At 57.4% G+C, this 57,671-nt stretch carries 53 protein-coding genes and 2 pseudogenes (1 of these 55 running past the window's edge); 25 read left to right on the top strand and 30 right to left on the bottom strand.

Features of this window, described 5'->3' with window-relative positions; genetic code table 11:
- From HL45_RS18490 to HL45_RS21990, 4 genes are all read left to right on the top strand, one after another.
- A protein-coding gene (locus HL45_RS18490) for a helix-turn-helix domain-containing protein (protein WP_049972696.1) crosses the window boundary here: on the top strand, positions 1-262 show its 3' end. The gene continues 395 nt to the left of window position 1, outside the view; only the last 262 of its 657 coding nucleotides appear in the window; its start codon lies off the left edge, out of view; it ends in the stop codon at positions 260-262.
- 141 nt (positions 263-403) lie between these two features.
- Positions 404-1,315, top strand: a complete 912-nt coding sequence (locus HL45_RS18485) for an alpha/beta fold hydrolase (protein WP_049972695.1) — start codon at positions 404-406, stop codon at positions 1,313-1,315.
- Positions 1,316-2,018: 703 nt separating this feature from the next.
- Entirely contained in the window at positions 2,019-2,894 is an 876-nt protein-coding gene (locus HL45_RS18480) for a ParA family protein (protein WP_049972694.1), read from the top strand.
- A complete protein-coding gene (locus tag HL45_RS21990; RefSeq protein WP_049972693.1) occupies positions 2,891-3,310 on the top strand; it encodes a hypothetical protein in 420 nt (139 codons plus the stop codon). Before HL45_RS18480 ends, HL45_RS21990 begins: the two co-directional genes overlap by 4 nt.
- A 1,355-nt stretch (positions 3,311-4,665) precedes the next feature.
- Here HL45_RS21990 and HL45_RS18470 read toward each other — a convergent pair.
- From HL45_RS18470 to HL45_RS18455, 4 genes are all read right to left on the bottom strand, one after another.
- Positions 4,666-6,060, bottom strand: a complete 1,395-nt coding sequence (locus tag HL45_RS18470; protein ID WP_049972692.1) for an orc1/cdc6 family replication initiation protein — start codon at positions 6,058-6,060, stop codon at positions 4,666-4,668.
- 466 nt (positions 6,061-6,526) lie between these two features.
- Positions 6,527-6,979 carry a TRAM domain-containing protein gene (locus HL45_RS18465; RefSeq protein WP_049972691.1) on the bottom strand — a complete coding sequence of 151 codons (453 nt, stop codon included), beginning with the start codon at positions 6,977-6,979 and terminating at the stop codon, positions 6,527-6,529.
- Positions 6,980-7,325: 346 nt separating this feature from the next.
- Positions 7,326-8,918, bottom strand: a complete 1,593-nt coding sequence (locus tag HL45_RS18460) for an N-acyl-D-amino-acid deacylase family protein (protein WP_049972690.1) — start codon at positions 8,916-8,918, stop codon at positions 7,326-7,328.
- A 200-nt stretch (positions 8,919-9,118) separates the two neighbouring features.
- Entirely contained in the window at positions 9,119-9,532 is a 414-nt protein-coding gene (locus tag HL45_RS18455; protein ID WP_049972689.1) for a winged helix-turn-helix domain-containing protein, read from the bottom strand.
- A 127-nt stretch (positions 9,533-9,659) separates the two neighbouring features.
- Here HL45_RS18455 and HL45_RS18450 point away from each other — a divergent pair, with 127 nt between their 5' ends.
- Positions 9,660-10,208 carry a hypothetical protein gene (locus tag HL45_RS18450; protein WP_049972688.1) on the top strand — a complete coding sequence of 183 codons (549 nt, stop codon included), beginning with the start codon at positions 9,660-9,662 and terminating at the stop codon, positions 10,206-10,208.
- A 792-nt stretch (positions 10,209-11,000) separates the two neighbouring features.
- Positions 11,001-11,762 carry an IclR family transcriptional regulator gene (locus tag HL45_RS18445; RefSeq protein ID WP_049972687.1) on the top strand — a complete coding sequence of 254 codons (762 nt, stop codon included), beginning with the start codon at positions 11,001-11,003 and terminating at the stop codon, positions 11,760-11,762.
- Between the two features lie 61 nt (positions 11,763-11,823).
- On the opposite strand, the gene HL45_RS18440 is transcribed toward HL45_RS18445, so the two are convergent.
- Positions 11,824-12,990 carry a glycoside hydrolase family 18 protein gene (locus HL45_RS18440; RefSeq protein WP_144240139.1) on the bottom strand — a complete coding sequence of 389 codons (1,167 nt, stop codon included), beginning with the start codon at positions 12,988-12,990 and terminating at the stop codon, positions 11,824-11,826.
- Positions 12,991-13,174: 184 nt separating this feature from the next.
- On the opposite strand from HL45_RS18440, the gene HL45_RS18435 reads away from it, so the two are divergent.
- The gene (locus tag HL45_RS18435; protein ID WP_049972685.1) at positions 13,175-13,975 is read left to right on the top strand and encodes a creatininase family protein; all 801 of its coding nucleotides are present in this window, start codon (positions 13,175-13,177) and stop codon (positions 13,973-13,975) included.
- A gap of 10 nt (positions 13,976-13,985) precedes the next feature.
- On the opposite strand, the gene nagZ is transcribed toward HL45_RS18435, so the two are convergent.
- The 4 genes from nagZ to HL45_RS18415 all read right to left on the bottom strand — a co-directional run bounded on the left by nagZ (position 13,986) and on the right by HL45_RS18415 (position 19,247).
- Positions 13,986-15,578: a beta-N-acetylhexosaminidase gene (gene nagZ / locus HL45_RS18430; protein WP_049972684.1), complete on the bottom strand. Its 1,593-nt coding sequence runs from the start codon at positions 15,576-15,578 to the stop codon at positions 13,986-13,988.
- A 4-nt stretch (positions 15,579-15,582) separates the two neighbouring features.
- Positions 15,583-16,749 (bottom strand): exo-beta-N-acetylmuramidase NamZ family protein, encoded by a 1,167-nt coding sequence (locus HL45_RS18425; RefSeq protein WP_049972683.1) that lies wholly within the window; start codon positions 16,747-16,749, stop codon positions 15,583-15,585.
- Between the two features lie 130 nt (positions 16,750-16,879).
- Positions 16,880-18,055, bottom strand: a complete 1,176-nt coding sequence (locus tag HL45_RS18420) for a hypothetical protein (protein ID WP_049972682.1) — start codon at positions 18,053-18,055, stop codon at positions 16,880-16,882.
- A gap of 154 nt (positions 18,056-18,209) precedes the next feature.
- Positions 18,210-19,247, bottom strand: coding sequence for a serine hydrolase domain-containing protein (locus tag HL45_RS18415; protein ID WP_144240138.1), 1,038 nt, complete (start codon positions 19,245-19,247; stop codon positions 18,210-18,212).
- A gap of 99 nt (positions 19,248-19,346) precedes the next feature.
- On the opposite strand from HL45_RS18415, the gene HL45_RS18410 reads away from it, so the two are divergent.
- The gene (locus HL45_RS18410; protein ID WP_049972680.1) at positions 19,347-20,033 is read left to right on the top strand and encodes an HAD family hydrolase; all 687 of its coding nucleotides are present in this window, start codon (positions 19,347-19,349) and stop codon (positions 20,031-20,033) included.
- Positions 20,034-20,541: 508 nt separating this feature from the next.
- Here the strand turns inward: HL45_RS18410 and HL45_RS18405 are convergent.
- The 3 genes from HL45_RS18405 to HL45_RS18395 form a co-directional block, all read right to left on the bottom strand.
- Positions 20,542-21,756 (bottom strand): anhydro-N-acetylmuramic acid kinase, encoded by a 1,215-nt coding sequence (locus HL45_RS18405; RefSeq protein WP_049972679.1) that lies wholly within the window; start codon positions 21,754-21,756, stop codon positions 20,542-20,544.
- Entirely contained in the window at positions 21,753-22,727 is a 975-nt protein-coding gene (locus HL45_RS18400; protein WP_049972678.1) for a GNAT family N-acetyltransferase, read from the bottom strand. Before HL45_RS18400 ends, HL45_RS18405 begins: the two co-directional genes overlap by 4 nt.
- Before the next feature lie 73 nt (positions 22,728-22,800).
- Positions 22,801-23,628 carry an SDR family NAD(P)-dependent oxidoreductase gene (locus HL45_RS18395; protein ID WP_049972677.1) on the bottom strand — a complete coding sequence of 276 codons (828 nt, stop codon included), beginning with the start codon at positions 23,626-23,628 and terminating at the stop codon, positions 22,801-22,803.
- Between the two features lie 103 nt (positions 23,629-23,731).
- Here HL45_RS18395 and HL45_RS18390 point away from each other — a divergent pair, with 103 nt between their 5' ends.
- Positions 23,732-25,696: an ABC transporter substrate-binding protein gene (locus tag HL45_RS18390; RefSeq protein WP_049972676.1), complete on the top strand. Its 1,965-nt coding sequence runs from the start codon at positions 23,732-23,734 to the stop codon at positions 25,694-25,696.
- Positions 25,697-25,728: 32 nt separating this feature from the next.
- Here the strand turns inward: HL45_RS18390 and HL45_RS18385 are convergent, their stop codons facing one another.
- Positions 25,729-25,950 (bottom strand): hypothetical protein, encoded by a 222-nt coding sequence (locus tag HL45_RS18385; protein WP_049972675.1) that lies wholly within the window; start codon positions 25,948-25,950, stop codon positions 25,729-25,731.
- Positions 25,951-25,981: 31 nt separating this feature from the next.
- The gene (locus HL45_RS21325) at positions 25,982-26,155 is read right to left on the bottom strand and encodes a hypothetical protein (RefSeq protein ID WP_162833897.1); all 174 of its coding nucleotides are present in this window, start codon (positions 26,153-26,155) and stop codon (positions 25,982-25,984) included.
- A gap of 125 nt (positions 26,156-26,280) precedes the next feature.
- Here HL45_RS21325 and HL45_RS18380 point away from each other — a divergent pair, with 125 nt between their 5' ends.
- The 5 genes from HL45_RS18380 to HL45_RS18360 all read left to right on the top strand — a co-directional run bounded on the left by HL45_RS18380 (position 26,281) and on the right by HL45_RS18360 (position 30,996).
- Positions 26,281-27,306 (top strand): ABC transporter permease, encoded by a 1,026-nt coding sequence (locus tag HL45_RS18380; RefSeq protein WP_049972674.1) that lies wholly within the window; start codon positions 26,281-26,283, stop codon positions 27,304-27,306.
- Positions 27,307-27,412: 106 nt separating this feature from the next.
- Positions 27,413-28,360: an ABC transporter permease gene (locus HL45_RS18375; RefSeq protein WP_394324789.1), complete on the top strand. Its 948-nt coding sequence runs from the start codon at positions 27,413-27,415 to the stop codon at positions 28,358-28,360.
- Positions 28,357-28,599, top strand: coding sequence for a hypothetical protein (locus HL45_RS18370; RefSeq protein WP_049972672.1), 243 nt, complete (start codon positions 28,357-28,359; stop codon positions 28,597-28,599). The genes HL45_RS18375 and HL45_RS18370 overlap by 4 nt, the downstream gene beginning before the upstream one ends.
- Before the next feature lie 148 nt (positions 28,600-28,747).
- Positions 28,748-29,854, top strand: a complete 1,107-nt coding sequence (locus tag HL45_RS18365; protein WP_049972671.1) for an ABC transporter ATP-binding protein — start codon at positions 28,748-28,750, stop codon at positions 29,852-29,854.
- Positions 29,851-30,996 (top strand): ABC transporter ATP-binding protein, encoded by a 1,146-nt coding sequence (locus HL45_RS18360; protein ID WP_049972670.1) that lies wholly within the window; start codon positions 29,851-29,853, stop codon positions 30,994-30,996. The genes HL45_RS18365 and HL45_RS18360 overlap by 4 nt, the downstream gene beginning before the upstream one ends.
- Positions 30,997-31,106: 110 nt before the next feature.
- On the opposite strand, the gene HL45_RS18355 is transcribed toward HL45_RS18360, so the two are convergent.
- Positions 31,107-32,222, bottom strand: a complete 1,116-nt coding sequence (locus HL45_RS18355; protein WP_049972669.1) for a mandelate racemase/muconate lactonizing enzyme family protein — start codon at positions 32,220-32,222, stop codon at positions 31,107-31,109.
- Positions 32,223-32,342: 120 nt separating this feature from the next.
- On the opposite strand from HL45_RS18355, the gene HL45_RS18350 reads away from it, so the two are divergent.
- On the top strand, positions 32,343-33,167 hold the full coding sequence (locus HL45_RS18350; RefSeq protein ID WP_049972668.1) for a PIG-L deacetylase family protein: 825 nt from the start codon (positions 32,343-32,345) through the stop codon (positions 33,165-33,167).
- Positions 33,168-33,268: 101 nt separating this feature from the next.
- The gene (locus HL45_RS18345; RefSeq protein WP_049972667.1) at positions 33,269-33,997 is read left to right on the top strand and encodes a glutamine amidotransferase; all 729 of its coding nucleotides are present in this window, start codon (positions 33,269-33,271) and stop codon (positions 33,995-33,997) included.
- Between the two features lie 6 nt (positions 33,998-34,003).
- Here the strand turns inward: HL45_RS18345 and HL45_RS18340 are convergent, their stop codons facing one another.
- Entirely contained in the window at positions 34,004-35,029 is a 1,026-nt protein-coding gene (locus HL45_RS18340; protein WP_233274846.1) for a hypothetical protein, read from the bottom strand.
- Positions 35,030-35,138: 109 nt separating this feature from the next.
- On the opposite strand from HL45_RS18340, the gene HL45_RS18335 reads away from it, so the two are divergent.
- On the top strand, positions 35,139-36,350 hold the full coding sequence (locus HL45_RS18335) for an aminotransferase class V-fold PLP-dependent enzyme (protein WP_049972666.1): 1,212 nt from the start codon (positions 35,139-35,141) through the stop codon (positions 36,348-36,350).
- A gap of 50 nt (positions 36,351-36,400) precedes the next feature.
- On the opposite strand, the gene HL45_RS18330 is transcribed toward HL45_RS18335, so the two are convergent.
- From HL45_RS18330 to psmA, 7 genes and pseudogenes are all read right to left on the bottom strand, one after another.
- Positions 36,401-37,468, bottom strand: a complete 1,068-nt coding sequence (locus HL45_RS18330; protein ID WP_049972665.1) for a glucose 1-dehydrogenase — start codon at positions 37,466-37,468, stop codon at positions 36,401-36,403.
- A 7-nt stretch (positions 37,469-37,475) separates the two neighbouring features.
- Positions 37,476-37,865: a Rid family detoxifying hydrolase gene (locus HL45_RS18325; protein WP_049972664.1), complete on the bottom strand. Its 390-nt coding sequence runs from the start codon at positions 37,863-37,865 to the stop codon at positions 37,476-37,478.
- Positions 37,852-37,980, bottom strand: a complete 129-nt coding sequence (locus HL45_RS21850; RefSeq protein ID WP_267879603.1) for a hypothetical protein — start codon at positions 37,978-37,980, stop codon at positions 37,852-37,854. The genes HL45_RS18325 and HL45_RS21850 overlap by 14 nt, the downstream gene beginning before the upstream one ends.
- A 252-nt stretch (positions 37,981-38,232) precedes the next feature.
- Positions 38,233-41,649, bottom strand: coding sequence for a phosphodiester glycosidase family protein (locus HL45_RS18320; RefSeq protein ID WP_144240137.1), 3,417 nt, complete (start codon positions 41,647-41,649; stop codon positions 38,233-38,235).
- A 437-nt stretch (positions 41,650-42,086) separates the two neighbouring features.
- A complete protein-coding gene (locus HL45_RS18315) occupies positions 42,087-42,308 on the bottom strand; it encodes an acetyl-CoA carboxylase (RefSeq protein ID WP_049972662.1) in 222 nt (73 codons plus the stop codon).
- A gap of 129 nt (positions 42,309-42,437) precedes the next feature.
- Positions 42,438-42,839, bottom strand: a pseudogene (locus HL45_RS18310) (allophanate hydrolase); the annotation flags it as partial.
- A gap of 206 nt (positions 42,840-43,045) precedes the next feature.
- Positions 43,046-43,780 (bottom strand): archaeal proteasome endopeptidase complex subunit alpha, encoded by a 735-nt coding sequence (gene psmA, locus HL45_RS18305; RefSeq protein ID WP_049972661.1) that lies wholly within the window; start codon positions 43,778-43,780, stop codon positions 43,046-43,048.
- Between the two features lie 667 nt (positions 43,781-44,447).
- On the opposite strand from psmA, the gene HL45_RS18300 reads away from it, so the two are divergent.
- The 3 genes and pseudogenes from HL45_RS18300 (at position 44,448) to HL45_RS18290 (ending at position 46,402) form a co-directional block, all read left to right on the top strand.
- On the top strand, positions 44,448-44,810 hold the full coding sequence (locus HL45_RS18300) for a hypothetical protein (protein WP_049972660.1): 363 nt from the start codon (positions 44,448-44,450) through the stop codon (positions 44,808-44,810).
- 493 nt (positions 44,811-45,303) lie between these two features.
- A pseudogene (locus HL45_RS21985) lies at positions 45,304-45,510 on the top strand (AGE family epimerase/isomerase); the annotation flags it as partial.
- A gap of 598 nt (positions 45,511-46,108) precedes the next feature.
- Complete coding sequence (locus tag HL45_RS18290; protein WP_049972658.1) at positions 46,109-46,402, top strand: amphi-Trp domain-containing protein; 294 nt, start codon at positions 46,109-46,111, stop codon at positions 46,400-46,402.
- A 519-nt stretch (positions 46,403-46,921) separates the two neighbouring features.
- Here the strand turns inward: HL45_RS18290 and HL45_RS18285 are convergent.
- From HL45_RS18285 to HL45_RS20965, 3 genes are all read right to left on the bottom strand, one after another.
- Positions 46,922-47,191, bottom strand: a complete 270-nt coding sequence (locus HL45_RS18285) for a ParA family protein (protein WP_049972657.1) — start codon at positions 47,189-47,191, stop codon at positions 46,922-46,924.
- Between the two features lie 180 nt (positions 47,192-47,371).
- Positions 47,372-47,776 (bottom strand): CBS domain-containing protein, encoded by a 405-nt coding sequence (locus HL45_RS18280; RefSeq protein WP_049972656.1) that lies wholly within the window; start codon positions 47,774-47,776, stop codon positions 47,372-47,374.
- 104 nt (positions 47,777-47,880) lie between these two features.
- Positions 47,881-48,018 (bottom strand): hypothetical protein, encoded by a 138-nt coding sequence (locus tag HL45_RS20965; protein ID WP_158413728.1) that lies wholly within the window; start codon positions 48,016-48,018, stop codon positions 47,881-47,883.
- A gap of 101 nt (positions 48,019-48,119) precedes the next feature.
- On the opposite strand from HL45_RS20965, the gene HL45_RS18275 reads away from it, so the two are divergent.
- Entirely contained in the window at positions 48,120-48,374 is a 255-nt protein-coding gene (locus tag HL45_RS18275) for a DUF4177 domain-containing protein (protein WP_049972655.1), read from the top strand.
- Complete coding sequence (locus HL45_RS18270; protein WP_049972654.1) at positions 48,371-49,420, top strand: hypothetical protein; 1,050 nt, start codon at positions 48,371-48,373, stop codon at positions 49,418-49,420. The genes HL45_RS18275 and HL45_RS18270 overlap by 4 nt, the downstream gene beginning before the upstream one ends.
- Positions 49,421-49,496: 76 nt before the next feature.
- On the opposite strand, the gene HL45_RS18265 is transcribed toward HL45_RS18270, so the two are convergent.
- Together HL45_RS18265 and HL45_RS18260 are read right to left on the bottom strand one after the other, a co-directional pair.
- Entirely contained in the window at positions 49,497-50,498 is a 1,002-nt protein-coding gene (locus tag HL45_RS18265; RefSeq protein ID WP_049972653.1) for a hypothetical protein, read from the bottom strand.
- Positions 50,491-50,688 (bottom strand): DUF4177 domain-containing protein, encoded by a 198-nt coding sequence (locus tag HL45_RS18260; RefSeq protein ID WP_049972652.1) that lies wholly within the window; start codon positions 50,686-50,688, stop codon positions 50,491-50,493. Before HL45_RS18260 ends, HL45_RS18265 begins: the two co-directional genes overlap by 8 nt.
- Before the next feature lie 795 nt (positions 50,689-51,483).
- Here HL45_RS18260 and HL45_RS18255 point away from each other — a divergent pair.
- Complete coding sequence (locus HL45_RS18255) at positions 51,484-52,164, top strand: helix-turn-helix domain-containing protein (RefSeq protein ID WP_049972651.1); 681 nt, start codon at positions 51,484-51,486, stop codon at positions 52,162-52,164.
- A 112-nt stretch (positions 52,165-52,276) separates the two neighbouring features.
- Positions 52,277-52,531 carry a DUF5789 family protein gene (locus HL45_RS18250; protein ID WP_049972650.1) on the top strand — a complete coding sequence of 85 codons (255 nt, stop codon included), beginning with the start codon at positions 52,277-52,279 and terminating at the stop codon, positions 52,529-52,531.
- Between the two features lie 257 nt (positions 52,532-52,788).
- On the opposite strand, the gene HL45_RS18245 is transcribed toward HL45_RS18250, so the two are convergent.
- A complete protein-coding gene (locus HL45_RS18245; RefSeq protein WP_049972649.1) occupies positions 52,789-53,523 on the bottom strand; it encodes a YeiH family protein in 735 nt (244 codons plus the stop codon).
- Between the two features lie 563 nt (positions 53,524-54,086).
- Positions 54,087-55,319, bottom strand: a complete 1,233-nt coding sequence (locus HL45_RS18240) for an MFS transporter (RefSeq protein WP_049972648.1) — start codon at positions 55,317-55,319, stop codon at positions 54,087-54,089.
- Positions 55,320-55,570: 251 nt separating this feature from the next.
- On the opposite strand from HL45_RS18240, the gene HL45_RS18235 reads away from it, so the two are divergent.
- The coding region (locus tag HL45_RS18235) for a PAS domain S-box protein (protein ID WP_049972647.1) at positions 55,571-57,671 on the top strand (2,101 nt) is incomplete at its 3' end.

Genomic DNA, 57,671 nt, shown 5'->3' with positions numbered 1-57,671 from the left:
CGAATATGCTGAGGAGAAGGGACAATTCGCGTTTGAAATACTCAAGATGGGCGATTACAACGCTAATAAATCATCGTTAAACAGGATGGTTACAGCTAGGCAAAAAGAAGTGCTTGAGGTAGCAGTTGATCTGGGATATTATAGTGAACCTCGCCAAGTGTCCCTCGAAGACATTGGCGAGGTAGTCGGGATTTCTTCTGGAACGGTCGGTGAGCACCTTCGGAAAGCCGAAGAACGTGTGTTCACCGAACTCGTTCACTGACTCCCGCCACGGTCACTGACCGTTCCGGCGGAAAACTCTGAACACACTACAAATTGGAGATCGAGAATTTAAAAGGAGCCACATCGGTGCGGCAGTCCTCGTATTCAGCGCTGCCGCGTATTTCCACACACGGATAACACGATGTCAGTCACGAAACCACCCACGACCGGAGATACAGTCATAAACACTGATGAATCGTTACTCACCGATTGCGATGTTGAATCCACCTATCGCGACGTCAACGACGTGCAATTACACGTCGTCGCCGCTGGCGACCCCGACGCGCCACTGGTCGTCCTCCTACACGGACATCCCGATTTCTGGTACGGCTGGCGCGATCAGATCTGTTCGCTCGTCGAGGCCGACTTCCGTGTGGTCGTCCCTGACCAGCGGGGCTGTAATCTGAGCGAAGCACCCGACGGAATCGATGCCTATCGACAATCGGAACTAGTCGCTGACGTGCGCGAATTGATCTACAGTGAGGGTCGAGAATCTGCCCACATCGTCGGGCACGACTTCGGTGGGTTCGTCGCCTGGAATTTAGCACTCCGTCACCCCTCTATGGTCGATCGATTAGGGATATTCAACGTCCCCCATCCGAAAGTGTATCGAGATACGTTACGATCCAGTCCCCAGCAAATCGCGCGGAGCTGGTACGTCTGGTTCTATCAGGTGCCGAAGCTCCCCGAATGGATGTTGACTCGGAACGATATGGCCAATATGGTTGATTCTCTCGAAATAACGTCCAACCCTGGGACGTTCGACGAAGAAACGATTACCTGCTACAAGGCGGCCTGGCGCCACACTGGAATTACACCGAGAATCAACTGGTATCGTGGGTTCCGTCGTTCGGACAGTCCGTCACGCAATACCGTCACCCAACCGACGCTGATTTGTTGGGGAAAAGACGACATAGCACTCCTCCCCTCGATGGCCGAAGAGAGCGTCGACTACTGTGAGGACGGTCAGGTACAGATGTTTCCGGACGCGTCACATTGGGTTCATCATGAGTGTGACGAAGTTACGGAAGCGCTACGCCGTCATCTCTTGTAAACAACAGACGCGAATCAACCGAGGAGATCAAATGAAACTGTACCGTTATTATTCGACGAGAACAACAATCGCCCCGTTGACGAGGTATTTTTGAACAATTGTTGCCGTTCTGGAACGTGATAAAGCAACCTCGGCAAGCGACTAAAAGCTCTCCACGGACGGGAGTTGGTGAATCGGTATCCACGCAACGTTGCAGATGGCGATGTCAAATATCGCTATGTAGTACAACCGCTCGCTGAAACGGTAGAGTGGACATGGCAAAAATCGGAGGCTTGGACAGATGCGGTGATGAACCAGCTATCGCAACTTCACGCCAACTGACGGAGGGAAGATAGCGAACAAAGAGATGTTCATTAGTTGTGTTCATTAATGAATGCGGCCGTCACAGACCACGTTTGTCAGATATTGTTTCCAAGAATGGACTCAACAACGGGGTTCACCCGATACAGTCACCGATGAAATCCACGGTGTGTACTCAGTAAGTCCAAGAGTTTCTTCATTAAGTATAGTCAAGGGTGCGCCACATAGTTGCATTCATCAGTACCATTCATCAGTTTCAGTCACTGGTCGTGTTCATTAGGTGTGTTCATTAGGTGTGTTCAGCAGAACCAGGAACAAACTACATTCATTGCATCCATAAAATAATACAAATCATGAATTTGTCTGACGAACTTTCAAGATGAATGGCTCTCATGAATGGAATATGTTAGCGTACTCAACGTACAGCGAGGCAGGCGGGGTTGGGAAGACCACAACTGCGGCAAACCTCGCTGTAGCGCACGCACGCGGGGGTCTCAAGCCTCTCGTGGTACCGCTTGACCCACAAGACGGAGACTTATCGCGCCTCTTCGATGTCGATGACCAACGAACGGAAGCCGTCGATAATATCGTCCGGCATATGATTCGTCGTCAGAAAGGTGACTTCGCCGATCTTATTCGAACAGTCGACGGCGTGGACATTATCCCAGAACACAACATGCTCTCTGACCTCGCGGAGTATCTCCAACGCGAGAAAAATCAGGCAGAGGCAATGGGCGAGGCGTTTGGAATGCACGCGCAACTGCTTCGCGTACTCCGTGAAGCGGGAGTCCCTGACGAGTATGATGTGCTCATCTGCGATCCACCAGCAACTGAAGGACCACACCTCTACAACGCCATCCACGCAACACGGTCGTTAGTCATACCTGTAGAGCCTACTGCAAAGGGTCGGGCGGCCGTTGAAGGTCTTGAAGCGCTCGTCACTGGCCTCGAAAACCAACTGGATGTCGAGGTCGGCGTTCTCGGAGCGCTCCCGATTGGCTTCAAAGACACGCGCGACCAGCGGAAGATTCTCCATGGGATCGAGTACCCGATTCCAGAGATAATCGGGGAACGAGCATCACTGATGGAGGGGTGCTGGATGCAACAATGTTCGGCGTTCACGTACGTCCGCGAACACCGTGATCGCCATCGTGACTACGAACTCGAAACACTGGCACAATTCGACCGAGTGGCACGCCATCTTGAGAGTCAAATTGGTCTCGAAGCCCCGAACCCACCAGAACCGGGCGATCTTGACCACGAGGTGGTGACCGCATGACGGGAATGAAAGAGGGGGCTGGTGAAGATCCGTTCGCTGAAGACACTACTTCAACGAAGACAGAGTCAAAAACAACCGACCAGTCAGACAGCACCGACACCAGGTCGCCTACTGACTACCAGACAGAAGCGACCGACACAGCTGATTCACAGCGCTCAACACGCCAACAGTCCATGCAGATACCGTACAAGTTCCGCCGTGACGGGGTTCAGGATGGGCGCGACCGAGTGCCACTGTTCCTTCAAAAGGATACTAAGAGTGCAGAACGGGACGCGCTTCGGGAACTCGAAGAGCGGTTTGATGACGACGTGTCTCTCACTGACCTTCGGGAAGCCCTTATGAAGGTCGGACTTCGGCATCTCGACGAAGCCGAGGTTCATCTGGAGGAATGGGGTTATGGAATGACATTCGATTAATGAGATAATGTTAGTGACTGGTGAATCGTTTCGGGTTTGCGTCCTGAGGCAGTTTACTCGTCTGATTTTACTGGCCCCTTGTATTTAGAGCGGACTTTGTCCCCTACGCGCTACTGCCAGTAATATAAAAGTGTTCTACGACTGCACCAACGAACGTGACGTATGATGACGGTACACGCGGGATCGATTTAGCCTCGACAGAATCTATAGTCACTAGACCTCCAATCGCTGACACCATATTCGACTGGGACAGACGTAGGTCGCTCACGTTTCTCGATGGTCGGTGGAGTGAGCAAGGGTGTCTGGAGATAGGAAAGGTTGGTTGTCCCAGGCTGAGAAGAGACGAGAAGACGAACCCCCTCCCCCCGTTATCGAAGTGTAAACTCGAAAGTGACGAACACTTGGAACCATGGGAAAGTCAACGCATAGAACGAATCGGCAGTGTCTGGCATCGCGAATAACAGAAACCGCTGTTTTAGCAACTAACTATACAACCGAAACCTATAAATAGATGCTTGTTAAACAGTATCCGCAAACCACGATAAACCGCGATTATATCCCTGTATGAAGTGTTGTAACGAGAGCTGAGAAGTGAATTTGGATCAGAATCCCACCAAACAGGAGTTACACTTCGATAATGGGGTGGGGGTGGTACCGTCTACTATTCTTCCTTGAATCGTCATTTCTATTTCTTCACGTCGAGAACTCGTTGTCTGCGAGCGGAAACCACTGGTCGACGGTATCGGCTTGTCATCCCTCGACTAACCGTTTTTGACGAAATAGATCGGTAGAATATAAAAATAAGTTTGGTGTGGGAAAAATTGACTTCTCATTATTTTGGAACCATCTGTTACACTTCGACAACGGGGTAAACGGTCAAACGCATCTTATCCATACCTGTAACATCCGTTGAAAGCAAGAACGCATGTATCACAAGCAATGTACAACCGAGGATTTACACTTCGATAAGGGGGTAGTAGATGTGAGAGACACTAACGCTTGCTATTGATATTGTCTTCGATTACACTTCGATGACGGGGCCGTACTACGTCTCCAGTAATCAAAACGCTTCGACAAATAAACTTCTCGAATTGCATTTCTTCGATTCTACTCCTAACATCTCTTGCGTATGGATTCTGCGTTTGAGAGCGCCTCTAACGTGACAATACACTTCGATGCAGGGGTACAACCGTCTCTCCGGAGAGACGGCGATTGTGCACTGTTCCGTTGGAGGTAGTCAATACACTTCGATAAGGGGGTCGATAGCCAGATAGTAAGCCAGAAGCGGTTAGCTCACGACGTGGCTGCCGGTTACACTTCGATAAGGGGGTCGCTGTCAACTCGCTGTCCGGCAATTACGAACTTTCGAATTTCTGCATTCTCGTTTGCGCGATGGTCTTTAGATGTTCCGTTTCGCCAGCAATCGCTGTGAGTCGAGAATCCTCTGCGAGCAGATCGAGAATCGGTCGAGGGTTATCCGAGAAAGAAAACTCCATGTGCATTCCCTGGCCACGGCCGCGACTCTTCCGTTCGGCGTTCACGATTCCGTATGTGTTAAGTTCTTTGACGTATTTGATATACGTCTCACGCGTCATCTGGTCGGCGTCCAACAGTTCGGTAATCCACTTGTAGACTTGGTAGCCAACCGGACTCGGGACGGAGGTAGTGGCGTGGGCTGTATGCACTGCGACGGCCGCAGTTGCGTAGAGTGAGATTTTCTTTTGTGTCGAGAGCCCTTCGATTTGGGTCAGCATTCGATCTTTATCAACTTCGTCTTGTGAATCTCGGACGTGCGATTCCGTGACGACGTCGTCGTTTTGCCGGTTGGCGAGATCTCCGGCTTTCCGGAAGAGATCGATTCCTTTGCGGGCGTCACCATGGCTCTGGGCAGCGAATGCTGCTACCAATGGAATAACGTCATCGCTGAGGGTACCGTTTCGGAAAGCGTCACGACGATGTTCGAGGATTTCACGGAGTTGATTCGCATCATAATCGGAAAAGGGGATGTCTTCGGGGTTGAACGAACTCTCTGAGCGCCCGTCGACGTTCTCCATGAATTTGGGGTCGTTCGTCAAGGCGGCGACAGACACAGTTCCATGAATCGTATCCGTTTTCCCGGCTCGAGATAGCTGATAGAGGAGCTTCGAGTACGCGGGTTCATCTTCGCGACCGATGAGGAGATCGATTTCGTCGAGGATGAAGATGACCGAGTCGTAGTACGTGTTGATCAAATCATAGAGGCGCTCATACTTTTGTTCAGTAGAGACTCCGGTCGCTGGGACACCGATATCGACACCGACGTCTTTCGCAACCGTTTCAACGAGTTTGTAGACCGCACGGTCGAGCGTGGTAATCGGCTGGCAGTTGAGACTGATGACACCGAAGTTGATGTCCTGTGATTCACAAAGTTCGACGATTTGTCCACAAACAGCGTTGACGATGAGAGACTTTCCAGTGCCAGATGGACCGTAGAGAAGCATATTGGGTGGTCGCTCGTCACGGAGTGCAGGTTTGAGATAGGCGATGACGGCCTGAAGTTGGTCGTCACGGCCAACGATGCGTTCTTCGTCGATGATGGTGTCCGGTTCGACAAGGTTCCGATTTACAAAGACCGATTTTCCAGAATCTTCTTCGAGGAGTTCACGGATCGTTTTCTGATTGGAGTCGTCTTTCGAGGGAGAGTCTATCGCAGTATCTTCAGAGATGTCTGAGAGCGCATCATCTGATGTATCTGTGTCATTGTTTGGCATGTGCAAAACTACTGAAACTGTAGATAAAAAACTACCCATCTCGAAGTCTATCTGCTCGAATATCTGGATTTAACTGCCTCTACCGAAGAAGTGACAGACAATGGTGTGAACCCTAACCGAAGTCTAATAACGATAACTGCTTCGAGTCTATGCAGTTCCAAGACTTGCTGGCTGCTTTGGGCCTTCGAGGCATTCTGAAGAAATGGGGTTCGCGGCTGAACGATACTCTGCCGAGTGATATTACTTTTCTCGAACTTGCCGAGTGATATTGTCCTCCTCGAACTTGCCGAGTGATATTACTCTCCTCGAATTGTTGTCCGGTAGGGCGGGCGGAGGCGAGAATTCCTCGATACACGGCGACGGTTGGTCTTAGTTCGTCTCTCGTATTCGGCTGTTTCTTCGCACTGACTGCCACGAGAACCGTGGTCGAACAATCCTGGAAATGGTGGGAGAATAAATCGGAAGACTACTCGTAGTAGGCCTTTCGTTCGACGACCTCAGCGAAGGCGACGCTTGGTGTGACGTTCGTGATTTCGACGGTGACTCGGTCGCGTTGTTCTGTATCTGGTACGATAATCACGTAGCCACGGTCGACGCGAGCGATGCCATCGCCTTGTTCGCCGACGCCTTCGATTTCGACCGTTCGGCGGTCGCCTTCTTCGACTGGGGCCGTCGTTGGGCTCGACTGTCGATCTGAATTCTCTTCGTTTCGTGTCACTGGTGATGCTGTCGAGGATGGTGTCTTTTGCGCTGTGCTATCCGCTGGCGCTGGTTGTTTGAGCAGCGCGACACGGTAGGCGGTGTCTGGCTGGAGGTGGCCATCCGTAATTTCTCGGGTCGGCACTCTAAGCGTGTGTGACCCATCCGTTGCTTCGATTTCGCTGCTAAAGAGACAGCATAGTTCGTCGGGGATTTCCATCTATCCAAATTATGAGTCTATGAACACAAGTATCTATGTTTGTATCCGTCACCGGAGACGGAAATCCGTGTAGGAATGCTGGTTCGGTCTGCAGCATGAGAGAGCTCTCGCTAATGACCGCGAGCGATCTTCTGTTCATCGTGACCTCAGTTGGCGACCGCGGCGAGCAACGTATCGTCGAGCGCATCGATAATCTCGACTTTCACGTCCCTGGGAAGGTATCGAACGCTTTGCGTGTGTCGTGAAGGTTTGTGTGGAGTGCGTCGAATGCTGTAATACACCGTTGGAGGTTTTGGCTGGATGGAAACAATAATTGGCGTCTATTTTGCCGTCACACAGGTCGTCACTACCGGATTACTTCCCCCGGTCGAGTTCCAGTGTGGTCGCCGTCTCTGATGACGAATTCCCCATTGACAAGGACGTGTTCGATACCAGTGGGGTAGTTAGCCGGATCAAGGAAGTCACCTGGCTGACGAATCGATTCGGGGTCGAAAACAGTGAGATCGGCACGAGCGCCCCGTTTAAGAATTCCTCTGTCATCAATACCCAATCTGGCAGCGGGCATTCCGGTCATCTTGTGGACGGCTTCCTCCAATGGGATGACTTCCTTCTCTCGGACGTATTTTCCGAGCACGTGCGGAAATGTGCCGTAGTTCCGGGGGTGGGGAACGCCTTCACCCAACGGGCCGCACGGGCAAAGCGAGGAACCATCACTGCCGACCATCGTGAGGTCGTGACCCATCACGTATTCGACGTCGTCTTCGTCCATCCCGAAGCTAACGTGCATCGTTCGGTTTTCGTCCTCCAGAACGATATCGAGCAATATCTCGGCGGGAGGTCGGTCGTCGTCATCGTGGTCAGCGATATCGGCAATCGTCTTTCCCTGGTACTCTTGCAGTTCTGGATTTTGTACGTTCGTCACGAGGATACCATCCCAGTCACTCGTTCGATCCGTGGCCAAATTCTCTCGAATTCGGGCACGCTCTTCCTCGTCGAGAAGCCGCTGGATGAGTGCATCGTCACCACCGTCGTGTGCCCAATTGGGTAAGAGCGCACCGAGACTGGTTGACGACGCGATGTACGGATATTGATCGCATTGGACTTCGATACCGTCGCGTTCGCGGGCGAGTTCCATCCGTCGAAGGGTATATCGAACCTTCCCCCAGTTTTTCGGGCCGATAGCCTTGTGATGCGAAACTTGGACGGGGATATCCGCACGGCGACCGATCTCTAGGGTCTCTTCGACGCTTCCAATGAGATCGTCGCTCTCCGAACGCATGTGGGTCGCATAGATTCCACCATACTCTGCGGCCACTTCGGCGAGTGCGACGACTTCGTCGGTTTCGGCGTAGCATCCCGGTGGGTAGAACAACCCAGTCGAAAGCCCAACGGCGCCGTTTTCCATGGCCTCTGCGACGAGGGTTCGCATCTCGTCGAGTTCCGTCGTCGTCGGCGCACGATCCTCGTATCCGATTACGGCGGCACGAATGTTGCCGTGACCGACGAGTGAACCGACGGAGAGCGAGAGGCCATCCCGTTCGAGAAATTCAAAGTAATCAGCGACCGACTCCCAATCGCTCGCATCGACTTCTTCTGCGAGTCCGTTACTCGCAAACCAATCGTCGATTGCCCGGTCGGCAGAACCGTATCGCGGGGCGGCGCTTGTCCCGCAGTTCCCGACAATTTCGAGCGTAACTCCCTGTCTGACCTTGCTGTGCGCATCGCGGTTGGCTGGCAGCGTGAAATCGGAGTGTGTATGGATATCTATAAATCCTGGCGCAATGACGCTCCCTTCCACATCGACTACGATTTCTGCATCGTCGCCAACCCGACCGATTGCTTCGAGTTGTCCATCATCTACTGCAACCTCGCCGCGGTACCACGGTGATCCAGTGCCGTCGATGATTCGTGCGTTTTCGAAAACTACGTCGTAGCTCATCGATTGCTAATTGGTAACGTGTTCCTAAAGTATGCTACCGAACAAGACCGGGGTCGTTCCTTCTAGCTACGTTCAAACAGATCGGATTCGGCGACTGTAAAACAAAAAATAGTCGATGGCAACCTCGACTTACCGACCAGTGACCTCCTTCACGCCCTCATGGAACAAACGGTGTCACTGTGAGCGAGTAGGGTGAGAGCTTATTTCTCATTGGGCCGAGGTGCATTCTCGTATTTGACCATCTTGTCGGGTTTGTCGCTGATTGTTTCGTAGATCCGTTGAAGCGTCTCCTCAGCTTCTAGAAGGTTGTGTGAGTCGAGGAACCCGCGACCGTCGTCAGTTAGCCCATAGAACTTCCAGGGATAGCCTTGCCGACGCTCGTCGGCCGATAACGCGACTTCTTTCACGATGCCAGCGTCGATGAGTTTCTGGATGTGCTTGTAGACGGTGGCTTCGCTGACGCTCGGGTTGAGTTGTTCGAGTTCGTACATCGAGGGGAGTTGGCGGGGATGCTGGAGGATATTGGTGACGAGTGCGAACCGCGTCTGCTGGGTGACGAAATGCACCAGTTCACGTGCGTCCGCGCTTTCGCCCGTGCTCAGGTCGGTACTCATACTGGTTTCTACGTGCTGGCCCGACAAGTAGTTTACCCTAGAGTAAATCACTCCAGAGTAGACAACACTATCTTACCTCGTAAACTACACAGTAAATTCTATACGATCTCCGTGAAACCAGTGGAGTATGCCCGACGAGGAGTCGCCAGTCCCCGACGAAATCCTCACGAACGCGACCGACCGACTCAACCAGGACGAGATCTCGCTCGCCGACAACGAAGATATCATCCAGACACTGGGCGAACTCACACCCGTCTACGAGAACGACCGCTCGTATTTCGTCCTCGGCAACTACGACCGCGAGCCAATCCGCCGACTCAACCTCGTCACCGACCGTTTGAACCGCCGCGAAGACGCCTACGCCTTCCGAATGGTCGATATCCGCGGCGAATGGGACAACAGCATCCAGAAGTTCTGTCTTATCGCCGATCTCGTCACATACCTTGTGGGTGTTGCCGAGAAAGATCCCAGCGACTTCCTCGTCGAGCAGGGCTTGCTCGTCGGCACCACCGAGTACTTCTCGAAGAGTCACGTCCTCAAGCGGGAGTACGAAGACGAAGACCACCCGTTCGGTTGGATGCAGGATGGCGTTTTCGACCGCTTTGAGAACGAAGGCCGATTATACCGGTGGCGTACCGACGACGATCTCCTCGAAACTACCGAGTCGCTTCCGTGAGCAACTGAACTGTAGATACTACGCATAGCGATTTCCTCAATTGTAGCTCACACTGGGGATGCGCTCTGCCATCTCTTCCATTACCCGATAGCCATCGTTTTTGTAACACTGCCGTAGTGGGTTGTGACCTCTCGTTGTGAGCGTTCCATCTTCAGTATCGAAGAACGCGCTGAATCCGATATAAAATCCTAATCATGAAATATATTTGTCATTTGTACGTTCCACGTTGGAGTTCAAGCCCTCTTCTGGAGCGTTAGTGTTAGTGCACTTCGACGGTCTGAACCCAGTTACTATTGTATAATTGGGGCAATTCCATCGGCACCAAGGTACTGCTCGGCACCGCGTTGTTCGGACGGTGTGACACTGTTCTCGCCCATTGTCCTCCACAAACTCACCGAAAAACACGATGACTGTGAACGTTGGATATCTCTGGCTAGTCTCAACCGAATCGGTCAATTCGTCCGAATATCACCGAAAAAACGCTTCGAACACACCAAATAATTGACACCGAAAACGAAGTTTCACATGCCGAAGAGCGAAACTCGACTCCCATCGTACGTTGTAGTCTAAGTGCTAGCCGCGGAGCAGTCGTACCTCCTCTATGGCCTTCAATATTGTATAGGCCTACCACTATTATTCTGTCAGAAATTACATCGAACTCCGACGACAGAACCCGTAGTCGAGACGACGAACGAAATGATCATAAAAATTATATACTCTATTCGTGGCATCTCTGCTACCTCCAAAGGAAAATATATTACCTCACGCTGGAAATATGATCAAAGAAAGCAAATGACTGGCGAGTCGAACACCCCGGTTCGGACGACCGCGCGGTCGTTCGACATCATCGAAACCCTCCGCGAACTCGACGGAGCCCGTCTCACGGAGATTTCCGCTCATCTCGATCTCCCCGATAGCACGGTCTACAACCACCTTCGAACGCTCGTCGAGCGAGGTTACGTCGTTAGAGACAACAACATCTACCGCGTCAGCCTTCGGTTCCTCGAAATCGGCGAGTACGCCCGGTCTCGGCGCAAAATCTTCGAGGTAGCCGAACCCGAAATCGACGAGATAGCCGCCGAAACCGACGAATCGGCGAGCCTCCTCGTCGAAGAGGACGGGCGCGGTGTCTACATTTACGACGCGCAAGCGGACACGTCCATTCCGCTCGACACCCATCCCGGAAAACACGTCGCTCTCCACGCGACCGCTCTCGGAAAGGCCATTCTCGCGTACCTGCCCGAGAGTCGAGTCGAAGCGATCTTCGAACAGCGGGGGCTTCCCGCTCGGACCGCGAAAACCATCACCGACCGTGAGGTACTCGCGACGGAACTGGAGACGATTCGAGAGACCGGATTCGCCGTCGACAGCGAGGAGCGTGTGCGCGGCGTCCGCTGTGTCGCGGTCGCCATCAAGAACGAGAACGGTCAGGTTATCGGAGCGATAAGCGTCTCCGGCCCGTCGAGTCGTATCAGTGCTGACCCCGACGAGAAACATCTGGAGGAACTCCTGCGAGCGAAGAACATCATCGAGTTGAAACTGGCACACGCGTAGGGGATTCCGGGGTGGTTCAGTAACGGCCTCGCAACCAGTGAAATCCCCCCCGTCAGTGACGTCAGATGTGTCTATCTATCGTCTCCAGCAGGACGTTGTCGGGGTCTTGTGAGAGTTCCCAGCACATCATCCCGCCGAAGTCGTTGTCCACGGCGTACTTCGTCTTCTCCCTGACGGAGTGACGGTCGTCGTAGGAGATGAACGTACCTTCTTCCGCCGAGTACAGCCACGGTACCCTTGCTTCTGGGTGCCAGTGGTACTCGTAATCGGAACCGTGCCGGACGTTCTCCATGATTTCACCGTACTCCATGGCGCTCCCGCCTTCGAACGGTTGAAACAGTCCGTGGTCGCTGGGGTGTTCGTTTTGCACGTTCTCAAAGGTGCGTCCGTAGAACGGAAGCCCGAAGTGGAGTTTCTCCTTCGCTATTGGTTTGCTTGCCCAGTGGTGCATCGCGTGGTCGGCGGTGAGCGACGGTGTCGCGTTCGGCGCGTCCGGCACGGGATACAAGGGCGCGTTGAAATGGGTGCGCTCGTTCCACGTTCCGTGGAGGTCGTAGCACATCACGTTCAGGAAGTCCACGTCGTCGCTGAACGCGCCGACTTTCTGTGAGTCGATGGTCGACGGGTTGGCCGATGCCGCCATGCTCAATTCGTACCGCTGGCAGTCCGCTCGCTCTGCTTCGTCGAGTTGCCGTCGGATTTCGCGCAGGAGGAGTACCAAGTTGTGCGGGTCGCTCTCTCGAATCGTCCCGTCGGGATACTCCCAATCGATGTCGATACCATCGAAATTGTACTTTCGCACGAGTTCGATGGCGGTTCGGGCGAATCGTGCCCGTCGCTCGGCCGTGAGGGCGGCATCGGAGAACCGACCGGAGTACCATCCGGCCTGCACGGAAAACATGAACGATGTGTCCGGTTGCTCGTACGTTACCGTTCGGAACTTTTCTAAGAGTTCGGGCGCGGCGTCTCCGGTGACTGCGAGTTTGACTTCACCCTCCGAGGTCGGTTCGAGGAAGGCGTAGTTCAGGTGCGTGACCGTGTCGTAGGGCACGTCTCGCGGACCATACTCGGTCGTCCACGAGGGATAGTATCCGACGACGCGCTTGTCCGACGAGCGGTGCCTGCCGCGCCGCGCTCCGGCGACGTCACCGACGATTGGAAGCGTTGCCAGCGCACCAGTCCTTTTTATGAATTTACGCCTCTCTCCGCTTACTTCTTTTTTCGACATCAAATCATTCAATAACGTGCATAGTTAATAAATTTGCATGTATATCGTATATGTGATATAAAGGTCGATGCTGACGGTATTCGGTTCGTGAAATCGAGACGTGCGTTCGCTCGACTTCGTCGGACAGCGGTTCGTTTCGACCGGAACCCAAATAAATATACATTCGACGCGAACAATCTCTTCCATGCTTCCAACAGGACGTTCCTCGTCTGTCGCGTGGGCGACGAAGACTCGACGCGAAATTCGCGACACCGGAACCGCCGACGGATCGGTCGTTGTCGTCCCGGTCGGCAGCGTCGAACAACACGGCCACCATCTCCCCGTCGCAACCGACACGCTACTGGCCGATGCCGTCTCCCACCTCGGTGCCGAACGCGTCGCGGACGACGTACCACTTCTCGTGACGCCGCCGATTTGGTCGGGATTCTCGCCACATCATACGTCGCTCGGCGGGACGATGACGCTCGAACTGGAACACCTCCTCGCACTCTTGGAGGACGTTGCCGACACCGCGCTCGAAAACGGATTCGACGGCATCTGTTTCGTCAACGGTCACGGAGGCAATGCCTCGGTCATCGACAACGTCGTGAGCACGGTCGGCAAGTCCAACCCCGAGGTGGAGGTGACCGGCCTGACGTACTTCCAACTCGCCGACTCGTTCATCGACGAGATTCGTGAGAGCGACGTGGGTGGCATGGCTCACGGTGGCGAGTTCGAAACCTCGCTCATGTTGCACCTCCACGCGGAGTTCGTGACGATGGACGACGCCGACGCCGAATACTTAGACGAACCGTACGAGCGCGGAACACAAGACCTCCTCGTCGGCGGCGCGCTCTCGATATACCGCGAGTTCGAAGAATACTCCGCGTCGGGCGCAATCGGCGACCCGTCGCTGGCAAGTGCGGCGAAAGGCGAGGAACTGTTCGACCGATTGGGTGACGAACTGGCCGACGTGCTCCGCTCGGTTTCCGAGCAGGCGCGGTAGGGCGGGCTACTTACGTCTCTTGATCGGGAATCGTGACCGGAAGCCGACCGGTTGGCTCCCTGTTGCCGACGAGAACGTCGGCGACAGCGACGAGCGAAAGGGGCGTGCTGTCGTACGTCGTCAGGTATGTCTTGACGCCGGGGAACGCGGCGAGGTTGTAGGGGTTGCTGGTTGCGACGACGACCACGTCCGTATCGGCCGCGAGGTTGCGAACCGCGGCCGCTTGCTCTGGATTCGCGGCGGCGTCGGACGTGCGCACGACCGTCGAACCGTTTGACGCTCTAGACTCAAACGTCAGTGTTTCGCCGGAAGCAAGAACCGATGCGTCTACCGTCACGCCTGCTTCCGCAAGTGCGTCCGCGAGCGCACCGTCGGCGTCCCGCGTCTCCTCGGCGAGCGACCCGCGGCCACCATCGAACTCGTAGACCGAGACTGGTTCGCCCGAGAGCGGGAGGTTGTTGGCATCGTCGCGAACAAGCGTGACGCCGCGCTCGGCGACGGTTCGCGCGACGGTGCGGCAGTCCGCGGCGGCGGCGTCCCACTGTGCCTCGTCGCCAACCGTTCCCGCGTCGTACGTCCGCTTCGCGCGGAGGATTCGCCGCACCGATCGGTCGATGCGCGACTCTTCGATGCGCCCCGACGTGACGGCGTCTCCGACCGCGTCGATGGCCGCGCGCTGTTTCGATGGGGTGTGTGAGACACAAATCAGGTCACAGCCCGCTTCAACCGCCTGCACGCACCCTTCAACCGTCCCGACGCCGTCGGCGATGGCGCTCATCTCCATGCAGTCCGTGACGACGAGTCCGTCGAATCCCAGTTCCTCGCGGAGGAGTCCGGTGACGACCCGATGCGAGAGCGTTGCCGGGCGCTCGTCGTCCGCAATGGCCGGGAACGCAACGTGGGTCGTCATGATGGCGTCGATACCGGCCTCAATGGCGCGGCGGAAGGGGCGGAGCTCGACGCGGTCGAGGCGGTCGCGGTCGTGGTCGATGACGGGCATGTCAAGGTGCGAATCGACCACGGTGTCGCCGTGGCCCGGGAAGTGCTTCCCGCAGGCGACGACACTTGCATCCTGTAACCCGTCGGCGAACGCGGCCCCCAGTTCCGCGACGCGGTCAGGACGTTCGCCGAACGACCTGACGCCGATGACGGGGTTGTCGGGGTTGTTGTTCACGTCGAGAACCGGTGCGAGGTTCATATCGATGCCCAGCGCACGCAGTTCGCAGCCGACGGCGTCGCCAGCACGCGCGGCGAGCGCGGGGTCGTCGGCCGCGCCGAACGACATCATGCTCGGCTGTTCGGTTCCCCACGAGAGTCGTGCGACGCGACCGCCTTCTTGGTCGATACTCACGAACAGCGGCGGCGCGCCGTCCGGGACGACCCCGTGTAGCGTCCGCGAGAGCGTCCGTAGTTGTTCCGGTGACTCGACGTTCCGACTGAAGTAGATGACGCCACCGAGCCAGCGATCGGCGATAAGTGCCTCGATTTCGGCCGTCGGCGTGCTTCCGTCGAATCCCGCGACGAACAGTTGGCCGACCTTTTCGTCGAGCGACAGCGACGAAACGGCCGATTCGACGCCGGGAAGTGATGTGTTTTCAGCCATCTGGTCAGTATCGACGATAATTCCCTCGCACGTCGGCGAACTCGGCAAGGTCGTCTTCCCAGTGCTCTGTAATCTCCGCTGCGATGTCCCGCGGCTCGCTCGCGGTGTCTGCGTCGTCTATCGTCTCGCGGAGATAGCTCCCCCCCGCCAGTTTATCGACGAAGAAACCGTCGTCGTACTCTATCCACTCGCACCGGTCGTCGGCCATGAACGCGGACGCCAGAACCGTGAGGCCGACCGTCACGGGGTTGACGGTGTCGCGGTCAAGGACGTGGACTTGCACGCCGGTGACGTTCTCTCGTTCGTGTTTCGAGAATGTCGGCGAGAAGTACGCTGGACGGAACGCGACCCCGTCAAGTCCCTGTTCCGACAGCTCCGTCGCCCACGCGTCGGCATCGATCCACGGCGCACCGACGAGTTCGAACGGTTTGGTCGTTCCGCGGCCTTCCGAGAGGTTCGTACCTTCGAAGAAACACATACCGGGGTACAGCGTCGCCGTTCCCGGGGTCGGCATGTTCGGTGACGGGTACACCCACGGGAGGCCGGTGTCCGAGAACCAGTCCGACCGCGACCAGTCGCGCATCTCGACGACATCGAGACGCGCACCGATATCGAATTCCTCGTTGAGGTACGTCGCCAACTCGCCGATGGTCAACCCGTGGACGATGGGGAGTTCGTAGCCGCCGACGAACGAGGAGTTCTCCTCGCCGATTCGGTTGCCGGTAACCGGTAGCGGCGAGATGGGATTCGGGCGGTCGAGGACGACGATGCGTTTGTCGGCCTCGGCAGTCCCTTCGAGGGCGTACGCCAGCGTGTAGATGAGCGTGTAGAACCGACAACCCACGTCCTGCATGTCGTAGACGACGGTGTCGATGTCCGCGAGCATCTCGGGTCTGAGTCTCCGCTGTTCGCCGTAGAGGCTCTTGACCGGAAGTCCGGTTCGGTCATCGGTGCTGTCGTCGACTTTTACGCCTGCCTGCACATCGCCCCTGATACCGTGTTCCGGTCCGAACAGCTTCCGGAGGTCGAATGCGTCGCGGTCGTTGAGCAGGTCGATAGTCGGGGTGAGATTGCTGTCAGTCCCCGACGGGTTCGTGATGAGACCAAGTCGGTCGCCCTCGACCACGTCGGCCCGCTCGTCCAGTAATCGTTCTACGCCCAGTCGAACCATATCTTTGGCAACGTATTGAGGGTTTAAAAAATATTGTGTGACTATGCCATTCGCGGCGAACGGCCACGTCATCACGCCACGATTCGAACGCAATTGTATGATTTCGGTCGGACTCTCAGTCAGGGTTTCATCACTGCTGGGCGTGGGGGGTGGTCACGTCGAACCACTCGCGGTGGCCCTTGCTCATCAGAGAATGATTGTAGATGTGCACGTCGTCGGCGAGTTCGCGGACGTTGTTGACGACCGTTTTCCACTCCGACTCGGACTCGACCATGCCGGGGTCGAGGGTAACTCCGGCATCGACGGGTATCTCGACCGCGTCCCGATAGCGTCGGACGCGTCGGCGGGCGACATCGGGGTCGTCGGTGTAACAGAGCGCCACGATACGGTCTAAATAGGTTCGAACCCGGTCGAGGACGACGCCAGCGGGCCACCCGTCGTTCGGGTCACGGCCGAGACCGTCCGACGCGGAGTAGGTGAGTTCGACGTCGCCGCTGGCGGCCGCCACGCCCGCCAGAAATTCGTCGATGACTGACGCTCGGAAATCGAACAACTCCGCCAAAACGGGGTGGGTTTCGGTGAGGCGTTCGAGCGAGCGAACCTGCGGCGTCGGTTCGCTTAGCACGTTTCGGACAACGTCTCGGACGACATCTTTGGCCCGCTCGAAATCCACGGGGTGGTTCGCCGCTCGCTCCCGACACGCCGAACAGAAACACTGCGAGACGAGTATCTCCTCTGCGGCGTTGGTGACGACGTGGTTTTTCGCGTGACCGAACGTCGCGCCGTGGCCGTGGAAGACGCTCGGAAATCCGAGCGATTCGAGATTGATGACTTCGATATCGTAGTCGGCGAGCGAGCGCACGACGCCCTCGAAATACGCTGAGACGTCGTCGTGGGACGGACAGAACGCGTGGTCGTGTGCGTCGCCAAACGCGCTCTGAACGCCGAACTCGGGGTTGTTTCCCCCGAGCTTCGAGTTGTGAAAACAAACCAGCCACGCGTTCACGTCGATTCCCCCCTCTCGAAGCGTCTCAACGACTGCCCCGAACGGGTCGTCGTAACCGGCGACTTCGTTCACTGGCGGATCGATTCGCGTGTCGGTGAACGCGTCTCGGTCAGGGTCGAAGTAGCAACCACCTTCGTACGATTCGAACAGACCGTCGTCCGAACGCGGGTCAAGCGTTCGAATGGAGTGATAATGCGCGGCGACAGTGACGCTCGTCACGCCCAACTCGTCGAACTCCTGCCGCGTCTCGGCAGGGTCTTGTGAGAGCAATTGCCACGGATAGCTCCAGACTGCGACCATATCTCCCAAGATACGCGGCTCGTAATAAATATTGCCCGGTCGTGGCGAATGTTCGGTCGAAACGCGCTCGATTTCTCACCAGCGGTTTCGGTGATGAATCAGTCTGTGTAAGTGACCAGACGGAGACGTAACCACGGACGGAGTACGGTCGCCGTCAATCGAAGCGTCCGGCGGCGACCATCGCGTGGAACCGCTCGCGAAATCGGATGAGTCCTGTGTCCTTCCCGTTGTAGACTTGATTGGTGAGGAGCACGGCGAACCGGTCGCGGTCGTGGTCAAGCCACAGCGACGTACCGGTGTAGCCGGTGTGGCCGAGTCCACGACGCGACCAGTTCGGAGCGGGATAGGTTCCATCGGCGAGTCGCCAGCCGAGGCTGTGGCGGTCGGCGCAGTCCGGCAGCCAGTCGTCTTGCAACCGCTCGACGGTTGCCGCCGAGAGGATTGTTCCGTCCGCGACGAGGTAGCTTCGTGCGAACGCCGCGAGGTCGTCAACCGTCGTGAACAGGCCGGCGTTCCCGCTGTGGCCGTCCATCGCCCACCCCAGCGGGTCGTGAACCTCGCCCCGCAACGTGCGGTCTCGATGGTCGTGACAGTAGGTCGCCGCGAGATTCGCCTCGTCGGTCGGCCCGAGGCACGAAGCGTCCATCCCGACCGGGTCAAAGACGTGGGTCTCGGCGAGATCGGCGAGCGACCGGTCGGTGGCGCGTCTGAGTGCCTCGGCCAGATAAACGAAGTTGAGACAACTGTACTCGTATCGGGTACCGGGTTCGGCTTCGAGAAGCGAGCGGTCGCGGAGGCCGTCAAACACGTCGGCTGGCGACTCCCACGATTTCGAGAAGGCGTACGGTTGCAGGCCCGAACTGTGCGTGAGCAGTTCGAGCAATCGAATCTCGCCGCGTCGGTGGCCTTCTAATTCGGGGAAGTAGCGACGAAGTTCGTCCGAGAGGGCGACGACGCCCGATTCGACGAGTGAGAGCGCAGTCGTCGCCGTTACGACCGGTTTCGTAAGCGAGGCGGCGTCGAAGACCGTGGTACGGGTCATCGCGTCGTCGCGCTCGGGGTCTCTCCGGCCGGTGGTGGCGACTCGGTCGATACCGTCGGCGGTGCCGACCGCGGCTACGGCACCGGGATAGACGGTCTCATCGAGACCCCGCGTCAGAAACGCGTCGAGTGTGTCGTCCGTTTTTTGCATCGAGTTCGTCATCCTGCCGAAGTGGCGGGTGAACCCTCTTAACTGCTCGGACTGTCGCAACCGATAACCTATTACTGCGTCCGTCGCTACGACGTAGCAATGACGTACGACGCGCTCTTATTCGACATGGACGGCGTGTTGCTGGACTTCCCCCCTGAACACCCCGAAGTCTATCGGCGAGCAGTCGCGAGCACCTTCGAGGAGTTCGGCGTCGAGCCCGCGGACGCCGACCTCGACGCGTTCATCTCGGGCGCGACGGTCGAGGACATGCGACGAGCGTGTGCCGAACACGACATCGAATTCGAGACGTTCTGGCCGAAGCGCGAGCGCAACGCGTCGCGCCTCCAGTGTGCCATGATGGACAGCGGCGAGCGTCGCCTGTACGACGATTGTCGCGTTCTTTCCAAACTCGCCGACACCCACGATATGGGCGTCGTCAGCAGCAACCAGCATGCGACCGTCGAATACCTCTTGACGCGTTTCGGCTTCGAAGACTCCTTCGACGCAGTGTACGGACGAATCCCGACGGTGGACGGATTCCGACGAACCAAACCGGCCACCTACTACCTCGAACGAGCGATGGCCGACCTCGACGGGGCGAACGGCCTGTACATCGGTGACAGCGCCTGCGACGTCGTCGCCGCACACAGTGCCGGACTCGACTCAGTATTCATCCGTCGGTCGCATCGTGAGGGCTACGCCCTCCCCGAAGCCCCCACGCACGAAGTGTCGTCGCTCGCAGACCTCCACGATCTATCCGGTGTCGTTTCTGACCCGTCCGCGTAGCGTCGCCTTTCTCTGTCCCGTCGCTGTGCCGCCCCGGCGTCGTCGAGTTGAGCGTCAAATTTCTGTTTATGATAAGCCGTGGCTAGTGGAGCGGCATCGCTCCAGTTTTGTTCGAGAGGCTCGAAACGTATTTGATGCAAGATACGACCGCGAATTAGGTTGACGATGCGGTCTAGCGTCTGCTCACGAGCAACCACCCGTTTCGACCTAGCCGAAACGGCTTCGGAACGTCCGTGAACGTCTGTTTTGAGGCATCTCGCTCGATGACAGAACGGTACTGTACCCAACAACAGGTATTACAAAACTAGTTGTGTAATGCTAATCCGAGCGGGCTATAGACTCGCCCTCGCACCGATTTGGTGTGGCTAGCGGTGACACAGAGCAGAAAAATAATTTCGACCAGTTCGAAACGACCAGTAAACCCACATCAGCGGGCGCTCGACCGGTGAGTCGCTCCCTACGGTTGCCAGGGACAGCCACGGCAGTTCGGCGGAATAAAAAAGAGAACTCAGGTCGGGGGACAGCGTTTCCCCATGACGATGGGGCGGGACGCGCCGGTGGCGCTGGGAACGTTGTTCGGAACGCCATCCATCGCGGCGGCGGCGAGCAGCGCAAACGCTACCGCCTCCTTGGCGTCGGCACCGATACCGTACTCTTCGACGGTTCGAACGTCGGCGTCCACCGCGTCGTCGAGCATCTCGACCAGCGTCGGGTTGTACGCACCGCCGCCGGAGATAACGACTTCGTCGGGCATCCGCGGGAGGAACCGCCGGTAGGCGTCCGCTATCGAGTGTGCCGTCAGCGCGGTTGCGGTGGCGACCACGTCTTCGTCGCCGCAGTTTCGCGCACGACACGCCGCCAGAAAATCACGAGCGTACGCACGACCGAACCGCTCGCGCCCGGTCGATTTCGGCGGTTCGGCGCGGAAGTACTCCCCACGCAGGCATTCGTTGAGTACGGTTTCTTCGATGGTTCCCGCACGAGCGAGGTGACCGTCCTTGTCGTACGTTCGTTCGCCGTCGGTGAGCAGTTCCACGGCGCCATCGATGACCATGTTCCCCGGTCCCGTGTCGAAGGCGCGCACATCCCCGCGGTTCGAATCCGGGGGGAGGGCCGTGCAGTTGGCGATACCGCCGACGTTCTGAGCGACTCGAAACCGGTCGGTGGCAGCGAGCAACGCCACGTCGGCGAACGGAACGAGCGGCGCACCGTGTCCGCCGGCCGCGATATCTGCCGTTCGGAAATCCGCCACCGTCGGCACGCCGGTTCGTTCGGCGATGACGCTGCCGTCACCGATTTGCAGCGTCGAGCGCAACCGGCCGTCATCGACGGGGAGTGACTGCGGTTCCGGAACGTGTCGGACGGTTTGGCCGTGCGAGCCGATGAGGTCGATGTCCGCGACCGCGCGGTCGGCGGCATCGGCAGCGTCCTCGGCGGCGGCAGCGAACACCGCGCCGAGGGCGACGTTCAACTCACACACTTCCGCGACGGTTCCGGACTCGCCGCAGACGGCCGCGATGCGCTCTCGGAATGCGGCGTCGTATGGATGCGTGACGAACGACTCAACGGCCACGTCGTAACCGCGTGGACCGTCACCGTCTCGCCGGATTCGACAGCAAGCGGCGTCCACGCCGTCGAGCGACGTCCCCGACATGAGACCGATGACGACGCGCTCGTTCGGGTGAGCGTCAACTCCGACGTCCTCAGTGTCATCGTTGTTCATGTCTCTAACTCCTTCGTGAGCGTCTCGTACTCGATCCATGGCTCGAAGCCGAGTTTCCGATAGTACTCCAGCAGTCCCGTCCAGTCGATGCTCATCCGTTCGTATCCGGCGTCGCGGTAGCGTTCGACGATGGAGGCGATCATCCAAAGCCCCCAGCTACGACCGCGATAGGATTCGTGGACGCCGAGGGGGCCGATACCGCAGGTCGCACCGTTGAGGCGGGCCGCCCAGTTGACGTTCGCGCCGCGGTATCCGCCGTCCGGCGTGTTCGTCCGAGCGAACCCGACCGACTCGCCGTCGTGACGAAGCAGCCAGTAGTCGTCGCCACCGCCCGGAACTCGACAGACGTTCTCGGCCTCGTACCGCCACCGACCGGGGAACTGGTCGGCGAGGAACGAATAGAGTGGGTCAACGTCCGCGCCGACCCGCTCGACGGTCAGGTTGGGCCAGGACTCGCCGACCCGGGTGATGCGCTCTGGGGCGTCGAATGCCGCGATGTCGCCCCGTAGGTCGTGGACGGTGCCGCGTGATTCGAAGCCGTGGTTGGTGAGCGTCTCACGGAGGTCGGTGAACGCGGTGGGAAGTCCGGGGAGGAACTGGCCGGGATCGCCGCCGACGCGAAGGTTCGAGACGCCTCGGTTGGCCATGGTTCGTTCGACCGTTTCGACCAGTTCGTCCGCGACGGCAGCGTCTTCGACCGTCGAATCGACGGCGAACAGGCTCACCCATCCCTGTTCGGAACCGTCGTAGTCGGGAATCTGCTCCACGAGTCGTTTTCCGACCACGACGCCGACGAGCGTGTTTTCCGAGAACGCTCCCCATGCCGTCACGTCGAGACCGTCGAAGGGGGCGAAGATGTTCTGGGCCACCAATCGGTTCGGAAGCGAAAAATCCGGATACGTTCGATTCCAGCAGTCGATACCGGCACAGACTGCGCCGTGGTCGGTGAGTCGGCGAACCTCGAAGTTCATCGACACACTGTTTCTCACACCACTACTTATAGACCGACTTCGAGCGGGCGTTCGGCGGTTCGGTGCGGCGTCGTCAGTAATCGCGCGCTGCTGGCTCGTCGATATCGTACATCATCGTTTCGAGTCGCTGGTCGAGACCGGCCGTGAGGCCGCCGTCGATGACGAGTTCGGTTCCCGTGATGAACGACGCCATCTCCGACGTCAGAAACGAGACGGCGGCGGCGACGTCTTCGGGACGACCGAACCGACCGACCGGATACTGGTCGAGCCACTCCTCCCGAACCGGCCCCTCGGTGGTCAACTTCTCGCTCGACGCATCAGTTATGATGCTCCCCGGGCAGACCGCGTTCGAGCGGACGCCGTGGCGGCCGTACTGCGTCGCGATGATTCGGGAGAGCGCGAGGACGCCGTTTTTCGACATGGAGTAGGCGGCGAGGCCGATTCCTATCCGAGCGTTGACCGACGACACGTGAACCATCGACCCGCCGCCGGACTCGACCATCGCCGGGAGCGTCTCCCGAGCGCAGAGGAACTGACCTTTGAGGTTCACGTCGATGATTCGGTTCCACGTCTCTTCGGTCACTCGGTCGGGATTACCGTCGTCGAACGAGCCACCGGCGTTGTTCACGAGGGCGTCCACGCTCCCGTGAGCATCCATCGTCGCCTCGACCAACGTCGAAACGTCGGTCGCGTCGCTCACGTCGGTGCGGACGAATTCGGCGGTGCCGCCGTCGTCTTCGATGGCCGCGACGGTTCGCTCGCCGCCGTTTTCGTCCACGTCGGCGACGACCACGGTGGCGTTCGCGGCCGCGAGTTGCTGCGCGATGGCGCGTCCGATACCGTTGCTGGCTCCCGTGACGATAGCGATGTCTCCACTCCGGTCGCATGCACTGGGGTTCATGCTCTTTCTGTTTCCACCAGCGTGGCAATTATCTTGCGCTCCAGTTGGTTCAGTAGGGACACCGAAATATTTTAGTAGTATTTACATTATACTTGAGTAGAGCATGGTTAACGCTAACCACGGTTCCGGTGGCGACGCGGATAGCAACGGGCTAACACGGAGACAATGGCTCGCGCTCGGCAGTAGCGCAGCAATTTCCGGGTTGGCCGGCTGCGGAGGTAACAACCCGGACGAAGACGTGACGCTGAGTAACAATCCGTCGGGTGAGAACACCGGCGGGGAGGGCTCCCCTGTGACGACCGAACTCAACATTCGCGCGCCAGTCAGTTGGCAACCGAGTCAAGCGAACATCAACCCATTCACGGACACCAAAAACACCGAATTCTGGATGGACTACATCTGGTGGGAGTCGCCGGTGTACCCGAACGCGAACGGAAAACCGATATACTGGCTCGCGGACACCATCGAACTCAAAGGTGGCGGCTGTGAAGTCCACCTCAAACTCAAGGAGAACTACACGTGGTGGGACGGGACGCCGGTCACCGCACAGGACCTCCACACCGCCCAACGCATCGACGACTACCGGGTCAACATGGGGCCTGACCAGACTGACGACAGCTGGGAAGTCGTGGATGAATACACCCTGAAAAACGTTCTCTCCGGGCCCGCAAACCCGTCGCTGCAAAAATCGGCGTACCTCTCGCCGGTCGTCAAACACGACTACTTCAAGTCGTGGCTCCAGAAGTACGAGGACGCGGGCGGCGAAAACGCCATCAAGAGGGTGACCAAGGAACTGCAAGAGCACACGATAACGCTGGAAGACCTCACCGAGAAGGGGCTCGGGTGCGGGATGTGGAAACCGACCCAGCTCTCGCCGACGAAGGCGGTTCACGAGAAGTACGAAGACCATCCGCGCGCCGGGTGGACGAACCTGAAGACGTTCAACTGGCACCTCATCTCCGAGAAACAGAAGGCAATACAGGCGCTCAACACCGGGAAGCTGGACATGGGCGACAAAACCATCACGCAGGCCCAGTCCAACGACCGGGTCGAGGTGTTCAACCGTTTCGGCACCTCCAGCATCGTGAAGCTATCGATGAACTGGAACAACGAGCATCTCGCACGTCGCTCGGTGCGTCGCGCAATCGCGTACCTGTTGGACTACGAAGAGCTGGTCAAAGTCATCAAGACTACGCAGGGGCTAAACTACAAACCCCGACCGACCGTCACCGGAATGTCCACGAAGGCGGCCAACCAATGGGTGGGCGAGAGTTTCCAGAACCGGCTCATCAACTACGGGTCGAAATCGAGGCCTGAGAAAGCCAAACAGGTGCTCGAAAACGACGGCTACTCGAAGAGCGGCGGCGTCTGGGCGGGGCCGAACGGTAACAGGGTCAATGGACTCACCTACTTGACACCGCCGTGGAACATCTATGAAACCATCGGGAACTACGTGAGCCCGAAACTCGACAAGTTCGGATTCAAGAACAAACTCATCATCCCGTCGTCCAGTGGGTTCTGGAAACGCTGGACCGACACCCACGATTTCGACATGGTCAACTGGTTCTCGGGGACTGACCATCCCGCGAACGCGTATACCACGGTCGGCGTGAGCGGCATCGGCAAGTACGACGAGATAGCGGCCACCTCGAAGAAGGATGGCGGCGGCTGTAAAGTGAACCGCACGGCACCCGAACTCGAGAAACCGCGGAGCAACAAGCTCAACCACCCCATCCGACCGAAGTTCCCGAAGCAAGTCGGCACGGTGGGCAACGGCGGGTCGAAACAGACGCTGTTCCCGGTCAAGTGGGGGAACATCATGTCGCAGACCCAGTCCGAGGACGAGGTCAAGAAGTTCGCAAAGAAGCTCATGTGGTACACGAACTGGCAGGTACCACATATCGGCTTCTACGACGAGACGAGAGCGTTCTGGGGCAACACGGACAAGTTCGACTTTCCCACCGACAAAGTGGACGGCCATTCGAACGCCGAGGCGACCAAACAGGAACACTTCGCGAACTCGATGGAGTACTTCGCGAAAGGCCACATCAGTGCGAAGACGAAGTAGCGACGATACTTCGGAACCGTTTTTTGGCAGGGTCAGGTTCGATAGCACTTCAGCAGAATCGCCGCCGTCGCCACGGCGAGAACCCCGGCGCCGAGGACGTTGAGGACGCCGACGACGTGCGTGGCGGTACCAGGTTCGGATCCGAGAAACAGCGCGAGCGAGAGCGCTCCCGCGACGCACTCGAACACGAGCAGCATGGCGAACTTATCGGCGTTCGAACAGACGTAATCGAAGAACGACGGTGAGTGAGACATCCTATCATCCGAGACACTTTCCCGACAGAAATTAAGTATTTCGCCCCGACCCCTCGTCGTCGGGAACAGAAACCACCACGTGCGGGACGCCGCAGTCCGGGCACTCGTAGTGGTCGCGTTCGAACGTCCTCCCGCACCGGATACACTGGTAGGCAGCCTCGTCGTCACTACTGACGAAGTCGAGGAGCCGTGCAACGAGTGACATATCGGGACGTTTTCGGCAGGCGTAATGAACGTTGTGAACGTCCGAGTGCTTGTGCGGGTCGTATTTCCGTGCCAAGTGCTCCCATAGTTTTATTTAGGTGGCAGAAAGAAAAGCACAATAGCACGATGTATTACGTGAAGCGGATCGGCCAATCAGTGCTGGTGTTTTTCATCGCATTGACCGTAACGTTCGCGCTCTACCGGCTGTTGCCGTTCGGCCCGGTCGAGATGGTGAAGGTCAGCCTGATGCAACAGATGCTCGAACAGGGCCAGTCTCCGTCGCCCGCCCAGATGGAGAATATCAACGCGATGGTCGAGACGTACACCGGTATCGACCCGTCGGTTCCGTGGTACGTCTCCTACTACGAGTACCTCTACAACATCGTCGTCTACCAGGATTTCGGCCGGTCGATATTCAAGAATCGACCCGTGTTCGACATCCTCTTCGAGGCGATGCCGTGGTCTCTATTCATCAGCATCTACGGTCTCGCATTCGGGACGACCATCAGCCTGCTGTTCGGCGCGGTTATGGCGTACAACGAGGGTGGCAAGTTCGACACCGGGATGACGTTCATCTCTATCGCCAACAGCACCATCCCCTACTACGTCGTCGCGATTCTCACCCTCATCGTCTTCTCGTTCAACCTGGGGTGGTTCCCGAGCGGCGGACGAATGGATCCATCGACGACGCCCGGCCTCAATCTGCCGTTCATCGTCGGCGTCGTCAAACATGCCGCACTCCCGATTTTCTCGGCGTTCATCGCCGGTTTCGGGGGTGCGCTTGCGTTCCGCGGCAACTGCATCCGCGAGATGGGGGAAGGATACATCCGTGTCGCACAACTGCGCGGCATCAGCCAAGGCCGAATCGCGATTCGGTACGTCGGCCGAAACGCCTTGTTGCCCATCTATACGAGCATCATGATGGGCGTGGCGGGCATCTTCGGGAGCGGCATCATCCTCGAAACGATATTCAACTACCCGGCGATGGGAATGGTGACGTTCAATGCGTTGATGAACCGTGATTACCCACTCATCATGGGGGCGTTTATCTTCTTCACCGCGATAACGCTCCTCGGAATCCTCATCGCTGACCTCACCTACGGCGTCATCGACCCCCGTGTCAAAGGAGGGAGCAACCGTGAATCCTACTGACGACACGGCACCTGATTCCGATACCACTGAGCAGGCCGATTCGAACGTTCGCGCCGACGGCGGCACGAGCAACCGCTCCGGTGGTACCGCCGCCGTCAACGAAACGATATTCACCCAGACGTCGAACGTCCCCGAACCGACCGCACGCGAGAAAGCCTATCGAACGTTCGAACGGCGCATTTACGCGCCTTCGGCGGTGCTACTGAACGACTGGCGCGGACTCGTCGGCTCCGCGATTCTGGTCGCGTTCGTGTTTATCGGAACCGTCGGCGTCTACCTCATCCCCGAACCGACCGTGATGGAAGGGCCGATTTTCGCAGCGCCGTTCAGTAGTTGGAACCATCCGCTCGGAACCAGCGTGATGGGCGAATCGATATTCAAGCAGGTCGTGCACGCGACGCCCGCGATGCTACAGATGATCACGGCAGGCGCACTGCTCTCGGTCTGTCTCGGAACCACCATCGGAACCGTCGCGGGCTACCGCGGTGGGCGCACCGACCAAGCGCTGATGACGCTGACCGACGTCGTCCTCACGATTCCGGGTCTGGCGTTGGTCATCGTGCTGGCGACCATCTACCAGCCCGAAAGTCCGTTCGTGGTCGGACTCATCCTCGGCATCGACAACTGGCCGACGCTGGCCCGAACCGTCCGTTCGCAGGTGCTGAGTGTTCGGGAAGAGTCGTTCACCGAAGCCTCGCGCATCATGGGGCTGTCCGAGAGACATATCCTCCGACGGGACGTCATCTCGAACCTGATGCCGTACATCTCCGTGAATTTCGCGAACAGTTCACGGAAAATAATCTTCGAGTCGGTCGGTCTGTACTTCCTCGGAATCCTCCCAGTGTCACAGTTGAACTGGGGCGTGATGATGAACAACGCCTACAGCAAAGCGGACCTGACGAACCCGGATCAACTCCACTGGCTGCTCGTGCCGATGGCGCTCATCGTCTTCATCTCCCTCGGATTCATCCTGCTCGCCCAGGGACTCGACCGGGTGTTCAACGTGCGACTGCGCGCTCGCCACGAGAGCACTAGTGGGGGTGAGAGCCGATGAGCACCGGTCAGTCGTCCGGCGGCAACGCCGTCTCGGTTCTGCTGGCCGTCCGGCAGTCGTTCCTCGCGTTCGTCACGGCCATCGGCGTCGTCTGCTGCCTGCTCGCCGTGTTCCTCTCCGAGTACGTCCCGCTCGTGACCAACGGTGTTCTGGCTGGAATGTTCGCCATCTGGGGCGTGAGCGCGTTTCTCTACGCCATTCTCGGCCACCTCGGTCTCCGTCTCATAAACTACCACTAAGAGTATCCATGCGACGACACACCACGCACAAAACTATGCTCGCATTCGACACTTCATCGACACCGACGAAGCGCCACGCCGACCGACGAGTTCACCGGCCGACCGACTCGCGCCCGCCGGACACATCCAGTCTACGGGAGGTGATTCGATGGTAACCAGCCAACGACCCGCCAGCGCGGACACGACTCGAAGTGGCGAGGACGTCGTCTTGGAAGTTCGGGACGCGAGCGTCTCGTTCAGCATGGATCGCGGGGACTCCCGCGTTCTCCGCGGCGTTGACCTCGACGTTCGACGAGGGGAGGTTCTCGGCGTTGTCGGCGAGAGCGGATCCGGGAAGTCGATGCTCGCCTCGGCGATGCTAGACGCCGTCGTCTCGCCGGGGCAAGTGAGTGGCGAAATACGCTACCATCCGCCGGACGGGCCGTCGGTGGACGTGCTGTCACTCTCCCGAGCCGAGCTGACGGAGCTACGGTGGAACGAGATTTCGTTCGTCATTCAAGGTGCACAAAGCGCGTTCAATCCGACGATGGTCATCGGCGACCACTTCGAGGAGACGCTCCGGGCACACGACGCGGACGTGGCGGCCGGTATGGAACACGCCCGCGAGTTGCTCACCGACCTCTACTTGCCGACCGAACAGGTGCTTCGCTCGCACCCTCACGAACTGTCCGGCGGGATGAAACAGCGTGCACTCATCGCGCTCGGACTCGTCCTCCAACCGAACGTCGTCGTCATGGACGAACCGACCGCCGCACTCGACCTGTTGATGCAGCGATCCATTATCAGTATGCTGGAAGACCTACAGGAGAAGTACGACCTGACGATGGTGTTCGTCACCCACGACCTGCCGCTGGTCGCCGACCTCGCCGACCGACTTGCGGTGATGTACGCGTTCGACCTCGTCGAACTCGGTCCGACTGACGAGCTGGTCGAACACGCCGCCCACCCCTACACTCGCGCACTGCTCAACGCTGTCCCGAATATCTCCGACCGCGCGATGGACATCCAGGGTATCGAGGGTGCGAGTCCCGACCCCGTCTCGCTCCCCGACGGCTGTTCGTTCAATCCCCGGTGTCCGCTCGCGGACGAGACATGCAAGACGGACGACCCGTACTTCCACGACGTAAGCGGTGACCACGAAGCCGCTTGCTTCCACTGGGAGGACGCCCGCTCGGAGATACCGCTGTCGTCGGAGACGTCCGAAGGAACACCAGACCACGGGTACGACGGCCCAAAGGGGGGGTTGTCACGATGAGCAACGCCCACGGCGAGCCGCTTCTGTCGCTCCAGAACGTGAGCGTCCACTTCGAAAAAGAACGGTTGTTCGGTCTCGCCGGGTCTGACACCGTCCACGCGGTTGACGATGTGAGCCTCGACATTTACGAGAACGATGTCGTCGCGCTGGTCGGAGAGTCAGGCTGCGGAAAGACCACGCTTGGGAAGGCGGCCATCGGCGTACAGCGACCGACCGACGGTCGCGTGCTGTACCGCGGCGACGACATTTGGGAGTCCAAGGGGTCGAACGGTCTGCTTAGTAGACGTGGATCGGACGGTGCACGCGACTGGAAAGAGGTTCGGCGGTCGCTCCAGATGATTCATCAAGACCCCGGTAGCTCACTGAATCCGAACTACACCATCGAATCGACGCTCTCGGCGCCGCTGGAGAAATGGCAACCGGAGATGAGCGAGGCAGACCGCCGTGCCCGCATTTACGGACTCCTCGAATACGTCGGGATGAAACCGGCACAGGACTACGCAGGGAGGTACCCCCACCAACTATCGGGCGGCGAACAACAGCGTGTGGCGCTCATCCGGTCACTGTTGATGAATCCAGACCTCATCCTCGCGGACGAGGCCATCAGCGCGCTCGACGTGTCACTGCGAGCGGAGATGATGGAGTTGATGCTCGAACTACAACAGCAGTTCGACACGTCCTATCTGTTCATCTCCCACGACCTCGCAAACGCGAAACACCTCACAGAACAGGCGGGCGGCCGTATCGGCATCATGTACCTCGGCGAACTCGTCGAGATTGGAACGCCCGAACAGATCATTCACAACCCCCAGCACCCCTACACGAAGGTGCTGTTGTGGGCGACCTCGGATCTCCGAGACCGCTCGTCGGGCGTCTCGACACCACCGGTTCGGTCGCTCACCATTCCGGAACCGACCGACCCGCCGTCGGGGTGCCGGTTCCACACGCGCTGTCTCGAAGCGCGCGAAGTCTGCACGCAGGAATGTCCAGAACTCACCGACCACGATGCCGAGGGGCGACGAACCGCCTGTTTCCGCGCGGATCCGAACCACGAGTACTGGCACAGCGACCCGCTCGACGAAGGCAAGGTGATGGACGAACGAGACGCGGGCAGCGAGAGCGGACGCGCCGAGGGCGATTAAGACGCTCTTCGTCCGACGCCAAACGCTTCTCTATGATGTCGACAGCTTCCTCGTCACCTCGCTTCGACGGTCGGTGAGAGCTTCGCCGCCGTCGGACATCCGATGAAAACTCAGTCGGTTCGGTACCGCTCGATTTGTTCCTCGTTGACGGTGACGCCGAGGCCCGGACCGTCGGGAACCGGCAGCGCACCGTCTTCGACCTCGAATGGGTCGTCGATGACGTAGTCATCCCACCCGTAGTAGACGCTGTCCGGCGGCAGATTGATGCCGGGTGTGCTTGCGACGGTGTGGAGCATCGCCGCTGTCTTGACACCGAGGTCGAACCCACAGTGATGTGACACCGAGACACCGGCGTTGGCGGCCATGGCGACCTGCTCGCGGACGGCGAGGATACCCCCGGCGGGGACGAGATCCACGACGGCCACGTCGATGGCGTCGGCCTGCAAAAGGAATCGGAGGTTGCACGGAAAGTAGGTGTCCTCGTTTACCGCAACCGGCGTCCGGACGCGATTGCGAAGCGAGGCGTAGGTTCCGTAGGTGTCGATGCGAACGGGCTGTTCGAGATACTGGAGGAGGATTCCCTCCTCTTCGAGTCGGGTGGCGACCCGAACCGCGTCCTCGAACGACCACCCCTGATTGGGGTCGAGTCTGAACTCCAACTGACCGTCGACTTCCTCGTGCATCGCGCGGATTCGCGCCACGTCCTCGCGCCAGTCGGGGCCCGCCTTCGTCTTGAGCGTCGAAAAGCCGTGTTCGACGGCGCGTCGAGCGTAGATGCGAGACTCCTCGGGGCCGAGAATCCCGAGACAGGTTGCGATCGGCACGCTGTCGCGGGTCTTTCCGCCGAGGAGTTGATGAACCGGGAGGCCGACTTGCTTCCCGAGTGCGTCCCAGAGTGCGGTTTCGACGGCGCCGAGAAACGGCCGAACTTTCACGTATGGGTAGTAGAACGAATCGACAAAATCGCGTATCTCACCGACATCACGGCCGACGAGTTCCGGAGCGATGACGTCGTCGATGACCGCTTTCGTCACTGCGGCGGATTTCATGCCGACGAGCATCTCGCCCCAACCGGTCACGTCCTCGTCGGTGTCAACTCTGACGAGCATTCGGGTGACTGACTCGACCTCGTCGTGGTTGCTCACATATGGTGCGAGACCGAGGTCTTCTTCGAGTGGTTTGACTCCCATCTCTATCGGGATGGCAGTCACGTCCGTGACAGACATATGGTTCCCTTGTTCTCCACCTACAAATAGTTCCTCACGCAAACCGAAGAAAGGTGGCGTGCCCGTCATCGCGTACTCCGTTCGGAGCGTTTATGTCCGCATCTCGTGTGCTGAAAACTGATGCCAACCGAGACACTCCGCGTTCTCGTCGTCGGCGCACATCCCGACGACTGTGACCTCAAGGCAGGCGGCGTCGCCTGTAAGTACGCCGACCGCGGTCACGACGTGCTATTCGTTTCAATGACGAACGGTGCTGCTGGCCATCACGAACTCGCGGGCCAGACGTTGGTTCAACGTCGCCGTTCGGAGGCCGTGGCGTCCGCGGACGTCGCTGGCGTCGAGTTCGAGCAGTTTGACATTCCCGACGGTCGGTTACAGCCGTCGCTGGAACACCGCGAGCGCCTCATCGAACTCGTCCGCGAGTTCCGACCCGACCTCGTGTTGACTCACCGGCCGAACGACTACCATCCGGACCACAGATACACCGCCCAGCTCGTGCGGGACGCCGCCTACCTCGTGGCCGTTCCGAACATCTGTCCGACGACGCCGGCGCTCGACGAAAATCCTGTATTTGCGTACCTGAGCGATACGTTCGACCGACCGTACCCGTTCTCGCCTGACGTGGTTGTGGATATCGACGACGTGGTCGAGCGGAAGTTCGAGATGCTGGACTGTCACGAATCACAGATGTACGAGTGGCTCCCGTTCGTCGAAGACGACCTTGAAAACGTTCCCGACGACCCCGACGCACGATTCGAGTGGCTACGTGATGGTGGATTACCGCACGTCGAGGCGTTGACAGACGTCGCCGACCGTTACCGAGATTGCCTCGTCGAGCGGTACGGCGAGGACGCCGAAACCGTCGAGTACGCAGAGGCATTCGAAGCGAGCGAATACGGCCGACCGCTCACCGACGAGGTGGCCGAGCGGTTGTTCCCGTTTTAAAATCCACGGGTCACCCGACCCGTGTCGTTTACTCTGGGGGCGTCGTCCGATATTGACAGGCGAACGATACAGTTAACCGATGTGCGTGTGAGTCCCAACCGATGACGAACGTCCTCCTCGCCGGTGAGTCGTGGGTGACAGTACAGTTCGAAATCAAGGGTAAAAACGTCCTTCGGGACAGCCAATACGGCGAAGTCGCCGATCGGTTCATCGACACGCTCGAATCGATCGGCGCGTCGGTGACCTACCAGCCGTGTCACGTCGCGGCCGAGTCGTTCCCGAGAACCAACGAAGCTCTGTCGGAGTACGACCTCGTGATTCTCAGTGACGTGGGCGCAGACACGCTCCAGATAACCCGCCAGGTCGCCGACGGCGAAACGGACGCAGACCGTTGTGCGGTGCTTGCCGAGTGGGTCAGAGAGGGCGGCGCGCTCGGTATGGTCGGTGGCTACATGAGTTTCGCAGGAAAGGGAGGACAAGCCCGCTACGGAACGACCGCACTGGCGGACGTGCTGCCAGTCGAAATCGAAACTGGTGACGACCGCGTGGAGACGCCCGACGGGGCTGTCCCTCGGAACGCGGGCGTACCGGGTGCCGACCTTCCCGAGGAGTGGCCACACGTTCTGGGATACAACCGAACAACGGCGAAACCGGGTGCGGACGTCTGGGCGACGGTTCGGGGCGACCCGTTCCTTACAGTTGGCGATTACGGCGACGGCAGTTCGTTCGCATACGCGACCGACTGTGCACCCCACTGGGCGCCGGAGGGGTTGCTCTCGTGGGACCGACTTCCGACCCTCTGGAACCGCGTCATCGACCGCGTCACGTAGAACGAATCAGGGAAGCTCGTCCAGGTAGGCATTCCAGACGGCCATCGGTTCCTCGCAGGCGATTTCGGAGATGGTTCGGCAGCCATCGTATCCCCACATGAAGACGCTGTCGGCAAGGTCGAGTGCGGTTCGAGTCGCGGTTCGAACGTCGTCCGTGGCCGACTCGCCTTCGAGACCGAATCCTTGTACCCAGAGCTGACTCCGGAGGTCGTGGTCGTCGGCGACCGAGACCAGTCGCTCGCCGAACCGGGCGACGTACTCGCCCGCATCGACGTCTTGGGCGTGCGCCCAGTACGGGTCGGTCGCCAGCACGTCGAGATACTCGCTTTCAGCCACCTGCGCCCAGTCGCGCGTTCCGTGGTCGGCGGACTGACTCGGGAGCAGACAGACCGCGTTCTCCGCACCTTCATCGTGGGCCACTGCCATCATCTCGTCGAGGAACTCGACCATCGACCGCTCGCGAACCGTCGAGACTCGGTCGGTTTCGGTCACCGGCATCGGTTCGTCGTAGCGGGCGCGGTACCGCTCCCGGCAGTGGTCGCACCGACAGCACCACACGTCGTCGGGGTGGTCGTCGCCGTACCAGTGGACGTTGTGCCAATGTGGTTCGTCCCAGAAGAGTACGTCCGCGCCGAGTCCGGCGGCGTCCCGCGTCCATTCGCGCATGAACTTCCGAAACGCCGGGTCGTTGAAGCAGGCGGCGGGGACGCGCTCGCCCGTGTTGAGCACCTGTCGGGAGTCGGGGTTGCGGGCGACGAACCGTGAGAACTCCTCGCCGCCGAAGACGCCGCCGACCGCCCACGGGTTGACGTAGGTCGTCAGTCCTCTATCGTGGCTCGCGGTGACGATATCCGCCATCGTCTCGCGGTAGAACGCCCGGTCGCGTTCGCTGAACGTGTGGAGGACGGCGTCGAGACCTGCCTCGCGGAACCGGTTCAAATCCCTTATCGCATGTTCTGGATCCTGTACGCCGAAGTAACTGGTACCGGTTTCGATGTCGGACATGGTTCGTGACGTGTTATCGATGTCCATTCAGTGCCCATGAACGTATCGGTAATCGATGTGAAACAAATGAGCGACACGAACCAAATGGGAGACGAACGTCGAACCTATTTTACTCTCGGAGTGCGCGAGAATTGGTATGCCAACCCAGACTATCTACGAGGAGTTAGGCGTCCCACACGTCGTCAACGCGACCGGCACGAAGACCCGCATCGGTGGCAGTCGTATTCGCCCGGAAGCGGTCGAAGCGATGGCTCGCGCGTCCGGGTCGTTCGTTCGCCTCTCCGATTTGCAGGCGAGAGCAAGTGAACTGATAGCGGACGTGACTGGCGCCGAAGCGGGCTACGTCGCGTCCGGCGCGTCGAGCGCGCTCGCGCTCGGAGCGGCCGCCTGCATCGCGGGTGACGACCTCGGAACGATGACGCGGCTCCCAGACACCGACGGTGTCGCCGACGAAATCGTCGTTCCGCGCACCCACCGCACCGGGTACGACCACGCGCTCCGCGCGGTCGGCGCGCGCATCGTTGACGTCGGGACGAACGACAAGCACCTCGGCACCGGGTCGCGGAACGTCGAACCGTGGGAAATCGGGGACGCCATCGGAGAGGACACCGCGGCGGTCGCCTACATCGAAAAGTCCTACACGGAACCGCCCCTTGAGGTGGTGTGCGAAATCGCCCACGATCACGGCGTTCCAGTCATCGTGGATGCCGCCGCCGAACTCCCGCCGACGAGCAACTTCGAGGCGTTCGTGGACGCCGGTGCGGACCTCGTCGCGTTCAGCGGTGGGAAGGCGATTCGCGGCCCGCAGACCACGGGAATCCTCGCCGGTCGGGACGACCTCATCGAATCGGTGGCCGCCCAGCACCTCGACATGCACGCCGCCGAGCAGGTGTGGGAACCCGCGCGAGAACTCGTGGACCCCGACCGCCTCGGGGGCGTCCCCCGACAGGGAATCGGCCGCCCGATGAAGGTCGGCAAGGAGGAACTCGTCGGACTGATTCGCGCGCTCGAACTGTTCGTCGAAGAAGACCACGACGCGCTCGTCGAGGAGTGGCTCGGACGTTCGCGGCGAATCGCCACCGACCTCGAAGCGGTCGCAGGGTTCGACACGTCGCTCACGGCCGACGACAAAACAGCCGTCGCCCCGGAAGTAGTAGTTTCGGTGGACGCAGACACCGCAGGCATCTCGGCGACCGACGTTGTCGGCGGACTCCGCCGCGAGGAGCCCCGCGTGTTCGTCGGCGCGGACGCGCTCCCCGCGGGCAAATTCACGGTCAACCCGATGTGTCTCACCGACGAGGAGGCCGAGTACGCCGTCGAACGCATCGTCGCACAAGTCGAACAGTGACGAAGAGAGGGCGGGAACGAATCGGTGAATCGATGCCAGACGCGGTGTGTCTACACCGTGTCGAATTCGACGACGGTTTTGATGACGTCGTCGCCCGTTTCGAACGCCCGTTCGACCTCGCCGGGGTCGTAGACGCCTGTGATGAGGTCGTCGGTAAACCAGTCGGGGAACGCCGACAGCGTTTCCTTGGCCGCTTTGTACTGCCCGATGTTCGAGTTAACGCTGCCGAGCAGTGCCTTGTTTTCGAGAACCATCTCCCGATGAATTCGGCCGCCTTCGACCTCGAACGACTCGTCTCCGGGGATGCCGAGGAGCGCGCCGACGCCGTTCGGCGCGAGCGCGTGGACTGTCTCGAACGCGTGGGGTGCATGTCCAGTCGCTTCATAAATGAAGTCCATCGATTCGTGTGCGTCCGGAACGTCCGGAAGCGGCGTCTCGCGTGAATCGACGTAGGTCGCGCCGAGGCGCTCGATTATCTCGATGGTCGGGTCGGGACGGTCGCGGCGACCGAGGCAGTAGCATCGGTCGAAGTCGTCGCGTTCGACCAGCATCGAGAGGGTCAGGAGACCGAGCGGCCCGTTGCCGAGAACGAGCGCGGATTCGGGGCTCCACTCGAACGCTGACCTGCTGGCGTAGGCGTGCTCGAACGCTTTCTCGCTGTTGCTGACCGGTTCGGTCAGAAAGCCGTGAGTCGCAAAGTCGTCCGGGACGCCGACGAGGTATCGTTCGTGGCTGGTGAAGTAGTCGGCCATGTAACCGTGCGCGCCGACGATGCCGCGTTCGACGTACGCGCCGTCGGGGGCCATGTCGGGTTCGTCCCGTTCGAAGTACCCGTTTCCGTCCCCCGTTGGTCGCCGAACCGTCGGAACGACGAGGTCACCCGCGTCGAACCGCGTCCCGTTCGGGTTCTCGACGATTCCGACCGCTTCGTGGCCGAGTATTTGATGTTCCGCCCCGTCTGGAAAGCCGCCGTGGGTTCCGCCGACGACTTCGTGGTCGGTACCATCGATGCCGACGCGAAGCGTCCGTACCAACGCCTCGCCGGACTCGGGGGTCGGCCTCGGCACGTCGATGACCCGGGGGGTCGTCTCGCCGCGCCGAACCGCGACGGCTCTCATCGTCCCGTCACTCCTCGGCCCCACGTGCGCTTGCGACGACTTCGATTTCGACGCCGATGTCGATGGGGAGATCCTCGACTTGGACCGCACTCCGAGCGGGGTACGGTGAGGACACGTAGTCGGCGTACACGTCGTTGATGGCGTCGTAGTCGTCCATGTCCTGTACGAAGACAGTCGCCTTCACCACGTCGTCAAGCGAGCGGTTCGCCGCCGCGAGAACCGCCTCGATGTTTTCGAGCGTTCGAGCGGTCTGCTCTTCGATGGTGTCGCCGACGATATCGCCGGATTCGGGGTCAACTGGCCCCTGTCCCGAGACGTAGATGCGGTTCCCGTCGCGAATTCCCTGCGAAAACGGGCCGATGCTCGGCGGTGCGGCGTCGGTGCTAATCTCTTCCATCGGTTTCCTCCGGCGGTGCGTGGTCGTTCGACGTCGTCGTTTGCTCGTCAGTGGGATGGCGAGGGAACGACGGACTGTCCGTTCTAACGGCTCCGGGTAGCATGCGTCCAGTCATCAGGCGAGTAATCAGACCACCGAAATATAAAACCAACCCCTCGTAGCCGAGGAAACCCACGACAGCGAGGAAGACGACCGTTCGCTGAGAGCCATGGCGATAGCAGAGTGACCACGCCTCTGACGATGGGTGACGTTTCGGAACTCGTCCACCCCTACTACCGTCCCCGCGGGAGTCATTGCGCTCCGCCGTTTGGACTCTCCTGTGAAGCGTTCGGGAGAAAAGCAGTTACCCCGGAACGGCCTTCCGGGTTCAGTTCCCGTCGGTTATCGTTATCGTCGTCTCGCCGCTCACCCCGTTGGAGGAAGCGCGGAGCGTGACGGTTCCGGTGTCAAGTGCGATGAGTTGCCGCGTTTCCGGGTCGAACGCGGCGGCGTAGTCGCGGCCGTGCCAGCGGCTGCGGTTCGCCTCCTGCTCGTCGTTATCGTCCTCGCGCGCGAAGCGGTGGTACCACTCGTTGTCTGCGATGTGGAGATTCTGGCTCCCGGACCAGCGGACGGTCGCCGGGTAACGAAGTGGGAAGGTGAGGCCAGCGTCCTGCACGCCGGTTGGAGAGACGGTGAGTGATTCGCCGACCCTCAGTGACTGCGGAGTGTCAAACGTCACGTCCGTGAGGAGGGGACGAACTTCGGCACGGAGCCAGTCGGTTCGCTCGGCGGGCGACCGACTCCGGTTCGGCGTCGGGTCGACACCGAACAATGTCCACTCGCGGAAGCCGCCGTCGTCCGGCGAGCCGTACGGATACTTCCCGGTCGTTCCGAGAACCACGTACGGAACGCCTTCGACGCGGCTGAACTCGACCGTGCCAGCGTGTCCAGCGACGTACACCGCGCCTTTGCCGTCGGACTGTTCGCGGAACGCCGTTAGCCACTCTTCGATGAGTTCGGCTTCCATCCGGTCGCCGAGTTGACTGTTGTCGCCGACGAGCGGGTCGCGCGGTGGGTGGTGTGCGACGACGACGACGTTCTCGATGGCGTCAGCGTCGGCGGCATCATTGAGACCACGCTGGAGGTCGGACAGTTGTTGGAAGTCACTCGTGCGGAACGACCCTGTCGAAGAGTCCAACAGGAAAAAGCGGGTGCCTTCATGGTCGAACGTGTACCGAGTGTCGCCGAAGGCGGCTTTGAAGTTCGAGAGGTCGCCGGGGCCTGTGCGTTCGTGGTTACCGGGGAGGTAGTAGACCGGGAGTGCGTCGCCGACTTCCTCCCGGAGGATGCGGTTGGCGAGGGCGTAGTCTTCGCGATAGCCGGTGTCTACGAAGTCGCCCGCGATGACGAGAAAATCGGGGTCGGCGGCGACGATTTCACGGAGGGTGCGACGAGCGAGGTTCACCGCGAGGCTGTCAGGGTCGTCCGCGACGAACTGACTGTCGGCCATCACAGCGAAGGTCCAGCGATCCTCGGAGAGTTCGTCGTCCTCGACGACGAGTGGGTCGGGAGTAACCGCCTTTTCGGGCCGCGAAACCGGTGGCGTGACCTTCACGGTGAGGTCGTCGAAGACGAGACTCCCCTCGTACTGTTGGGCTTCCGACGCTTCGACGGCGTAAAAGTACGAGAACTGGAGCGGGTACTCGACGCCAGCGGGAACGGTTCCCTCGATATATTGCCATCCGGTCCAGTCGAGGCTGTAGGTAAAATCGATTTTGTGTGTGACGCCCGCTGCGTCGGTGAGAACACCACGGATCCACGCACCCTTCCCGTCGCCGTCGATCCAGACGCCGACGCGCTGTGGCTCGCCGGGGAGGTCGATCGGCGATTCGGTTCTGGCGTAGGCGGCCCGGGTCGCCGTCGTCGTCGTGAAGTCGTAGTCCAGTCGTAGTCCCGTTCCACTGCGGCCCTTCACGAACGACATGGATCCCTCGACAGCGCTGGGATACCGAGCGAAGTACCACTTCGTCGGATCTTCGAACTTCGAAATGGTCTTCGTTGTGAGGCCGACAGACACCGGGAGGTAGGTCTCCTCGTCAAGGACGGAGACGGTGATAAGCGTCGAGCCGTTCCCGCCGGTGGGCGTGACGGTGAACGTACCCTCGTCAGTGGCTTCGATACTGACGAGCGAATCATCGTAGTCGAGCGTGACATCCCGTGGCGCTATCGGCGCGGTGTAGCCCCGGGCGTCGAAGCCGAGGACGGCGAACGACCGGGTGTCGCCGGCTGCCAACCCGATTCGCGTCTGGTCGGGTTCGATGCGGTCTAAGTCGTCGAGAACTCGAACCTCGGTCGTTCCGCTGTTCCCTCGCTTTCGCGCGATTGCCTTCCCACTGCCGCGGCGTCGACCCGTAAAGAGACCGTCGGCGTCGAACCGGCCGAAGTAGCGCGGAATCGTGCGCCAGTGGCGAGGCATCGCTTCGACTGGCGCGTACGTCTCGTCGTGTGCGTTCGCCACGAACTGCCGGGAGAGCTCGGGGAAGACGCGATGGGTGTTCTCACCGTCGAGCATCGGCGTTACGTCGAATCCGTCGAGTCTTCCGCTCCCTTCCGCGGTTGTCAGCCCGAGCCCATTCGACACCGGACGCGGCGCACCATCCGACGGGTCGTTTCGAACGCTTACGGATTCCTCGCCTGAGTTCCGGGCGACGAGCGTCGAGGAACCGCCGCCATCGAAGTTGAGCGCGTCGGTTGCGCCGAGGTCGCGCATAGCCTCCGCGAGTTCTTTGAGGGATGCGCCGCGACTGTCTCGCTGGCGACCGTCGACGACGAGCAGATAGAGCGTCAAACCGTCCTCCGAGACGCCCACCGCGGTTCGTGGTTCGAGCCGACCGTCGTCCAGTCCGCTGGGAATTTCGCCGTCGCGAAGCAGCACGGTCGAACCGCCGACTGCAGCCTGTAGCGACGCATCGGCGTCGGTTTGCGGTCCGTAAGAAACCGAAACCGCGTCACCGGTTGAAAGGGTCGACAGCGCGTCAGCGCTAGTGCCGCGGCCGACGAGGACGGAACCATCGTTGGGAATCGTGGCGCTCCCGGGCGAGGTCGAAGTCGACGTGACGACTCCGTTCCGGACGACGACTTCGGCCTCTCCGGTGCGTTCGGCGTCTCCCCAAAGGGAGGTGTACAGTCCGAGTCCGTCCGCCGGGATATCTGGTTGGTTCAGTGAATTCAGTGAATAGCTGGTTCCGTGGAATCGAACTGCTCCGTCAAGGATAACGCGAGCCAGGCGAGCGAGGCCGTCGTCACCGACTGCGACGGTGTGTTCTCGGCCGGTCGCCGGCCCCGAGCGGAGGTTGCCGTCGCCGATTTCGGCACCGACCGGTGCGTCCGATTCGCCGATGTAGAAGAAATCGCCGTTGACACCCGCGACTGCGTTCGACTCCTCGGCAAGGTTTGGTACGGTATCGCGCTCCGTGACGCCTGAAGAGAGGAGCGTCACGCCGGTCTCACCATCCATCGTTACGGTGAGGACGTCGCAGTCCAACCAACCGCGTTCGGTGAGGCGGACGGAGGCATCGAGCGTGATGCCGGGAGCGACTCGCGTCGAGCGCTTTTGCACGATGATGGCGTCATCGCTGCTAGCGGCGAGCGTGGCGTCCCGGATTTCTCCAAGGTCGCTGGTGAATCGGCTTGCATCCGCCGCGCTGGCGGTCGTAGTGGTCGTTGCGAGACCCGCAGTTATCGTCGTGGCGAGTCCTTTGAGATAGTCCCGTCTGGTTTTTGAAGTGTTTCGTTTTGGCATTCCGAACTCCAATCATTCATTTATCGCATCCGTATTTTAAACTGAGTATTTTACATATTTATAATAGGTTTGGCTCCCTCCGAAAACATACCTCAACGATCGCATACCGTTTACCATTTCGCACATTCCGAACCCGGCTTATATACTTTGGCTTCCCTCGACACAATCACTGGTCGTCGGAAAGGAGTGGAAAGCGACAACAGGACGTTCGATTGTGGTCGGGAAATACGTGTTCTGACGGACAATGGTCACCGACCCTCATTTAAGTGTTTCTCGCGACAATAAGCCGTAGCGATCAAGATTCTCATGGCTAATCGCTTTTTTACTTGAGTAATTTCCCCTGCACCAGTGTTATTCAAAGCCCAGATATGGCCGTCGAGGTGTATTTCTGAATGGTTCGAAGCGGCGGCCACAGCATCTCGTTTATACACCACTCCTCACTCGCTAATCTCGATCTCGACTAGATCCTCCCCCGCATCGACTTCCGCTTCGTTATCCACGAAATATTGGGTGATCGTTCCTGGCTGTTCAGCTGTGATGTCGTGGAAGTTCTTCATTACGCCAACGAGACCGATAACGTCTCCCTCTTCGACGGAATCTCCCTCCGTGGCGAATAGCTCTTCGTTTGGGTCTGGTCGGCGATAAAACACGCCGGGCATCGGGATTGGACTTTGATTTTTTCAGTCATGATCCGACCTGCATTGTCTCTGCGGTATCGATACTCCGGATACGCTTGTATAAGCATCGTCCGGTGGCATGTAGTGAACGAATTTCATTCGATAGTTGTATCATTCGGTGAATGTAGATTGGATTGCACCGAGTCGCTCGGTGTGTTCTGCTCGGGCGGCTAGTGCCTCGTCGATGGTCACAGCTTCGAAGGAAAACGATTGATGAGTTCGATGCTGTGCAAGGCGGTCTCGATCGGGGATGATAACGGTTTCAATCGTCGCATAGCCCCCACCAGTCACGGCATCTCGCATCAGAACGATTGGCTGTTCTGGGACTTGTATCGATCCAACTGGATAGTCCAGATCGACGACATTCGAAGGGTCGGTTCCCGCACCGAAGGGCTGTTCCCGCTCGATAAATTCAAGATCGATTCCCTCCATGTGATAGCCGACACGATCCGCCTCGGGGGTCACAGTCCACTCCGCTTTCAAAAACTCCGCTTTACTCTCGTCGGTGAGACGACGTGTTGCGGTGGACAATGAGCACTAACCGAATTCTGTTTACGTAGTTCTCGTGACAAGAGGTAGATACGAGGAAGATTTTCGCTAGTTAGCAGCTCGTACTAACGGTGAACAATCTGTGAGAATCTTTTCTTACATACTGTCCAAAAACGCATGGGAAAAGGTTTGACGGAAGTTGTGTTTCCGGAGTGATCTACTACCTGCGTTCACTCATCGAGCGTCGAAATATCACCAAGGTGTTCTGCAACTGTTTCCTCATTTACCATCTCGTACTGGGTTGAATCCGTGTCGATGGTTGCAACACTGACATCCGTTGCTGAGAACTCGTCGTCTTTCACGCTTTCAATAGCCCGAAGAACTGCGTGAATGCCATCATCAAGCGATAGATTGGCCCTATACTGCTCTTCGAGAGCGGATTGCAGGTCATCGCTCTTCGCACCAATTGCAGTGGCCCTCCATTCGGACGCTGTTCCTGCCGGAGTTACTTCGAAGAGTCGTGGTTCACCTTCGTCGATTCCACCAACAAGAAGTCCGACCCCAAATGGCCGTGTGCCGCCTTTTTGGGTATATTCTTGAATATCATCGCAGACTGCGGTGGTGAGCGTATCGACACTAATTGGTTGATCATAACGCCATTGTTCAACTTGTGCATGCTGACGTGCTTTGTCGACTAGTTGACGAGCGTCAGCAGCATGGCCGGCAGATGCAAGCCCAATATGCTCGTCCGTCTTATGGAGCTTTTCGACCGACGATGATTCCATCAGCGCTGATCGGGTGTTGATTTCGGCTGCGAGCACCACACCATCAGTCGTTCGAATGCCGACACAAGCACTACCCCGTTTGACCGCTTCGCGAGCGTATTCAACTTGGTAGAGTCTGCCGTCCGGGGAGAAAATTGACGTACCACGATCGTATGCCTGCTGTTGATTTTGTCCTTGCATAGTGCTGTATTGAGCGTTCGGCTCTCGTTGCAACCCATTAGTGTGGGTTTTGTAAAGGTGTTTTGTTGACTTGACGAAGTAAGTGACAAAAATATGAAATTTTCGACCCCTCAATTGTCCTTTGGGCCGCTGTTGAGAGATACCGTTATCCGACCAGTGGACAGTCGGACTACGGTCATGAGGTAGACAGCTAGAAACGGAACACACCGTTCACTTCTGCTTCTCATTCGTAGTCGAAGAACGAGCGACCAAAGCGCGATTTTCACTTTCCATTGAAGCCGTATGAGAAGTACTGCTGCTAAACGGTATTCTGACGGATAGATATCTAACGAACTATCGCTCTCGGCTCACCAGAAGCGGCAGTCAAGTTTGAGAGAACAGTGGTCAGTGGATAGCTAACTCATTGTCGTAGTAATCATTATCGTACGAATGTTCTACGACCGAGACGACGAACTCGACGCGCTCCGAACCGAACACGAGCGTGACCACGTTTGACTGCATGCGCGACGAACTCCTCTAGTTCTGTTAGAATATCCCAGTCGAGAACAAAATGCCCGACAGACACATTTTCATCAATGGCGTTCTCTCGACTGGGGGAATACAGTGAAACGATACGAAAGGCACAGCAGTACGAGCGCATGGCCACCAATCGGGGGAGGCAGATAGCATGGGCATTGTCGATACGATTATCATCTTCGCCGTTAGCTTACTCGTCGGTGGATTCGGCATCTACGTCGGGGCGCGAGTGGCGACCGACCGTTCGGGGAACTTCTCTCGCGCTATCGTTACCGCACTCATCGGGTCGATAGTGTGGGGAATCATCAGCTTCTTCGTCGGATGGATACCCATCCTCGGTGCGCTTCTGGCGCTCGTCGTGTGGGTCGGCGTCATCAACTGGCGATATCCCGGGGGATGGGGGACGGCAGCCATTATCGGTCTGGTTGCGTGGTTCGCCGCCGCAATCGTGCTGTACGTTCTCGCGCTGGTGGACATCGTCGCCTCCAGTGCGCTCGGAATTCCGGGTATCTGAACCGGTCTTCCGCCAAATCACCGATTTTTCTGGATATGTTGCTACTTACAGCCGTTCGAGTAGACGGTCACCTATTGTGACTCCCCCCACCGATAACGAGCCAGAGGCCGAGAACCGAGACGAACAGTACCAATCAGTGTGGTACTGGTGTTGATACGATTCCGTGAAGCGAGAAAACTGAAACATCGTCTACCCGCCCTCACCCGGTTTCCCGACGGTGGAGTTGGCTTTTTCATCCACAAGCGTGAGGTTCACACGTCACCCTACTTTGCCAGTTGGCCAGTATATGCAGATACTTCTTGCGTTCAGGAAGTCATGAGTTCGAAAAGTCGGGGTGCTCGTTGCAGTCCGTCGGCGCGAGCGGAAGCGTGTGCCGACGGACAAAATTTTGCTCGACAGGCCGAAACGACCATCCAAAACACCGCGTTCACGACATGAACTAGAGAATTTGACATCATCGAACTATCGCAATCCGTGGGTACTCAAACAGCAGATGCACCGCGTGTTGACCTTCTACTACCCCGACTGTATCGACACCCGATACGGCGGCTACATCGCCCAACTCGATGAACGAGATGGATTCGTCTACGACGGGCAAACGAAACACCTCGTCGCAACGGCGAGGGCGGTTCACAACTTCAGCGTCGGTGCCCTCATCGACGGGCCAGTGTGGTGCGGGACGGAGGCGGAACACGGGCTTCATGTTGAAAATGGTAAACTAGAAATCAACTCGAATCGTCGTTTGCCCGGATGGAAGTTCAATATTTTCAACCTCATCATTCTGTCATCCATATTCCGGAACGGCGTGATAAGTGTAGAGGGTTCGATTAGTCAGACACTTTCCACCCTCCTTATACAATTAGATACTAGTAATTTTGGCTGCGGGCGTTCGACTAATTCACCCGAGCAAAGAGACCCAACAATCTCTACGTCATTCGCTGGCCCTGGAACTGATGAAACTGTGCCTCTCTGCAGGTGGTCCCCAAGTACTGCTTGTGTCGGCTCTTTTTCGCCTCCTTGACAGAGATGTTCGATTGTTTGTGGTTGTAACTGGTCAACGCTGTTGATTCGCTGTGCAAAGCTCTTGCGGTACAGTCCTTTGAGAGTGATTACGACCGTCCCGTGTCTTTTGTGTCTTCGCTTCGCGCTGCTATCGAGACGATATTATCGAACTGATCGCTGACGAGCGAGTATACCGAATCGCACTCGAACTCACCGATCCAACCTGGGTTGCCACCGATCAAACTGTGCGGATATGAAGCCCGAGATATTTTATCGACAGCCGTTGTAGGTTCGGTATGGGAAACGACGACGAAGAAGCCAAGACCGAAGCGGAATCGGCAGATGATGAGACGGAACGTGAAGGTGAGCAAGTGATGAGTCGGGCAGACGGTGCGGGAATTCTCCGTGAAATCGCCGATGGTGTGGAGAACGGGACAATCGACATCGAAGGAGACCACGGTTTCACGGTCGCGGTTCCAGAGCACTTCGAACTGGAAGTCGAGTACGAGGTTACCGACGACGAGGCCGAGTTCGAAGTTGAACTCGAATGGCGGATGGAAGATGGCGAACCGGCATCGGCGGGCGAATAACACGGTTGGCTGTCTCGACAGCAACCAATTGTCGAAAAACCGACCAGTTTATCCAGTGAAATAAGTGTCTGCCAGACCGGATAAATATCCACCAGAGAGCACCAGAACCGGCCACTACAGAGTCTTTAGTCATCGATTCGATTGTCGTTTCGGTTCCGAACTGTGACTTCTCCTCGATGTAGCATCGTTCATCGGTTGCTCCATCTCCCGCTCAAATTTAGCGTCACTGATCTCTCCGGAGATATGCTGGTCTTTGAGTTGCTGTCATTGATCCTCGGGTGTCGGGGTGACATCTCCGTGACATCGAATCGACGGAGGATCGGGTACCTCTGTTCAACTCCCTTGACGATTGAGACCGGTTTATCATCGCGAGGAAGAGACGCGGTTCGGAGGACAGAGATGGCTGTCACAGCGAGAGAGCATTGCGACTAATTCGAGGACGCGTTGTTCGACGGTCGGACTTGACTGCAACATCTGTCTCTATTGGCATATCAACTCTGCTCCTGACGCTACTCCGGTCTACCATCCGCAGTTAACGATTTCCGTCGAGTTCCATCTCGGCAGCGAGCGCGTGAGGTTCTGTTCGACCATGTGCCGGACGAGATTATTCACGTTTGCATCCGCCCGATTCTCTCCAGCGCCGAAGTTGTGAGTGAGGCCACCTTCCTGCGGATCCATATCGATACCAAGGACTTGTTGTCCTCGTTTCGCGTGTGCCGCCGCGAGGTTAACCGAAAGCGTGGTTTTGCCGACGCCCCCGACTTTTGACCAAATCGTGTGCGGAATCATATACGGTTACCAAACAGTGTTAGAGAGGAAAATTAATAGATAGTATTGAACTTGCTTTGTGATGGAGATTTCTAAGTATCTGACTGCCTTTGGTATCTCGAAAAGCACCACAGTGTCTATGGAATTCGGATAAATGACAGATAAACCAAACCCTGCTCTTACGAACGTCTTGTAGATCGCTTATGACGGACTCGGTGTCTGGACGTGTGACAGGTATGCTGCGAGATCCGTCGTCGAGATCATCCCGATAACTCCCTCCGTCTCGTCCACAACTGGCATGTGATGGAATCCGTGTTCAACCATGGCGTCTGCGACGTCACGAACGGAATCCTGTGCCGTCGCGGTAATCACATCGGTCGTCATGTAGGTTTTGACAGGCGTCTCGTCCTTCGGTTGTCGTTCGGCAACGACACTGACGAAATCGGTGGTGGTCAGTATCCCTGCGAGTTGGTTATCGCTCCTGACGACGACGACCGAGCCGATATTGTTGATGAGCATATTCTGTGCTGCCTCTTCGACGAGCGTTTCCGGTGAAACGGTATGGAGGTCGGTAGACATGAGCTGTCCGACGAAAACATCATCCATGTTTATTGGTCACTGTGAGCGTTCATAAGGGTTGTCACCACTTTGGATTCGATGTCGATTAAAGCGTCACCTCGAGTATCGTAATCCATCTCGAAGACGTTCTCCTACGAGAGCACCATGCCGTCCGTGTCACCGGGCGGATCCGAACCGACGAGTACCTCGCGTTTGTCATCAGAAGTGCGCACGTAGCTCACCCAATTGCCGAGTTTGTGCTTTCCGGCGAGGTACGCCTGGATGTCCATTCGAAAACAAATAGCGGTGTGACAACAGTTTCGATTGAGCGCAACACGCGCGGCGCCAATAAGGAACACTATTATTCATTGACAAAGCGAAGAGGTTGTTGATGAGTGAGACAGAGATCGACCGCTGGGAGTACGAGACGCTTAGAGTACCGCGTGGAGAAACGAAAAAAGAGTCCGAAGACCCGAAAACAGAGCTGAACGAACTCGCCGTAGAAGGATGGCGGCTAGTCAATACAATCGACTACACCGGTGGTGGAACTAAGTATCTAGTCTTCGAGCGTCTCGTCGGCTCAAGTACCGACAATGGCAACGAAATGGATGAAGCCGACGACGCCAACAGAGGAGAGCTCCCATGAGCACCGAAGCCGACAGTCCGGGACCGAACGTCGATACGGATATTGACGTCAGTACGGCGAACACGATGCGTGAACGGGCGAACGAAAGCCGATTGAAAATCTGGCTGCTGCTCGCCGCAAATCGGTTGTCCGTCACTGCTGTGTTAGCACTCGCAGTGTTTGTACTGTTCGTCGTCGCTGTGACGATTCTGCCGCCAGCACTGGTTCCGCAACTCCGGTCGGGGGACTCGATCGAGACGATGTTCTCCGCGATGCTCGGCGCGATCATCACTGGTGTCACGCTCGTTGTAACGATCGGGCAGTTAGTGCTCTCCCAAGAGAATGGACCGCTCGGTGAACAACGGGAGCGAATGGAGAACTCGATGGACTTCCGCGATTACGCCGAGGAACTGATTGGTGCGCCGAGTCCGGCTGATCCATCCGCGTTTCTCCGGGAACTCGTCGACGTGGCCGAACAACGGGCGAACGCAGTGCGCGACGGCTTGAGCGACATCGATAGCGATCAACTGCAGTGGGAGGTCAACGAGTTCACCGAGAGCGTCATCGGAAACTCCGAGACGGTTCGGGAGCAACTTGAAGGTGCAAAATTCGGTAGCTTCGACGTCCTCTTTGCTGCCCTCAACTACAACTACGGCTGGAAGATCTACCAAGTCGAACGCCTCGCACACGAACACGAAGAGGATCTTGGTGAACCGGAAAACACCCGCCTCAACGAACTGAAAACAGCACTCTCGCTGTTTGGCCCAGCGAGGGAACACGTGAAAACGCTGTACTTCGAGTGGGCACTGGTGAGTCTCTCTCAGATGATTCTCTACGCTGCAATTCCGGCACTGGTTGTGGCGGGCGTCATGCTTATGACTGTCGAAGGGAGCACACTCCCCGGTACGACGTTTGGGATTGCACACATGACCGTAGTGATTGGTGCTGCATTCACAGTGACATTGCTTCCGTTCTTACTGTTCACGTCGTACGTATTACGTATCGTCACTATCGCAAAGCGAACCCTCGCGATCGAACCGCTGATTCTCCGGGATTCACAACGGTAGTCGATTGCGAATCGATCCGTCAGTCGTCGAATTCGATTCTACCCCCGGTATGGGAGTTCGGGTGAACTCCAGTCGTTTAACTGAGTACGAGCGGGCCGACCGTGAGTGTCTGTTTTGCGAGCGTCGCGAGTCGAAGAACGTAGGCGATAAACACCAAGAACGGTGAAATAGCGATTGTGAAGCCAGCGCTGACGACCCAGAGGATGTTGTTAACTCCTAAGAACGTTCCTGGAAACGTTGTCGGATCAACGAAGACAACGATGCCGCCCGCGATGATGAGCGCCGGAATCGACGCATACAGAATTGCTCGTGATAGTTTTACGAGTGCCCACTGGAGGTACAATACTTTGATGTACTCCCGAACGGGACCGAACATCGTGACGGCTTCTAGCATCTCTCTGACCGCTCCGTATTCTTCTTGATTGAGATCCTCCCGATACTGTTGACCGAGACGCCGAATGTCGTGCATCTTTCGCGCGTAATTGAAGTCCAACGCTGGTGAAACAACAGTGAACGAACCGAAATCGGCGCCGTCGAGTTCTTCTTTTGCTGTCTCAGCGTTCTCTTCAAGATCTTCGACGTACGCGAATATGTTCGCACGAAGATCTGTATTTTCGTTCTCGGAGATAGTTTCTCGAAGTGTGTGTGCTCGTTGCGCACTCGTCTCAATGAGTGCGTAGAGTAACGCTGCCGGATCAGCAGGCTTGGTCGTTCCGAGTAGTTCGTCCGTATTCTGGTAGAAGTCCATCGTCACGTCCATTCGGCTTCGTTGTGTGCCGAGCGACCCAATCTCTTGGGAGAGCACCAACTGATTGATTGAGACGACAAGCGTAGTACTGGTGATGATTGCACCGACCAGTCCCGAGAATACTGTCTCAACCATGTCGCTCGTCTCCATGGTTGCTTGTAACGAAACCGGTTTGAGAATGCCGAAGCTCACGAATGCGATGAAGACCACGGCTGCTAGTCCGCCGACGATGAACCATCGGTTGGCACTGAGAAGCATCCAGAACAGATACTTGTTCACGTCTGTGCGTTCACGAAGCGTATTCGGCGTCGAGAGATCAGTTTCAGTCATCGTACACTGGGCGCTTAAATAGGAGGAGTTTCGTCCCTCCTTTATCGTAATCGAGCGTGTCGGTGAGTTCCCATCCCTCGTCCCCAAGTCTGTTGAGTTCTGCTGTCGGGTCAATCGTTTCTCGTTTGGTTAGCCCTTTTGGCGGTTCGAGCGTCTTGTACTCCCATTTCGGCGGTCTACTAGTGACCATACGAAGTACAAAATTCGCATTCATTTAGTCGATGGCCTTGCACCTCCAGTATTCACACGATTGTGCCATACTAGAATGCAATAAAACGTAAATATCGTCCATTAATAAATTTCGGTGAAATACTTTCTTTATTGATTACACTGCTCAACCGCGTTCGCAAGGCGAATTCTTTTTCGTATTCGCTATGAGGATATTGTATGTCCGGGAGTTCCTACACGCGCATTTGTGTGGCCACGATATTGGTATTCACTCTCTCACTCAGTGGTTGTGTTACAGTTGATCCGGTTGTTACAGCAGATACAAGCGATTCAACCGTGTTCAAACAAGTCTCGGCAACCGAGCCATGGAGTGGTTCAGGCGTCCGAACAGAGGCTACGTTGCGACCTAGTGACGAGGCGAAAAATGTGACAACGATTACTGTCATTAAAGAAAATGGACGAACATTCCAGACGACGAGTGTGGACTCCGGCCAGACAACGGTCATCCTTTCACTTCCGGCCCATCAGAACGTGACGCTTGTCGCAAGTAATTCCGTTAACTCGACGACGATCGAGAAGTTGAATGTAACCACAAGTGGAGATAAGATTCTGTAAACCAACCCTGAAAGGCAGATCCAAGAGCGACTCGTAATATCTCGGTTTTGTTGGTCTCAAGTAATCCAACTTCGAATTCTGTTCTAAACGCAATCAGACCACTGGGTGGAACACATGTAGTATGGACACTGATTTGGCTGTGTATTCGTTGAATCTCCGCTGTATCGACGAATCTATTGTGGTGTGAATGATTTGAGCGAGTATGGTTGCTACTGTTGCTGAAGTCGAGATTCCTGCAGTAGAATTCGCACTCAGCCAGTCGTTCTCGGAACTCGGTGGACTCGCCTGCGAAATTGAGCGGGTTGTTGCTCATGGTGATGACCGTCTCATGCCGTTTGTCTGGGTACGGAGTGACGAAAACACACGCAATGAAGTTGAAACTATTCTCAAAGAGGATCCGAGTGTCGAAACCATCGAACTCCTCGCAGACGTGGGGGACGAATGGCTCTATCAAATGGAATGGATCGACCAAATCGAAACGTTGATTCAAATTATCGTACGAGAAGAGGGGACAGTTCTTGCCGCGATGGGTGATGGTCGCGAGTGGCACCTTCGCATCATCTTTTCGGATCAAGACGGACTGTCACGAACCTACGACTATTGCGATAAAAATGGTTTGACACTCGATATTCTGAACATTTATCAGTTAGAGGAGAGTCGGCAAGGACGGTTTGGACTCACTGATGAGCAACAAGACACACTAACGCTTGCCTACGAAGCTGGTTATTATAACGTCCCTCGCAACGCAACAGCCAACGATCTCGCTGACGAATTAGGGGTCTCACATCAAGCGGTTTCCGAACGCTTACGGCGCGGGCATGGCAGTCTCGTCGAAAACGCACTTATCCTCGGGCAGGGAGCCAACGACCCAGATAAAAAGTAATTCACGCTCATTGCACCATGTCACGCTCTCTTATATTTTCTTAATTTTCGCTGCCACTTATCCGATGAATCAGCCACCATCTTATTCCGGTTCGCGACTCTAACATAGTCGTATGAGTGATGATCGATCCCCGATTGAGGAGCGAGCAGAAGGCGGTGAACTTGGCGATTTTGATGAGCGCCTCGAAGAATTAGACTATCCAGTGACAAGCAATGAATTGATTTCCACCTACGGCGGTCACGAAGTTGAATCAGTGGATGGCACACAATCCATCGAAAAAGTGCTGAGCTCAGCCGACAAGAAAGCATACGATTCCGCAGATGAAGTCCGAGACGACGTATTAAACCAATTAAACAGGGAAGAATAGACGTCCGGTGAGTGTGATTGTTTGGATAATCTCCCACAAATTCGCACTCATATCGCGTTAGCGGTACCAAGAGCAGTTCACCGTCACTAGTGTTCTAAACATTTCAAATTCGAACAACAATTCGACAGCATACTGTCCGAGTGTTGGCCTCCAGTGATAAGACTGCTTTTGAGGAATTTCGAGCGGCCACGACGATCATTACGGAGAGAAAGGCGATCGGGAACGTCTCCCAGAGGAATCGCCAGCTGACAGCGCTTTCAGCAGTCCCATCGTCCGCTGTGATTGTCTTTGGTATCGTCCATTTTCCGGGCGTAGTAGAGGGCGTAAGCGATAGCGACGAGTCCAATGAGCGCGTTTCGGGTGAGTTTCACGAGCAACGCCCACTGGCCAGCGGTGTTTGAGAACGGAAAGCCAGCGGCAGTGACAGGGCCGGTGCTGAACATCGTAGGGCCGGCCCAGATGCCGAAGACAGTATCAGAAAGTCCGAGAGTATGGCCGACGAGGGGATAAACGAAGAGGGGCGTCGCGTCGAAGAGGAGAACGGTCGCAGCGGCATACGCGATACGGCTATTGTCAGCGGCGATGCTCTCGGCAATTGCGACGACAGCCGACACGCCACAGACACCCGATCCGGCGGCGAGGAGCGACCCGGTTTCCTCCTGAATGGCGAAAACGATCCGTGCTAGAACCTCAACGGTGATGATCGTCGTCGCAACGGTAGCGGCGACGAGCAGGAGAATCGTCGAACCGGCCGCGATAACACGGTCAAGCGCCACACTCGCACCCATGACGACGATGTCAACCTCGAGCCAGAGCTTATGCGTACCGACGGCGGTCCGCACCCAGTCCGGAATCCCGTACAGATTCCCGATGACGAGCCCCAGACCGATCGTGACGATGAGGTGGTTCACTGGGATGATGGAGGCGACGAGCCGTCCGGCGAGTCCAATCATGAGGAGGAACGCGAGTTCGGGGAAGAGTGTTCGCTTCATTCGATCACTAGGGGATCGGAACACCAAGAGAGACGACGATGAGTGCGAGCAAGCCCAACAGAACTGCCTGCCAGCCACTTTCGAGGGTTGTTCACCACTGGGAGAGCGCTTCGGAGACGTGGTTGGCGTCGATCACTGTATTACTCTCGGAGGAGAACCAGAATGAAAATTCGGTTGTCGTAGGACAATAATTGTCGAACGACAACTGTGTGCGGATCATCGACTTGAGCCGAGCTGAACAATCCAAAAGGTGTAGCGAGCAACCTAATTTGTTCCTGAGGTATACCGCATTAACTAGACCGGCAAGCATGCTCCTCACTCGTGCTCACCCCCGAAAAAGTCGCGGATGAGAATGCATAGTCGACGAGTATTAAATCCCTCATGTTCACTCACATCAACCAATCAATCTTGAGATTCGTCACCAGCTGTGCACTGGAGACACTATCAATACGAATGCCATTCGCACCTCCATCAAATACATCGAATATACAGTTCATGTGTTCGCTGGCGTGCTTGTCCGGACGAAATTATTATTGGGTTAGGTTCAATCCGCTGTACCGGAGTTAAGCTGGTTCCGGGGCGCACCACGCTAACGCGACACCAAGAGCTGCGAGACCCCCTGCCACGAGGAACGCGGTATCGAAACCAGCGATGTCGACAACGGCACCACCGGCGATTGGGGCGATGAAGGCACCAGCGAGCCCGACACTTGTCTGGAATGCCACTGCTGTTGCGGCGACCCGTGGATTAACCAGTTCCCGGACGTACGTGAACGACAGACCAAGCGTGAGCTGAATCGCGAAGCCTGCAATAAGCAACATCGCAACGAGGACAGCAAGTGACTGAAGGTGCGTAAATCCGACGACGAGTGGTGCCGTAATGAAGAAAGATCCGAGCACGATCGGTTGTCGTTGACCGCCGAACAGCCGATCAGAGAGCGCTCCGCTACTCATTCTAGCAAGGATACCAACCGCTGGGAACACCGCAACGAGCAATCCGCTAAGCGCTAACGACAGTCCAACCTCTTCGGTCAGATACGAAGAGCCCCAACTATTGACAAATAAATACAATGAATACCCGATAAAGCCGAGTCCACCGACGAGCCAGACATTTTTGTTTCGAAGAACGTCACCGAACTCAGCCAGTGACGGCGCGTCACCGCTGCTGTGTCCGAGGCCACGGCTTGTCGGCCAAAATAGGACTAACCCAACGAGGGCAATACCATTGAAGGCGAGGAAAATCGCTGGCCAGCCGAACCACGCCGCGATGAGTGGACCTGCCCCCTGTCCGAGTGCGAATCCGATCGGCCCGCTAGCAGTGAACACGCCAACAGCGGTCGCTCGCCGGGATTCCTCAACGGACCGACTAACGATATCGATTCCTGCATTCCAAACGACGACGTACGCAACGCCGCCAACAGCTCGTGAGGCGATGACCGCTCGATAGTCACCGCTCCGCCCAGCCATCCACCCCCATACCCCAGCAATGAATAATATAATGACAGCAAATGCCATTGCTTTCCTGGTGTTCGTCCGATCAAGGATAGCACCGACGGGAAGGCTTGCGATTACCGCAGTGCCGAACATAATCCCGACAAGAAACCCTGCGATTGTCGGGCCAATATTCAGTGAGTCACGAATGAGCGGGGTAACACTTGCTGGAACGATTTCATAGGCGGCCAGCCCTGTCGAGATGAGACTTGCACCAGCGACGAGTCCCCACGTCGATTGGCTACTCTGTTCCGATTCTTTGGTGGTGGTGTCATCTTTCTTTGTGTTTTTGGTTCGAATTGTCATTTATTGAAAGAGTAGTTGGTAGTACGCCGCAATCAGGAATGTACGTTCGACTGTGGAGATTCCCGTATTGTTTCTATATAATGTACCGCTCTTATTGTCTCTGGGGGTTATATAGCAAACAGCTTTATCCTTCGCAGGTTTGATGATTAACTAGCAATGAGCATTGATTTCAATACTGTACAGCACCAGAGCTGGAAACGACTCCGATATGGCATCAGGCCGTATTTCTGCTGGTTCTCGGGTATCGAATAATGGCGACTCTCCCTACCATCCTTGATTCGTCGACCGTTTTGCTCGTCGGGACAAGTGAGTGGATTACGCAATTCGCAGCGACGCTCGAAACACGGACTGACGCAACTGTGCAGAGAGTTCAAACCAAAGCAGAAGCTCTTATCAGATTCCGAAATCGAAAAATGGATTGTCTCATCAGCGAATATACACTCGACGAGACAACCGGACTCGAACTGCTTCAAGAGATTCGCAACGAAACTACTACTTTTCCTGTGATTATTGGCACTGATTCCGGTAGTGAAGCCATTGCCAGTGAGGCAATCCGAGCGGGAGTTACGGATTACGTCGCAGTGACAGAGTCAACTGAGCAACTAGAAAAAGACCTGTTGGATCGAACTGAACAGGCAGTCCGATCGATACAACGAACGGCTACGCAGCGAGATCGTGCCAGACAGTTCGATGCAATCTTCAACGATTCACGGACAGCAACGTGGGTACTTGATCCGGATGGCGCGCTTGTCCGCGTGAACCAAACGGCACGAGAGATGATTGACGAAGACGTCGATACAATCATCGGTGAGTCATTCTGGACCCTTCCGTGGTGGTCACAGTCCGATACAACGGAGGCGGAAATACACCAAATTGTGGAGAATGCACTCGACGGTGTGTTCGGTAACGTCGTTGTCCCACAGCCACCCCACATCGAGAATCCGCGCGTTATTGATCTCTCCGTGCGTCCGGTTGAGGACGAACGCGGGGAACTTGTCTCAATCGTTATTGAGGGCGTTGACATCACTGAACGGGTTGATCTCGAGCGGAATCTCCGGCAATCCGAAGAACTTCATCGCGTCACGCTCAACAATATGACTGATACCGTCCTCATCACGGACGAAAGTGGAGAGTACACCTACGTCTGTCCGAATGTGCACTTCATTTTCGGTTACACAGCCGAGGAGATTCGTGAGCGTGGAACCATCGATGACCTCCTCGGTAAAGACCTCTTTGACCGTGACGAACTCGCAGAAAACGGCGTTCTCAAGAACATCGAATGCACTGCAACCGACAAGGCTGGTCGTGAGCACACGCTCTTAGTTAACATTCGGGAAGTTTCGATTCAGGATGGTACACTTCTGTTCAGTTGTCGGGATATCACGAAACGCAAGCAACGCGAAGAGGCACTTGCAACCCTCCACGAAACGGCCCGAGATTACCTCTACGCGGAAACCCAACAGGAAATTGGACAACACATTGTTGATGATACACCCGGCGTCCTTAATTTGGATGCAAGTGCGGTCTATCTCTTCGATGCGGATGCCAACAATCTCCGACCTGCAGCACACTCAGGCACAATGAAAATGCTGAACGGACCCCTCCCGACTGTGCACGCTGACGGTAAAACCCTTCCCAGTTACAGTTTCGTCGAGGACAAGGTACTGTTTTTTGATGACGTGCACGAGGCAGATCGGCTCGAAAACCGGGCAACTGACCTCCGAAGTGCAATCTACATTCCACTCGGCAATCATGGTGTGTTCATCGCGGGCTCAAACGAAGTCGGGGTCTTCGACGACGTGACTCGAGAACTGGCCGACTTGCTTGCGGCTACCGCTGAGGCAGCCCTTGACCGCATCATGCGAGAATCACGACTCCGGGAACAAGATCGGACACTGCAACAACAAAACGAGCAACTAACCGCCCTGAATCGAATCAACGAGACAATTCGAGAAATCGATCAAGCCGTCGTCCAAGCAGAAACGGGAGAGGAAATTGACTATACAGTTTGTGAGCTCTTGACCACTGATGATCGGTTTCGATTCGCCTGGATCGGGACAGTCGATCCGACGACAGACACCGTCGAACCACGTGCTTGGGCAGGAACCGAACAGGGATATCTAGATAGTCAAACATTCTCCGTCGCTAGATCTAATACAGAGCCTGCTGGACAAACCGCGGCCACTGGCGATGTGACGATGATACCCAACGTCGCAGCCAGTCTCCGCGACGAACAGTGGAGTAAGGACGCCATCTCTCGCGACTATCTATCGGTGTTGAGTATTCCACTCGAATATAATGACCTCACGCACGGCGTATTAACGGTCTACGCACCGACCCAAGAGGCGTTCG

It is taken from the genome of Haladaptatus cibarius D43 (genome assembly GCF_000710615.1).
GTDB lineage: Archaea > Halobacteriota > Halobacteria > Halobacteriales > Haladaptataceae > Haladaptatus > Haladaptatus cibarius.
The sequence above is the reverse complement of the archived record's forward strand: the minus strand, read 5'-3'. Positions and strand labels throughout refer to the sequence as shown.

Coding starts and splice junctions, on each gene's coding strand:
- HL45_RS18485 (WP_049972695.1), top strand. CDS start 404: ATGTCAGTCACGAAACCACCCACGACCGGAGATACAGTCATAAACACT.
- HL45_RS18480 (WP_049972694.1), top strand. CDS start 2,019: ATGTTAGCGTACTCAACGTACAGCGAGGCAGGCGGGGTTGGGAAGACC.
- HL45_RS21990 (WP_049972693.1), top strand. CDS start 2,891: ATGACGGGAATGAAAGAGGGGGCTGGTGAAGATCCGTTCGCTGAAGAC.
- HL45_RS18470 (WP_049972692.1), bottom strand. CDS start 6,060: ATGCCAAACAATGACACAGATACATCAGATGATGCGCTCTCAGACATC.
- HL45_RS18465 (WP_049972691.1), bottom strand. CDS start 6,979: ATGGAAATCCCCGACGAACTATGCTGTCTCTTTAGCAGCGAAATCGAA.
- HL45_RS18460 (WP_049972690.1), bottom strand. CDS start 8,918: ATGAGCTACGACGTAGTTTTCGAAAACGCACGAATCATCGACGGCACT.
- HL45_RS18455 (WP_049972689.1), bottom strand. CDS start 9,532: ATGAGTACCGACCTGAGCACGGGCGAAAGCGCGGACGCACGTGAACTG.
- HL45_RS18450 (WP_049972688.1), top strand. CDS start 9,660: ATGCCCGACGAGGAGTCGCCAGTCCCCGACGAAATCCTCACGAACGCG.
- HL45_RS18445 (WP_049972687.1), top strand. CDS start 11,001: ATGACTGGCGAGTCGAACACCCCGGTTCGGACGACCGCGCGGTCGTTC.
- HL45_RS18440 (WP_144240139.1), bottom strand. CDS start 12,990: ATGTCGAAAAAAGAAGTAAGCGGAGAGAGGCGTAAATTCATAAAAAGG.
- HL45_RS18435 (WP_049972685.1), top strand. CDS start 13,175: ATGCTTCCAACAGGACGTTCCTCGTCTGTCGCGTGGGCGACGAAGACT.
- nagZ (WP_049972684.1), bottom strand. CDS start 15,578: ATGGCTGAAAACACATCACTTCCCGGCGTCGAATCGGCCGTTTCGTCG.
- HL45_RS18425 (WP_049972683.1), bottom strand. CDS start 16,749: ATGGTTCGACTGGGCGTAGAACGATTACTGGACGAGCGGGCCGACGTG.
- HL45_RS18420 (WP_049972682.1), bottom strand. CDS start 18,055: ATGGTCGCAGTCTGGAGCTATCCGTGGCAATTGCTCTCACAAGACCCT.
- HL45_RS18415 (WP_144240138.1), bottom strand. CDS start 19,247: ATGCAAAAAACGGACGACACACTCGACGCGTTTCTGACGCGGGGTCTC.
- HL45_RS18410 (WP_049972680.1), top strand. CDS start 19,347: ATGACGTACGACGCGCTCTTATTCGACATGGACGGCGTGTTGCTGGAC.
- HL45_RS18405 (WP_049972679.1), bottom strand. CDS start 21,756: ATGAACAACGATGACACTGAGGACGTCGGAGTTGACGCTCACCCGAAC.
- HL45_RS18400 (WP_049972678.1), bottom strand. CDS start 22,727: ATGAACTTCGAGGTTCGCCGACTCACCGACCACGGCGCAGTCTGTGCC.
- HL45_RS18395 (WP_049972677.1), bottom strand. CDS start 23,628: ATGAACCCCAGTGCATGCGACCGGAGTGGAGACATCGCTATCGTCACG.
- HL45_RS18390 (WP_049972676.1), top strand. CDS start 23,732: ATGGTTAACGCTAACCACGGTTCCGGTGGCGACGCGGATAGCAACGGG.
- HL45_RS18385 (WP_049972675.1), bottom strand. CDS start 25,950: ATGTCTCACTCACCGTCGTTCTTCGATTACGTCTGTTCGAACGCCGAT.
- HL45_RS21325 (WP_162833897.1), bottom strand. CDS start 26,155: ATGTCACTCGTTGCACGGCTCCTCGACTTCGTCAGTAGTGACGACGAG.
- HL45_RS18380 (WP_049972674.1), top strand. CDS start 26,281: ATGTATTACGTGAAGCGGATCGGCCAATCAGTGCTGGTGTTTTTCATC.
- HL45_RS18370 (WP_049972672.1), top strand. CDS start 28,357: ATGAGCACCGGTCAGTCGTCCGGCGGCAACGCCGTCTCGGTTCTGCTG.
- HL45_RS18365 (WP_049972671.1), top strand. CDS start 28,748: ATGGTAACCAGCCAACGACCCGCCAGCGCGGACACGACTCGAAGTGGC.
- HL45_RS18360 (WP_049972670.1), top strand. CDS start 29,851: ATGAGCAACGCCCACGGCGAGCCGCTTCTGTCGCTCCAGAACGTGAGC.
- HL45_RS18355 (WP_049972669.1), bottom strand. CDS start 32,222: ATGTCTGTCACGGACGTGACTGCCATCCCGATAGAGATGGGAGTCAAA.
- HL45_RS18350 (WP_049972668.1), top strand. CDS start 32,343: ATGCCAACCGAGACACTCCGCGTTCTCGTCGTCGGCGCACATCCCGAC.
- HL45_RS18345 (WP_049972667.1), top strand. CDS start 33,269: ATGACGAACGTCCTCCTCGCCGGTGAGTCGTGGGTGACAGTACAGTTC.
- HL45_RS18340 (WP_233274846.1), bottom strand. CDS start 35,029: ATGGACATCGATAACACGTCACGAACCATGTCCGACATCGAAACCGGT.
- HL45_RS18335 (WP_049972666.1), top strand. CDS start 35,139: ATGCCAACCCAGACTATCTACGAGGAGTTAGGCGTCCCACACGTCGTC.
- HL45_RS18330 (WP_049972665.1), bottom strand. CDS start 37,468: ATGAGAGCCGTCGCGGTTCGGCGCGGCGAGACGACCCCCCGGGTCATC.
- HL45_RS18325 (WP_049972664.1), bottom strand. CDS start 37,865: ATGGAAGAGATTAGCACCGACGCCGCACCGCCGAGCATCGGCCCGTTT.
- HL45_RS21850 (WP_267879603.1), bottom strand. CDS start 37,980: ATGACTGGACGCATGCTACCCGGAGCCGTTAGAACGGACAGTCCGTCG.
- HL45_RS18320 (WP_144240137.1), bottom strand. CDS start 41,649: ATGCCAAAACGAAACACTTCAAAAACCAGACGGGACTATCTCAAAGGA.
- HL45_RS18315 (WP_049972662.1), bottom strand. CDS start 42,308: ATGCCCGGCGTGTTTTATCGCCGACCAGACCCAAACGAAGAGCTATTC.
- psmA (WP_049972661.1), bottom strand. CDS start 43,780: ATGCAAGGACAAAATCAACAGCAGGCATACGATCGTGGTACGTCAATT.
- HL45_RS18300 (WP_049972660.1), top strand. CDS start 44,448: ATGGGCATTGTCGATACGATTATCATCTTCGCCGTTAGCTTACTCGTC.
- HL45_RS18290 (WP_049972658.1), top strand. CDS start 46,109: ATGGGAAACGACGACGAAGAAGCCAAGACCGAAGCGGAATCGGCAGAT.
- HL45_RS18285 (WP_049972657.1), bottom strand. CDS start 47,191: ATGATTCCGCACACGATTTGGTCAAAAGTCGGGGGCGTCGGCAAAACC.
- HL45_RS18280 (WP_049972656.1), bottom strand. CDS start 47,776: ATGGATGATGTTTTCGTCGGACAGCTCATGTCTACCGACCTCCATACC.
- HL45_RS20965 (WP_158413728.1), bottom strand. CDS start 48,018: ATGGACATCCAGGCGTACCTCGCCGGAAAGCACAAACTCGGCAATTGG.
- HL45_RS18275 (WP_049972655.1), top strand. CDS start 48,120: ATGAGTGAGACAGAGATCGACCGCTGGGAGTACGAGACGCTTAGAGTA.
- HL45_RS18270 (WP_049972654.1), top strand. CDS start 48,371: ATGAGCACCGAAGCCGACAGTCCGGGACCGAACGTCGATACGGATATT.
- HL45_RS18265 (WP_049972653.1), bottom strand. CDS start 50,498: ATGACTGAAACTGATCTCTCGACGCCGAATACGCTTCGTGAACGCACA.
- HL45_RS18260 (WP_049972652.1), bottom strand. CDS start 50,688: ATGGTCACTAGTAGACCGCCGAAATGGGAGTACAAGACGCTCGAACCG.
- HL45_RS18255 (WP_049972651.1), top strand. CDS start 51,484: ATGGTTGCTACTGTTGCTGAAGTCGAGATTCCTGCAGTAGAATTCGCA.
- HL45_RS18250 (WP_049972650.1), top strand. CDS start 52,277: ATGAGTGATGATCGATCCCCGATTGAGGAGCGAGCAGAAGGCGGTGAA.
- HL45_RS18245 (WP_049972649.1), bottom strand. CDS start 53,523: ATGAAGCGAACACTCTTCCCCGAACTCGCGTTCCTCCTCATGATTGGA.
- HL45_RS18240 (WP_049972648.1), bottom strand. CDS start 55,319: ATGACAATTCGAACCAAAAACACAAAGAAAGATGACACCACCACCAAA.